We start from the raw sequence: 43,208 nt of genomic DNA on the forward strand, positions 1-43,208 counted from the left end.
CCTTGATCAACTCTCTTGGTCGAAAGTTGATCTACCGGGGTTCCGTTGTGTTCAACCCCCTTGACTTGCCGCCTTCAGCGCAAACTCAACGGCGTCGCGGCTGGAGTACTAAGGCTCGATTACGATTCCGGCTTCTCGTGCAAGGCTCAGGGCAAGCTCCATCGCCCCTGTGCCCTGCACGGTTGCACCTGCCAGGCTGGCCGCCCCTCCAACGTCGAGGAGCGTGCAGTTGTCGAAGTAGGTCCGATGGAGGCTCACATTGGCGAACTGGGCCCCGGTGAGGTCGCACTTCTCGAAGCGCACTTCTCGGAGCTCGGCAAACTGGAAGTCCGCCCCAGTCAGGTTGCAGTCCCGGAAGAGCACCGTCTTCAGCTTCGAGTAGCGGAACAGCGTGCTGTCTCCACGGGTGCCTTCGAAGAGCATGTCACGGAAGTTTCCGTTGCTCCACGAAGAGCCGGTGAGGCGGCATCCAGTCACCGTGCTGCGGAGAAGGGAGACGTCCTGGGTGCGGACGGACGCGAAGTCGCAGGTCTGGAAGGCGCAGTGCGCGAGCACGGACCGCACCAGGTGCGTCCCAGTGAAGCGAACGCCGTCGAACGTGCTCTGTTCGATCTCCACGGCCTCCGCAGACTTGCCGGTGAGGCTCAGACCGCTGAATTGCAGGCCCTTGAACGTGGCGTCGTCTTCAAGGTTGTGATCCGGCATCGAGGCCGGCCGCAGGGCCACCTGAAACCTCGGGGCTGCGGGGTCCTTGGGGCGCGTCGTCACCAGAGCCATGGCTGTGCCTCATCGTCAGCGGGAGGAGTGGAGACAACGCAGCCTAGCAGTCAACTCGTTTTGTACAGCGCATAGTTGAAAGTCATGAAAGCGAGTTGATGGGCAAGAAGAGCAAGACCTTCACTGTCGTAGGTCTCGTCCGCAGTGCCAACAAGGAGGCGAGGGCGGTCAAGACGTACGTCAACGCCGAGTCGGAGGAAGAGGCTGAGCAGAAGGGCAAGCTGAAGATGGAGCAGCAGAACGGAACCCAGGTCCAGAACATCAAGGCCCGGGAGCCCAAAGTCCCTGTGGACCCGAGGCCGAAGCGGTCCAGCTGGTGGTAGACAGCTCCACTCCGAAGTCTCCGGGAGTCGGTGGGCTGTAGCCTCAGACGGGCGCGGGGTGCGTGATCATTCGTGGTCCATTGCCTCGCTCTGCGCCCTTGGCCCCGTCCCGCTGGTCATTCACCAGCCGGGCGGGGCTCAGTCGCTTTCGGCGCCCTGGTCATCCATCTGACTCTGCTCACTGCGGTCAACGACGAAGGTCCCCTTCTGCGGCCGGGTCCGGACCCATCCCTCATCGCGCAGCAGCTGAACCGCGTGCCGTGCCGTGTTCCGGGCCACGCCGTAGGTCTTGATCAGAGTTGCCTCTGACGGAATGCGCTTGCCGACCGCGATGGCACCCGACTCGATTGCTGAGCCACTGGAGGCCCTGGAGGCGGGCAACACCGCCCAAGTGGCACAGTTGGCCTCGGAGAGCTCCGCAAAGGCTTCTGTCGACCTGAGCGCCGAGTGCTGGACCCTGCCCGGGTGGGCGGAGGAGCTGGCGTTCGTTCGCCCTTACGTCGTGCGATGGGAACAGCATCAGGAGCGAGCACTCCAAGAGGAGCGCCGGCGAGCACTGGAAGCCGTCTGCCGGGGGGAGGACTACCCCTACACCTACCCCGGCGCACACTGCCTGGTGAGCGCCTGATGCGCAAGGTCCAGTGCGGAGACCGCGACCAGGCCGGGGCCGACCTGCCCTGCATCCTCGACTTCGGCCACCAGGACGACCATCTGACCGCCCTCGGCGGGACCTGGCCCCGGGTACCTCGCACCCGGTGCTGCCGGTGCGGAGCCGAGACCGATGATCCCGTGCCGGTGACCTACTCGGAGAGCACCAGCAGCTCCGGCTTCAGTCGGTGGACTTGTCCGGCCTGTGCGACCAAGACCAAGTAGAGCAAGAACGAGAGCCCCGCCCGATCACTGGGCGGGGCTTCGTTGTGCTTCACCCCAAATGATCAATAGCCCGTGGGCTCCTGTACCTTCAGCCCACTCGTACCGATCGGGAGGGGCAGAGGATGAGTGTGGGGAACAGTGTGACCGGGGGCGTCTTCAACGGGATGCTGATTCAGAGCGGGGGCAACATTGGTGAGCTGACCATCGGTGGTGCAAGTGCGGTGGCCCACCAGGCCGAGCCCGCGTCGGGGATAGACCAGCGCGAAGAGTGGGCGCGGATCTACCGGCGAGCACTGGCCATCGCCACGCGAGAGGGTGGCGCAGCGGACCTGGCCACCTGGGCAGAGGACCAGGGCCTCACCATCAAGCACATCTGAGCGAGACCCCGAGCAAGGAGCCCTGCCTGGTCATCGGGCGGGGTTTTCCATGCTCGGGCACGTCCTCACAGGCTCCTCAGGACCGTTTCGCACTCTCGGCAGCGCCGGTCGTAGAACTGCGGTGGATACCAGGGCTCACCCGGCCTCGAAGGGCTGTAGTGGCTGTGCTCCATCGGCGCTGTGTCCTTCTGGCACAGGGTCCGCGGCAGCGGGTCTTCTGGCACGTCCGGGTCGGCGCCAGCCGCGTGCACCAGGAGCACGGCGGGCTCTACGCCTTCCAGGCCGATGGTTTGGTCCGGCTCCAGCTCAAAGAGGACGATGATCGAACCCATGCCTCGACCCTGCGACACGGTGGTGTTGATCGCACTCCCGGAGCGACTTGCCTGAACCTGGACTTCGTCAACCTGGGCCGTGTCGAATTCACCCGTGCGTGTCGATTGCACATCGAGTTCGCATGGGAACAGCTAGTGGCAGGAGCCCAACCCATTGAGGAGACTTGATGAAGCGCCTGCTTGACGCAGCTGGCATCGCTGCCACCGCAGTGGCCCTGTGCCTGACCACGGTCACCAACGCCGGCGCCGCCACCGGCACGCTCACCGTCAGCGGCAATCGCCTCCAGGACCCTCCGCAGGGTTGCTACACCGGGGACTTCTGGCCGCTTGTCGTCCAGAACAGGACCGACACCGTCGTCTACGTCTTCGATGACACGAACTGCCAAGGCAACCAAAATGGCATGGTCAGGCCGGGTCGCGAGGGTACCTTCGAGTTCGGCGGTAGCGTCTACGTTCCGAGGTAGTGCTCACATTCCGCAGCAGATGGTCTTTCAGACTAGGAGGCCCCCTCTCCACGGAGGGGGCTTACTTGTGTCTCAACCAGAGGAGAGTTCCAACAGGGGCCCCTGTGAGGAGGGGGCCCAGTCCGGGAAGTTAAGTTAGAGCCGGGGGTATATAGAATCCCCGGCAATAAAGATGTATGTGTTAAACCCCAGGCCGCAGGACGCCAGCGCTCAAAGAGTAGTCTACGTCAAACTGATGGGTTCAATTCATTCATTCACGGTACAGGCGAGAGTCCACTGCGGGCTCAAAGAGGCCGGCCGGAGGACCTGAAGGCCCACTGAAACGCCCTGAAGCGGCCCGTGAGCAGCCCTGGGGACCCGGAGGCCACGAGGCTGGCGGGGGGCCGTACAGCGGCTTGTGCGTTCGTGAAGAGTTACATACCCGTACACGGTCGGAGGGCGGCACCCCCGGTGGGTCCTGCGTGCGTACATGCATGCATGCATGCATGTATGTATTACCCCCAGTATGTGGTTGGCGACCTCATGAAATGAATAGAGCGGCGCATTGATTCATTCAATTACCTTCCCTGACCATCCATGACGCAGAGTCAGAAGGTGCTCAGGGCCACCTAGTTGACAGGTCTAGACCATATGCCCGCTGGCAGTGACGGGCTGGACGCAACCCCTGGCGAGACTGTCGAGTGTCCAATTTGGATGCATTTCTGGGATCGCCGACTGGCAACCACGGTATGGATATCTCGTGATCATCTGATCTCGAACTGGTCTCATTGGTAATGCCTACATAACGGTGCGAGCACGTGGCCATCACTGCCTGAGGGATGCGCCGTTGTGGACCACCATCGCGGCGACCGGTGTTCGCCGCAGTGAGGCTCTGGGGATGAAGTGGTCCCTCGTCCGCTGGGATGAGTGTGCCATCGAATTGGGCTGGGTGGTCGTGGAGGAGGGCAAGACCTTCCGGCTTCGCGGGCTCACCAAGGACGGTGACGGCGGGGCGGTGATCTATGTGGACCAGGCCGTCATGAACGTGCTCAAGCGGCAGAAGGAGCGCCAAGACGAGGAGCGGTCCCTCCTGGGGGCGGCTTGGGAGGACCACGACCTGGTGTTCGCCCGGGACGGGTTCAACCTCCAGCGGGGCGGCCGGGCCGGCGGTCCGCAGGACCCCGAGAAGGTGTCCGCCCGCTGGCGGACGGTGCGTAACCGGCTTCGTCTGCCGGAGGACTTCCGCATCCACGACTGGCGTCACAGCAAGGTGACCAACGACCTGGAAGCGGGGGAGAGCCCGGTAGAGGTCTCGGCTAACGTCCGGCACCACTCGCCGGGCTGCACGATGGCCCGCTACGGGCACTCGCGTAAGGACGGGGCGCGGCGACTGGCCGCCTCCGGTGCGGGCCGACTCGGCCTGTCTGCCCTGGTCTGAGGGCAAGATCGCTGGCCGGTGGGTCGCGCGGTGGGTCACGTGACGGCTGAGCCGTGGCCTGGAAACAGAAAAACCCCAGATCAACTGGGGTTCCTGCTGGTGTCCGAGGACCGACTTGAACCATACCTACATGCCCGTGGTGCAGGGTGAGCTGGCGCTTCCGTAGGGCAGGTTCGAGTCCTAGGCCCTCGGTGCAGGCCATCGGCGTCTGGGACTCACACCCGGTCAGCTCCGAGGATGCTGGCGATGCGGAGTGCGTCTGCGGTATTCAGGCTGAGGCCGGCCGCCCAGGTCAGGGCTTGATCGAGCTCTGCTGGCACGGCAACGACGGCCTGACCCGGGACGCCGCGGTACCACCCCGACTTCGGTTTGACAGGTCCTCGAGCTGAAGCTCGCGACTTCGCGGATCCTGCGTTACCGGTTTTCCTCGGCCCGCAGGACTTCGACGACGATCTCGATGCCTAGCGCGTAGGCCGGCGTGCCGGAGGTGATGAGCGCGGTCTCGGCGACTCCGACAAGGTCGACGATGGCGGCGCCCGCGTGGAGCGCTCCGCGGGCGTGGATCCGAGCCGGGTCGGCGCGCCCGAGAGCGAGCAACTGCCCGAAGTGGACCAGCTGCTGCACCCGCCCGCCGAGCGGGCTGTCGGTCAGGACGAGGTGCCGCAGGGCCGCGAAGGTCTCCTCGGTGGCGAGCCGGCCGAAGGTCTGGGCCACCCGCAGGCGGTCCTCCACCGCGCCGGGGACGACGCCGAGCGTCGCGCGGTAGCGCTCACGCAGGGCTTCGGCGCGCTGCGCGAAGGCGTGGTCCGTGTGGTCCGAGCGGTCCGTGTGGTCCGTTTCGACGGTCATGACACGATCCGTGCGATCGAGGCTCGGACGGACTCCAGAGCGCATTCGGGGAAGTCCACGGCCCCGCCGATCGCCGCCGCGGCGAGTTCCGCTTCGGCGCTTTCCTCGATCGCCACCACGAGCCGGCCGGCAGCCGCTGCATCCGGGCCGAAGACCAGCAGGCCGTGGTTGGCCAGCAGGACCGCGGAAGTCGTCGGGCGTCGTTCCAGGACGTCGGCGATACCCCGGACCGACACGTCCGACCCGCGCGGCCCCCACGGCACCACCGGTACGTCCTCGGCCTGTCCGAAGCGCAGCATCGGCTCGGTGCGGCAGGGCAGCGGCCGGTGGGCCACCGCGAAGGCCGTCGCGGCGGGCGAGTGGGTGTGGATGATCGCGCCCACGTGCGGGCGGGCGCGGTAGACGATGCTGTGCATGGCGATGATCTCGATGCTGACGGACCGCAGTTCTCCCGCCAGGATCTGCCCGTCGAGGCTGACGGTCGCCAACTGGTCGGGCTGCAGGTCGCGGACGAATCCCGGGGTCAGCAGGAAGCGCTCGGCGTCGAGCCGGACGCTCAGGTTGGCGTGCCCGGAGTGCGACATCACCCCCGCCACGAACAGCTCCCCGGCGGCCCCGACGAGCTGGTGAGCCCGGCTCTTCACTTCAGGTGTGTCTGTCATGTCTTCGTCTCCGAGTTCTTGCGCCGGAGGTCGGCTCTTCCGCCTCCGCTGCACGCGCAAGCCACTCTGCGACTTGAACTAAGGTTTAAGTCAAACGCCGGACCGACAGGATGAGAGGGAGGCGCGAAGCGTGAGTATGACGATCGGTCAGCTCGCTGCAACCACCGGAGTGCCCGCGTCGGCCATCCGGTTCTGGGAGCGCCACGGCCTGCTGCCCACGCCCGAACGGCAGAGCGGTCAGCGACGCTATCCGCCGGAGGCCGCCGAACGGATCATGCTGCTGCGCAAGTTCCAGCAGGCCGGACTGAGTCTGGCCGAGATCGCTGAGTTCCAACAGGAACGGCCGCGCCGGCAGGCGATGATCCGCAGCAAGCTCGTCGAGATCGAGCAGCGCATGGTCGACCTCGACCATGCCCACCAGCTCCTGCTCCATGCCCTCCAGTGTGGCAGGAAGGACATCGTCAGCTGCCCGACCTTCCGAGAGCAGATGGCGACGTGGCGCCCGTCCGCCTGACGGCGATCGAGGAGGGTGTGTGATCCCCAGTTGCCGTGGACCGGTGAGTGTCGTTGAGGGCTGTACTGCTCACCGGACGCAGGGCCTGGACCTGTGTCCGAGTTGATCGCCGTTCCTGATCGGCGTGCCGTGCTGGACGATCCCGCCGCCGTCCGCCGTCCGCCGTCCGCCGTCCGATGGTGTTGGCGTGGGTCCCGTCAGGGGCGGGGCGTCTGCCCGGTCAGCCGGGCAGGAAGGGCTGAGCCCAGTCGGTGAACAGCTGCCCCAGCTCCGCCTGGGCAGCTGCGACCACGGCGTCCGGGTCCTGCGTCACGGGCAGGCCGAAGTGCCGGTCGAGCCAGGCGACGAACTGGCCGTGGCCGTGGCTGTGCCGGTGGTCCCGCCCGCGGTAGAAGTAGGCGCTGTCCCACCACACCGAGATCTCGGAGTCGAAGCCGAGGAGCTGGAGCAGGTCCAGCAGATTGCGCGCGACGACGTGCAGTCCGCCCTCGTCCCCGAAAACGACTACGGGCAGGGTGGCGAGGTCCGCCCTGTCGTCGAGCCGCCAGAGCGCGTAGAACGAACCGGTACCGTTGGCCTGTGCGAACGGAACAAGCCGGGCGGTGAAGTCCGGGTCCTTCGACCAGCCGGCCACGAGCCCAGAGGTGTCCCCGTACTCGAACAGCTCGAACCCTTCGGCGTAGTACTCAACGCCGAGCCTGTCCTGCAGGTCCTTCAGCAGATTGAGCTCCGCGACGGGCGAGTACACGCCGTCCATTGCGTCTCCAAGGTAGTTGTGGTGGACGTGCCGACCGGCATGCGACGGATCGTAGAAGCTTTCACTGACATGACGATCGCTCCAAGTTGGGGAGCTGGCGGCTGACTTATCGGGGCGACTGGAACAGTGGCAGCCCGTCGTGCAGCCGCCGACGGACCAGGTTGTAGCTCGGGTAGGCCAGCTTGGGGCGTTTGCCGTGCCGGGCCCGCTTCGCGCCGCCGTCGTACAGCTCCGGTACGAAGATGTCCCGCGCGGCCCGGAACTGGTCCTTCGTGGGTGCGTAGGAGTCGATCTCCGCCTCCAGTTCGCCGGTGTGGTAGGTGCTGTCCTTGTCGGACAGCACCAGTGCACGGGCGTTGACCTTCCCGGCGACCTCGAAGGTGAAGTCGTTGTAGTACCCGTAGACCACGCCCTCGGCGCGCAGGTCCCCGGCGACGTAGACGGAGCCCCACGAGACCAGGTCTCGCACGATGAGGTCGCCGAGGACGACGAGCATGCCGATGTCGGTGACGTGGTCGTCGAGGAAACCGTGGACGATCATGTCGCCGTCGACGACGAGCGCGATGTCGTTGTCGACGTTCTCCGGCACGATGAGGTCACCAGGGTGCAGGTACCAGCCGATGTCCTTGTCGTCCAGGTAGTTGGTGATGCTTCCGGCCACCTGCTCGACCACCTTGCTGGTGTCGGTCAGCCGGTCGAAGCGGGCCCGCCACGACGAGAGGGTCAACATGGTGCCTGCGTCCCGGCCCGGTGCGCCCGGATCTCCAGCATCTGACGCGCCCGTTCTGCGTAGAGGTCGTTGTCGCCGGCCGCGATGATCTGGAGGACCGACTCGGGCAGGTACGGGTTCTTCAACATCTCGTAGTGCCGTTCGTTGGCGGCGGCCCAGGTCGCGAGGATCTCGGGCGGGGTAGCCGGGTTCTTCGCCACGTCGTCGAGGTGGTACTCCTCCGTCTCGGGGTCGGCGGTGGCCACGTACTCGGCGAGCGCCTGCGGCGGGGTATGGCGGTTCGCGGCCGCAGCCCCCCGCAGGTGATGGATGGGGCTGCGCAGCATGGTCGCAAGTACCTGATCAAGGGGTTCAGTGCGCCGGGCCGCGTCGATCTCGGTGTAGCTGCGGCGCTCCTCGCCCTCGTCCACGGTGCTCGCGCAGTAGCTCAGCCCGAATTGAATCACCAGGTCGGGTGGCCAGTTCGGCCGGCTCATGGCATTGCCCTCGTGGAAATCGGGCGGGTTCTTGGCATGTAGCGCCCGTAGCGCCTGCGGCGGAATCGCCGGGTGATCAAGCAGGTGATCGATGATGTTCCGCATCAGGGACTTGTCGGCATTGCCCCGGTCGCAGTACCGGTCATAGTCGAAGTCGGTCGCAACGGCCTCGACGATTGCCGCGAGGGCTTCCGGCGGGGTGAACGGGTTGTCGCTGACCTGGGCCAGGACCGCCAAGTCGGCTTCGTGGGCCAGCGCTGTCAGCGCCTCGGCGGGGGTGTACCAGTTCCCTGCCGCCGATGACCGAACCGCCGGTTGTGGGTCGGCGGCCAGAACCGCCAGGGCCGCCGGGTTGTGGTTGCGGCGCATGTGGGCGGACAGCGCTCGGACCTCCACGTCGGGGTCGTGTACCAACCGGTCCAGGTGCGGGGCGAGTTGCTCGATGCCGCAGCGGTCGACGGCGGTCCGGCGCACGCGCGGGTCGCCGTCGGTGAGGCCGTCCCCGTCGGCGTAGCCGAGCGCGGCCACCACCCGGCGGATCCGCGGCTCCGGGTCCGTGGCGAGCGCCCGCAGGTGCTTCGGGCGGGCGTCGAAGCGGCGGGCCAGGGTCAGCCGTACCTGGGCCGAGGTGTCGGTGAGCAGGACGGTGGCGAGTTTGCCGGGGAGCTGTTCCCGGGCAGCCAGGGCCTGGCGCACGACCGGGGAGTGGTCAGTGGCCAGTTCCTTGAGGGCCGCCTTGGGCGTACTGCGGTGCACGGCCACGGCCCGGCGTACCTGCTCGTCGGGGTGGCGGGCGAGCAGCGCCAGCCGTTGCGGTTGTGTCGCCGGCTGGGCCGCCAGGGCCCGCAACGTCCTGACATCCCCCTCGCCACTGTCCGCGCCGCCCGCACGAGCGGCCAACTCCTCGGCGAGCTCGGCAGGCAGGCCGATCCGGCTGGCCACGATCCGGGCCAGCCGCGGGTCCTCGCGGGCCAGCTCCCGCAGCCGCTGCGTCGTGGTCCTCGACCGCCACGCCTCGCTGACCAGCGCTTCCATCTCGATCGCACCCTTCATCGTCGCTCTCGAACAGGGCCGTAACCCCAAGCGCCCGTGCACATCTCCCGTCGTGCCGTCCTGGCCCGCCAGCCAGGGAGACCGTAGCCAAGGGAACTGACATCAAAGTCGGGAGAACGCTGACCTGGCGACCCGGCCGACTCCTGCGGGCGGCAACTCCACGCCAGCTGCGAGCCCTGCCACTACCAGGGCCACCACCTGGGTTTGGCGAGGTCCTTCAAGCCCTCCCTCGCACGGTCCACATGCTCTTGCAGGTAGGGGTAGTCGATGCCGGCGAAGCGGGTGACGACGTAGTTCCACTGGGCGGCCGCCTCGTCGCGCCGCTTCAGCTCCATGAGGACGCTGCCCAGATTGGCCGCCCCGCAGGCCACGAATTCCAGGACGCTGGGTCGTGTGTCATTACCGAAGCGGCCTATCAACCCGCTCCAGGCGGCCATCGCCTCCTGGTCTAGACCTTCCTCCTGCAGGGTGCAGCCGCAGTTGAGAGCCCCCTTGGCCAACTCCTCGCTGACCACGGTCTCGTCCTTGGAGAGGTCCCAGGGCCGGTAGTCGATCCGGCCGGCCAGCTCCTCGAGTGCCTGTAGCCGTTCGGCCTTGCGGTTGAGCTTGTCCAAGGCGATGGCCTTGCCGCCCCACGCGACCGCCAGATTGGGTCGGAAGATCTCCTCCGGCCATCCCTCGAACATGTCGATGGCCTGCTGGTAGCGGGCCAGAGTCCGATCCAGGGAGTCGTGGGACATACAGATGTAGGCACCCCAGGTCAACGCATCGGCGACGCTGCGCGCCACCACCGGATCACGGCTGTACCGAAAACGCGCAATCAGATCGTCGTAGGTGGCCAGCGCCTGCGACCATCCCGAGTGGCCACCTCGCAGTTGCAACGCCTTGCCTGCTTGGAACATGGCGGCGGCAGCGGTGCGGTCATCCGCGTTGGTGATGGTCATCGACTATTTCTTTCCTATCCTGCTTGGGCATTCGTGTGTCGGCGCCGAACCGGCTGTGCGGCGGCCGCGCGAGCAGGCACCTCTGCGGTGCCTGGGAGTGCATCAACTGGCACGTGGGTCACCGCTCGTACTGCCAGTTCGTCCAGTAGCTGCTCATCGGGTCGTGCCGTTCGCGCAGGTGCCACCATCGGATCCTGAGCGGCTCAAGCGGTCGGTCAGGAAGGCGAGGATCTCGTCCTTGGCCTTGAGCGTGGGATGTCCGTCCTCGTCGACGAGGTGGGCGGTGACTACGCTGTGGGGGGATCCGACCATGTCGCGGAAGAACGGGGGTGGGTTCGTGTTCGCAGAACTGCCCGGAAGGACGCGGCCGTCGAAGGCGTCGCCGAGGAGTGCTTGGTACGCGGCGAAGCGCTGCCCGGTGCACCAGCGGTCGTCGTCGAAGCGGTAGGCGAGGATCTTCAGTCCGTCTCGCGCGATGCGGTCTCGGACCGCGCGCGCGTCCTCGTCGCTCATCTCGAGTCCGGCGGGATCGTCCAGCGGCAGTGACGGGTGGTTGACCACTGGCGCGATGACAGCCGGCTCAAGCGCCATGGTGAGTGCGAAGTTGCCGGTGAAGCACAGTCCGATCGCACCGACTCCCGATCCGCCGCACTCGGCGTGGGCTTGGCGGGCCAGCCCGCGCAGCCACGCCACGACGGGGCTGGTGCCGGCCCCGGCGAAGGCACGGAACTCGGCACTGACACACGCGCGACGGATGACCTCCTCACCACCCTCGACCGTGGGATAGGCGCCGTCGGCCCCGAAGAGTGAGGGGACGTAGACGGTGAAGCCCGCATCCCGCACCCACCGCGCCAGCCGAAGGACGTCGGGACTGATACCGGGCATCTCCGGCATCAACACGACGGCCGGCCCGGAACCCGCGGCATACACCGTCTTCACCAGCCCGTCCACGTCCACCAGCCGGCGGGAGAAGTCTGTGATCGCGTCGTCAAGACGTCCGTCGGGAGCGTTCATGGCGACAGCTTGGACTGATGTGCCCGCACACGGCGATAGGCTGGATCGCCATGCAGAGGGGCAATACCGCCAAAGATGTGACGGTCGGGAGGCGAGCGTGAGCGCGCTGCGGGTTGGTGTCCTGGCCTATCCAGGCTGCTTCGCGTCCGAGGTGTTCGGCGTCCCCGATCTGTTGACGATGGCCACGCACGTTGCCGGCCCGGACCGCGCCGGCTACGAGGTTTCGGTAGTTTCGCCTCGTCGTCGCGTCGCCGCATCGGGTGGCGCGGCGTTGGCCGTCTCTGCGATGCGTGAGGTCGACGTTCTCGTCGTGCCAGGGTTCGAGCTCGTGCCGGGCCTCGACGTGGACGCGAAGCTCGCGGCCCTCACCCCTGAAATCGCGGCGATCCGCTCACACGCCGCTGCGGGTAACGTCGTCGTCTCGATCTGTGTCGGTGCGTTCCTGCTCGCCGAGGCAGGGCTTCTCGACCAACGCCGGGCTACGACGGCATGGCTCTTCGCCGACGAACTGGCTCGACGCTGTCCGGAGACTGATGTCCGACCCGAACGTCTGGTCGTCACCGACAAGGGGGTGACGACGACGGCGGCCTTCAGCGCCATGTACGACTTCGCGCTGGAACTGATCCGCCAACACAGCGGAGCCGAGGTGGCGCGGACAACCGCGCGGGTGGCGCTCGTCGACGATGCGCGGTCGTCCCAGACTCCATATGTCGACGTGCGGCTTCTTCCGCAGCCCGGAAACGAGTTCTCCCGCAGGGTGATGCGGCGCCTCGACCAGAACCTGGCCGCCCGATACGATCTCGCCGTGTTGGCGGACACCTTCAGGGTCAGCACTCGGACGCTGCTGCGGCGCTTCGCAGACGAGACTGGCCAGAGTCCTCTCGAGTACCTGCAGTCGTCGCGCGTCCGTCGTGCCCGCCACCTTCTTGAGACCACGGACCGAACCGTCGCCAGCATCTCCACGGCGGTCGGGTACATGGACTCCGGAACCTTCGCTGCTCTCTTCGCCAAGCACACCGGACGGCGCCCACGGGACTACCGTGCAACCTTCCGGCGTGGTATCAACTGACGCCGGTCTTCCCTGGTACGAGGTCATCGGACGCTGGTCACGCGGCGGGCGACGCGGATGTCGGAGCCCGCCGGTAGCCTGTGGCTCCCCCCGACACCAGCTCAGGAGAGCAGATGCCCTTGCCCGCCCGTCTGTTGGCCAGCGCCCGTGTCCCCGGACTGACGGGCGAACAGGGCGCTGAAGCGATCCGGCTCTGGCCGGAGCAGCGACGGCTCGGCGTCGTGACCGACAGCCGGCTGAGTGTTTTCGCCCTTGACGAGCTACTGGCCGGCGGTACCGAGCCGGTGGCGGTGTTCGCCGCACCGTGGAATGGCTGGGAGCGCGAGAATGTGTCCGTGAGCGCTGACGGTTCATTCGCGGTCTTCGCCGGTCCCTCGTTCCTGCACGCGGTGGAGCGGGACGGCCGGGTCCGCTGGCGGTACCACCACACTTGCTGGGGCCATCACCACTACTCGTCCCACGACGAGACACGGATCTGCGACGGCGTCAGCTGTGGTTCCTGCTGGATCGCCGGCGACGGTTCGGTGGTCTGGGCCCACGTGCCGGCCGCGGACGGGGAGCAGTGGCTGGTGCTGGATGCCGTTGACGGGAAGCTCCTGGGAGCGGCCGAGCTGGACAGCGCAACCTCCGGCTCGCTCCACGTGCCCCACCCGGACGGCCGACGTGTGGGACTGGACGTCGGGATGGGCCAGGACGGCGCGCTCGTCTACTGGGGCCGCTGGGACGGCCACGAGCTTGAGGTACGCGAATCGGGTTACGGCGAGGACCGCATCCTCACCGAGGTCCACCCCGACGGCCGGATGTACCTGACCACCGAGCATGGCCAGCGTGATCTGGCCGTCCACTCCTTCGGCACCGACGAGACCCTCGCCGGCTGCCCGGCCGACGTGATCCCGCTCGGGGACGACTACGCCGAGCAGTACTGGGACCACCAGTGCGGCTACCTCGACCCGCAGACAGTACTGGCCTCCACCGTCGAGGCGGACGAGGACTACGGACCCGTCCGCCACTGGCTGCTGAGCGCGACCACCCTCGAACTCCTCGGCGCAGTCGGCTATCCCACCCAGGTCGAGGGAGAGCCGACCCCGCTCGGCGACGGCACCTGGCTGACCCGGAGCCCCTCGGGAACGGTGACGCTGTGGAGCCTGGCGCCCTGAGCCGTTCGGGCGACGCCACCCGCACCGGCCGTTGTCACATCACGGATCTGGCTGATCAGCATCGCGGACCGAGCCGGAACCCGCGCCCCCCAGAGCCGACGCCTGGCCGCCAACGGCGGACAGCACGGCGATCTCCCGGCCGAAGCAGAGCACCAGTGCGCCGTTCGGTGCGGTGAGGGCCGACTGGACGGGTGCGGGGCAGCGCAGGGGTGGTACGAGTTCGGCGCCCGTGGCCAGGTCGTGCACCGATACCGTCTCGGTGCCGTTGGTGGTGATCAGGTGGGTGCTGGCGTCGAGTGCGGCGGTGGCCAGCCCGCGTACGGGTCCGGTGGGGCAGGGCAGCGGCTCGGCGTACTGCCGACCGTCGGGCAGGCTCCAGGTGCGGATCGTGCCGTCCCGGCCGGCGGTGACCGCGATGGGGTGCCCGTTCAGCGTGGTGGTGGTCACCGAGGTGACCCAGTCGGCGTGGCCGGTCAGGGGTTCGCCGAGTTGCCGGCCGGTGGCCAGGTCCCACAGCCGCACCGTCTTGTCCCAGCTGCCGGTCACGGCCAGCGCGCGCCCGTCCACGGTGGCGGTGGCGAGCGCGGTGAGCCGGCTGGTGTGGCCGGTGAGGGGCTGGCCGAGGTGCTGACCGGTCGCCAGGTCCCACATCTGCGCGGTGCCGTTCGAGCTGCCGGTCACCGCGACGGCTCGCCCAGCGACCCGGGCGGTGGCCAGGGCCAGGACCCGGCCGACGGGTCCGGCAACGGCCTGGCCGAGCTCCTCGCCGGTACCCAGGTCCCACCTCCGGAGCGTGGCATCCGGGGCCGCGGTCACCGCGATGGCGCGCCCGTCCAGCTCCGCCGTAGCCATCAGGCTGACCTCGGCGGCGATGCCCCCGCCGTACGGTATGCCGTCGGCCAGGTCCCAGGTGCGCAGCGTCTTGTCCGCACCGGCGGTGACGACGGCCGGTCGGCCCTGAATGGTGGTCATGGCGGCTGTCAGCACCACGTCCTCGTGACTGCGGATCCCGGTGCGGCGCAGGGCCCGGCGCTCCCCGATCCCCCAGACCCGCACGGTATGGTCCGCGCCGGCGGTGACGGCCACCGGATGCCCGTCCACGATCGCCGTCGCGACGTCCCACACCTGCCCGGTGTGCCCCTTGAGCGGGCCGTTGACCTGCCGCCCGCCGGCCATTTCCCAGAGCCGCACGCTCCGGTCCAGGCCGGCTGTCACTGCCCGGAGCTGCCCGTTCACCTCGGCCAAGGCGCCGGCCCGGATCCGGTCCTCATGCCCGGCGAAAGGCCGCTCACCGACTTCCGCCCCGGTGGCGGTGTCCCACACCCGCACCGCGTGGTCAGCGTCGGTGGTCAGCCGGAGCGCGCGTCCGGCGACGACGAAGGTCCCCAGGACACTCGCGGCAGAGTTTCCGGCGTCCGCTGCCAAGGCCGGGGCGGGGTCGGCGAGTCGCCAGAACCAGCCGTCCTCGCCCGGGTCCTTGGCCGGCAGTCGCAGCGGTTGTCCGCGCAGCTCGCCGGTGGTCACCACCCACCCCTGCGCCCCGGGCCGGGAACCGGCCACCCGCTCCCACACCCGCAGCGATCCGCCGTACTCCCGGAACAGGGTGGCCGGCAGCCCGGCCACCGCCACGGACTGGTAGACGCGAACCGGTGCACCGGAGCGATGCCCGCAAGCGGCGGCCAGGTCACCGAGGAGAGCCACCGCGGTGTCGCCGTCGCGGAGATGGTCGATGTCCAGAGCGTCGAAGGCGCAGGCGACCAGCCGTCCGTCGACCACCAGCGCGGCGGCCTGCGGGTCGGGCGCCTGCTCGGCCGCGTCCACCGGCGCCGAGTCGAGTTCGTTGCCGGCAAGGTCCCAGGTCCGCACCGCGCCGCCGAGTTCGACGCGCACCGCGGCCGGGTAGCCGTGCGGACCGGCCAGCAGCTGCGCCGGGACGGACGAGCCGAGCTCCTCACCGGTGGCGATGTTCCACAGCCGCAGGGTCCGGTCGTCCTCCAGCGTCAGCACCGCGCTCCCGCCGGCCAACTCCGCCACGGCCACGACGCAGACGCACTCACCGGTCAGGGCTCCGGTCGCCAGGTCGAGGAGGAGGAGCCGCTGCTCGCCGGCGAGTTCCGAGAACAGCAGCGCGACCTCGCGGCCGTCCAGGGTGGCCGTGGCGATCCGGTCGACCGCGGTGGTCAGCGCCGACCGGGCATCCGTGGGGCACTGCACAGGCGGGCAGGCCTCCCGGCCAGTAGCGAGGTCCCAGATCCGGACGGTGCCGTCCCGGCCGCCGGTCACCGCCAACGCGCGACCGGTGACCACGGCGGTGGCGACAGCGGTCACCTGGCCCTGGTGACCGGTCAGCGTCCACAGCAGGCGGGAATCCGCCTGCGAGCCTCTGACCCAGGCCGGCTCCCAGCCGAGCGGTTCTGCCCCGGGAACCGCCACCGCCGCGAACTGCGCTGCGAGGCCCTCCTTCTCTAGCCTGGCCGCGTCCAGCGCGAGGACGAACCGGCGTTCGGCGGCGGTCAGCCGCCGGTGCATGTCGAGCGAGGCCCGGTACACCGTCGCCACCCACCGCTCCTGCGGCTGCGACGAACTCCACAGCAGGGCGAGCACCGAGTCCGGGTCCGTGCAGACGAGCCAGCCCGGGTCGGTCAACCCGCCGGGCACCGCGGTGGGGTCAGCCGATGGATCGTCGTCCCACAGAGCGTCAGCCATGGCCGACACGGTAGTCGACCCCGCTGACACGGTCTTTCGACTCGGTTCGCGATGTTGATCGGTCAGGGCCGTGACGTGGCAACGGCCGCACAGGTTCTTCGAGTGTGACCAAGAAGTGGGCCTGGGTGGCGCCTTGACCCATCCTGCCTTCTGCGGCGTCTCGCGTACGCATCTCGGCGATTGGCGGACACCCTGGACCTCGCGCCGTCCGGGGCGCCCACCACTCATCGGTGGCGAAGCGGCAGGGGCATCCCGCTGGGTGCGTTGCCTCTCACTGTCAGCAGGGGGCGCAGGGCCAGTGCCGACCAGATGAACATCGGCGCCTGCCGGGCCTATCCCCGAATGTCAGACGTGTTCGGTTGGATGGGCATATGACTGCTTACGAGGTCGCGCGGCGGCTGCCCGACATCCGCACTCTTCGGAGTCTGTGCCAGTCCATCGCCATGCTGGAGGCGATCCTGTGGCCGGACGAACCGGATCTGCGGTCCCACCGCTTCGGCCCCCGGTCATCTGCGGACCGGGAGTTGGCCTCTTATGAGAACCGCGCGGGCGACGAGTACTCCATCGTCTTCTCGGCGGCCGGAGCCTGCATCCGGTGTTTTGACCACGAGTCGCCGATGAGTCCATTCAGCGGCAGCGAGGTGCCGTGGCCGGGGGTGCTCGACTCGGTCCCGGCCGTGTTCCGCCCGTTCGTGCAGGACTCGGCGGACAGGAGCGACGGGATACCCAGGGTGACCGCATGCCTGTGGCGGGAGACCGATGACGAGTCCTGGCGCACCGGCACGATCGACTTCCCCGATCACGGCTACGGCAGCCCGGACGGGGCCTCCTGGCTCCTTCTCGATCTGACGGATGCGACTCCCGAGGGGTTCTATCACCGGGTCAAGCACCGCTATGGTGCGCTGGATCCGGCAGCCGTGTACCACCTGCGGTTGCTGCGGCCGCTCACACCTGCTGTGGTGTCCGCGCTGAACGAGAACGTGACTTTGGATCAGCTCGGTGAGTTGATCGCCTCCATCGGGTATCCGCAGGCCGCTTCCCAGGACGCACCGCAGCTGCCGACGGGGCCGTGGCCGTCCAGGACGGCGGTCCACGGCAGCGGCACCCACCTCGGCGCCACCGATGCCGACAGCTCGCTGACCGATCCGCAGTTCCTGGTGACCGCAGACCCGGTCCAGGTCATCGCGCTGCTGGACCAGGCGTCGAGCCCGCGGGCCAGGCTGGCGGCGGCGGCGTACCGGGCCTCGGCACACCTGCACTGCGACGCCGACCCGGGCAGGCGGCGGCAGTTGCTGGCCCTGGACACCGCCCGCTACGGGGACCGGGACCTGTCCGCGCGCATCACCGCAGTGACGGTGAACGACGAGGACGTCGAACGGTGGCGGGTCGACTGGTCCACCGGCTCCCAGATCGATCCGCGCTTCCGACGTGCCGTCACCTCCCAGTACGGCGCGGCGTGTGCGGTGATCACGGTCGAGCGGGACGGTCGCACCCTGGCGGTCGTCGGCACAGGGCGCGGGACGATAGAGGTGCGGGACATCGCGACCGGCGAGCAGGTCGGCGAGCCCTGGACCGGCCACGCGCGCGCGGCGCGGGTGATGGCGACAGCGGAGCTGGACGGACGTCCGGTCGTCGTCACCGGTGGGAACGACGAGACGGTGCGGGTGTGGGACCTGGCCACCGGGCAGCAGATCGGTGAACCCCGCACCGGCACCGGGGAAGTGAGCGCGATGGCCACCGCCGTGCTGGACGGCCGCCCGGTCGCCGTCACCAGCGGCGAGGACGGGAGCGTGCGGGTGTGGGACCTGGCCACCGGCGAGGCCGTCGGCGAACCCTTCACCGCCCACACCGGGAAGGTGCTCAGTGTGGCGACCGCGGAGCTGGGCGGACGCCCGGTCGCCGTCACCGGCGGTGGCTACCCCGACTGCGCGGTGCGGGTGTGGGACCTGGCCACCAGGCAGCAGATCGGCGAACCCCGCACCGTTTCCGGAACGTGGGATCCCGTGGTGACGACGGCCGTTCTGGACGGCCGGCCGGTCGCCATCAGCGGTGCGGACACGCTGCGGGTGTGGGATCTGGCCACCGGACAGTCCGTGGGTCAGCCTCTCATCGGCCACACCGCAGAGGTGACCGCGGTGACCACCATGGAGGTGGACGGGCGCACGGTCGTCATCACCGGGAGCCGGGACAGGACGGTCCGCTCGTGGGACCTGGGCACCGGCGAGGCCGTGGGCGAGCCGCTGGAGGTCTGCACCACCGAGCTGCTCGCGGTGGCCGCGGCGGTGGTGGGCGGACGGCCGACGGTCATCACCGGCAGTGCGGACGACGCCACTGCCCGAGTATGGGACCTCGGTTTCCGGGACGTTGTCGGCGAGCCTGTCCGCGCCCACACCGCCCGCCTGTCCACCGTGGCCACCTGCGTCCTGGACGGCCGTCCCGTCGCCCTCACCGGTGGTGGCTACCCCGACGGGTCCGTGCGGACGTGGGACCTGACCACCGGTGAGGAGGCCGACTCGCCGATGTCCGCCGCCGACTGCGATGAAGCCCTGGTGGCCACGACCGTGCTGGACGGCCGTCCCGTCGCCGTCACCGGCAACGCCGACGGAGGGGCGGTCTGGATCTGGGACCTGACCGGTCGGGGGGTGAAGCAGATCCGTCTCGGCCGTGCCCACAGGCTTAGCGCGGTGGCGACGGCCGTTCTGGAGGGACGTCCGACCGCCGTCACCGGCGGTGACGACGCGATGGTGCGGGTGTGGGACCTGGCCACCGGCAAGCAGGTCGGCGACCCGCTGACCGGCCACGAGGGCAAGGTGACCACGGTGGCGACAGTGGTGGTCGACGGCCGCCCCCATGCCGTCACCGCCGGAGCCGACGAGACAGTCCGGGTATGGGATCTGACTACACGTCAGCAGCTCGGTACGCCCCTCACCGGGCACACGGCCGACGTCTACGCGATCGCCACCGCGGTGGTCAACGGCCGCCCCCATGCCGTCACCGCCGGCCTGGATCGGACCGCACGGGTGTGGGACCTGACTACGGGCGAGCAGGTCGGCAAGCCCTTCACCGGACACAGCGGGGACGTGCTGGCGGTGACGGTCACGCTCGTAGACGGCAGCCCCTGTGCCGTCACCGGCAGCTGGGATCGAAGCTTGCACGTGTGGGACCTGGCGACGGGCGAGCCGGTCGGCCGGCCCCTGGTGTTCCCGGTTCCGGTCCGAGCGCTGGCCACCGCATCGGATGGCCGGCTGGTGGTGGGCTTCGGCTACGAGGTCGCGGTGCTGGCCCGCCGCTGGTAGGGCTCGATCGGGGCACGCGGCGGCGGCGGGCCCCGTGCCGCCCCGGGCGGCGGCGACCCTGCGCCTGCCGAGAATGCCATCCATGCAGGTCGGGGGCGTGCGTCGGCCCGGTGTCCGGCGGCGGACAGGTGCCAGCAGTGGTCGTCCGGGCGGAGATCGGCCGTCGCCGCGCGGAGTGTGCCTCGGGCTCCGATACCGATCGACACTCCGTCCGCTTCCGTTCGAAGGGCGGCACCCCGGGCGTCATGGGAGTCGAAGCGGACCTCTGTGATGTTGCGCAACCGTATGCCCAGCGTCGCGGGCTCGGGAGAGGTGCCGTCGTCGACAGGATAGGAACGGGCGACAGCCAGTTCGAGATAGCCGACGAGACGGCTGCCGGCCCGCTCGACCTGCAGACAGCGGACCTGGGCCGACGGCAGGTCGTAGTCGGCGGCCAGGTTCTCTGCGATCTGCGGCGTCACCGCCATCGCCGGGGCCATCACCCGTCCCAGATAGTCACGACCTGGCAGGTACGGCTTCGCTGGGGCAAGCAGCTCGTCCAACGGGTGTCCGGCGGCCGAGGCCTGCTCCAGCATCCAGGCCCGTCTCTCCTCACCGAGGCCGGCCATCCACTCCAACGCCGCGAGCGCACGACGCTCGCGCCCCCGTCGCGTGCTGGCCGTCGCCGCCCGGAACAGCGGGAAGGTGTTGTTGTCCCACACGTCCGCCACCACGCTGATGGTCTCTCGGTCGAAGCGTCGGGCATCCGAGGAGGCGTCAGCGATCTGCAGCAGCGAGCGATCCAGCAGCGCCCCCAGCACGGCGACAGCGGAACCTCGCCGGCTCAGTGGCGCTCCAAGCAGCCAGCCCGTACTCACGCGGCGCCATGGAGAGGAGACATCGAGGTTGGCCATGCCTGGATCGTTGCACGAAACATGAACACGCCGAACAGATACTCGAGCGCGTTCGCCGCGCACGTCGGAGGGCACGAACACGCAGCTCTCCGAGCACCTCGGGACACCCTGCGGCTGGCGCCTACAGATCCCCCTCGCGCCCGGTGATGGCGGGCGGTGCGACCTCGGTGATCGTGGCCGTGCCGACAACCGGCCTGCCCTCGTGCATGGTGATCACGTCGCCGGGCTTGAGATGGCGCCACTGTTCGGGGCAGAGCGGAGCCAGGCGGACCGTGCCGATCTCTCCCGGCGCCAGCCCAAGCGCATCCTCCACCCACAGCCGTGCAACGTTCACGGCCTGGCCGCCGTCGGGGGCTGGGTTGCCGATGTCCCAGAGCGGCCGGAGTTGCCCCTGCCCGGAGAACGCAGTCTGACGTCCGCCCTCCTGCGTGCTCAGCAGGCTCAACCTGGCCCGGAAGGTGCCGTGCTGCATCTCCCAGGCCCGCCACTCGCACCAGTCGGCGCTGTGTTGCAGCATCATCTGGCGGGCGGCGTCCGCGAGTAGTGACCAGAACGGCAAGGGGACAGGGCGCTCATCCCCGATCTCCATCAGGAGGTCGAGGACGAGCTCCCACTCCTGGTGCCGTTGGTAGTCGCGGACGTCGCCGACGGTAATGCCGTTTTCGGCCCGGGCCCCCTCGGGGAGCAGGTCAGTCACTCGCCGAAGGAGCGTGAAGGCATCGTCGATGAGGGCATTGTCCAAGGCTTCGTCAACATCCCTGTCGGGTAGCCGGGCGAGATCTTCTCCGCGACGCGCTCGGATGCTGCGTCTTTGCTCAGATGGTCACTGATCGCCGCAGCGATGACTATCGGTTATGGTCGGCCCTGCTGCCTGACCCACGGGGGCGAACTCCGGTGCCCTCTCCGGTCACGAGAGGACCGGCACGACAGAGAAGCCGAGGAGTCCGGGTGGATGGTCAAACGGCAAGGATCGAAGCGTGTTGCGGTGACTGTGGGGGCACGATGGTGCGCCAGGTGAACCAGTTCATCCATCGCGATGAGCTGTGGTGGGACTCCGAGATCTCGTGTGCCACCTGCGGCATGGCTGGGTGCGAGAACGCCGGTCCTGGGAGGCCGCCCGAGGATGTTCGGAATGCTCTGCTCGCGGCTCACGGGCCTGCCCGGCTGCGAATGGCTGGGCCGATGCCGAGCCTGCTCCCGGTCCTGAAGGTCCTGCGGGAAGTCTTCGGAGCATCGGTGCATGATGCCCGGGAGCAGGCCGACGAGCTGAGACGCGATGGCCTGGTCGGGACGCTGCCGGAGATGGAGTTCCTGAGGATACGCCTGCGCAGGCGCGGAGTTCCCGTTGCCGTCGAGGTCGGCACGAACTGATCCAGGACAGACTCCGTGTCGGCGACGCGCCGTTCGCGGGCCGGGCTGAGCAGCAGGGGGATTCAGCGCGCAGGGCTTCTGGTCGAATTTCACCTGTTTGTGACGATACATCCGGGTGAGCCTCGCTCGGATGGCGTCGGCGGATCCATGCTCGGAGCACGGTGTTCGATCGTCGGCCTTCGGGAGGAGGTGTCAGCCGTGGTGATGGGGCGTTCAGCGAGCCAGGTCGCGTCCGTCGAGTCCGATCCCAGGTCAGGCGCTCTGGCCATGTGGGCGCGTGAACGCGCAGGGCTGGCCCACACCAACACGTCCGAGAAGGCCGGCCTTCGGTTCGCGTTCTACGGCCGGGTCTCCACCGAGGACCATCAGGACCCCGCCACCTCGCGTGCCTGGCAGCTGCTGCGCGCCGAGTCCCTGGTCTCCGGCCACGGCCGGATCGTTGCGGAGTTCTTCGATGTCGGCCACAGCCGTTCCCTGCCGTGGGCGCGTCGTCCCGAGGCCGCCCAGCTCCCCGCCGCCATGGCCGACCCCGACCGGGGTTTCGACGCGATCGTCATCGGCTCCAGTGAGCGCGCTTTCCACGGCAACCAGTTCACGGTCATGGCGCCGCTGTTCGAGCACTACGGAGTTGCCGTGTGGATCCCGGAACTGGGCGGCGCGGCGGACCCGGCGATCGCCAGGCACGAGGAACTGATGGTCCTGCTCGGCATCCTCGCCAAACGCGAGATCACCCGCACCCGGATCCGGGTCCGCTCCGCCATGACGGTCCAGACCCGCGACCAGGGACGCTACCTGGGCGGACGGCCACCCTACGGGTATCGGCTGGTCGACGCGGGCCCGCACCCCAACCGAGCTTGGCTCTTCGCGGGGTGCGCATCCGACGCCTGGATGCCGATCCGCAATGCGGTCCGATCGTCAGGTGGATCTTCGCCCAGCGCCTTGCCGGCCACAGCATGGCCCGAATCACCCGGGCCCTCAACGACGCGGCCGTCCCCTGCCCCTCGGCCGCCGACCGCGACCGCAACCTGCACCGCAGCGGCGACCGATGGACCGTGACCACGGTACGGTCCGTCCTGGCCAACCCCCGCTACACCGGCCACCAGGTCTGGAACCGCCAGCGCACCGACCACGAACTGATCGACCCCGCGAACACCACCCTCGGCACCCGCGACGTGATGCGCTGGAACAGCCCCGACGACTGGGTCATCTCCACCAGCCCCGCCCACCCCGCCCTGGTGAGCGAAACCGACTTCATCGCCGTCCAGGGAATCCGCGCCCGCCGCGACACGCTGCCCGAGCGCCAGTACGCGCTGGCCGGGCTGCTGCGCTGCGGCCTGTGCGGGCGCCTGATGGAGTCCTGCTGGTCCCACGGTCGCGCGGCCTACCGCTGCCGCCACGGTCACTCCAGCGCCGCCGCCCTCACAAGCGATCGACCGCGCAACGCGTACGTGCGCGAGGACGAGGTTCTTCCGCGCCTGCCGGCTCTGTGGCTCAGAGTCACCGCCAACCGGGCGGATGAGCAGGTCGGGGGAGTCGCGAGCGTATCGGAGGTCATCGGGCATCTGCGCGCCAGTGGCGTCACCCTCGCCTACGACCCGGCGGACAGGACTCTGACCACCAGCACCCCGTCGAGAGGAAGGACCGCCATCGGCTGACCGCCACCGCGCCGACCACCCACCGCAGAGCGGGTGAGAAACGGCAAACGCCCGTCCCTCGCCGAAGGCCAGGAACGGGCGCCGATGACCGCTGCCCGCAAACCGAGCAACGTGTACAAAAAGTGTGTCCGAGGGGGGACTTGAACCCCCACGCCCGATAAAGGGCACTAGCACCTCAAGCTAGCGCGTCTGCCATTCCGCCACCCGGACTAGGTGTCTGTCTTTGCGGCTTCCGTGCCGCGCTGACATGGATAACTGTAGCAAGATCGGCTTGAGGATCCAAAATCGTCCGTCGCGGGGCCTGGCGGGCTTCGATCTGGGGGAAGGCCCTTGGGGCGGGGCGGATGCTGAGGGAGGATGGCTGGACCGTGCCCGCAGGGCCGCGGCCGTGGGGCCGGGGGTGGCGTGGAGGTACGCCGGGCGGGCCTGAGACGAGGAGTGACCGTGAGTGAGTCGAAGGCGGAGCGGGTGGCCGGCCCGAGCGTGACGGCTGAGTCGGAGGTCGCCGAGATCTGCCGGGACCTGATCAGGATCGACACCAGTAACTACGGAGACGGCTCGGGCCCGGGGGAGCGGGCCGCGGCCGAGTACGTGGCGGAGCAGCTGGCGGAGTTCGGCGTGGAGCCGCAGATCTTCGAGTCGGCCAAGGGCCGGGCCTCGACCGTGGTCCGGATCGAGGGCGAGGACCGGTCCCGGCCGGGTCTGCTGATCCACGGCCACACCGATGTGGTGCCGGCCAACGCCGCCGACTGGACCTACGACCCGTTCGCCGGGGAGATCGCGGACGGCTGCGTCTGGGGCCGCGGCGCTGTGGACATGAAGGACATGGACGCGATGACCCTGGCGGTCATCCGCGACCGGCTGCGGACCGGCCGCAAGCCCCCGCGCGACATCGTGCTGGCCTTTCTCGCGGACGAGGAGGCGGGCGGCACGTACGGCGCCCGCTACCTGGTGGACAAGCACCCGGGCCTGTTCGAGGGCGTCACCGAGGCGATCGGGGAGGTCGGCGGGTTCTCCTTCACGGTCAACAACGACGTCCGGCTCTATCTGATCGAGACGGCCGAGAAGGGCATGCACTGGATGCGGCTCACGGTCGAGGGCCGGGCAGGGCACGGCTCGATGGAGAACGACGACAACGCCATCACCGAGCTCTGCGAGGCTGTCGCCCGGCTCGGACGGCACAAGTTCCCGCTGCGGATCACCAAGACGGTACGGGCCTTCCTGGACGAGCTGTCGGACGCGCTCGGGGTCGAGTTGGACCCGGAGAACATGGACGAGACGCTCCGGGTGCTCGGCGGCATCGCCAAGATGATCGGCACCACGCTGCGCAACACCGCGCAGCCGACCATGCTGGGTGCCGGCTACAAGATCAACGTCATCCCCGGGCAGGCCAGCGCGCATGTGGACGGGCGCTTCCTCCCCGGCTACGAGGAGGAGTTCCTCGCGGAGCTGGACAGCGTGCTCGGCCCGCGGGTGAAGCGGGAGAGCGTGCACGCGGACAAGGCGATCGAGACCGGCTTCGACGGTGCTCTCGTGGACGCGATGCAGTCCGCGCTGCGTGCCGAGGACCCGATCGCCCGCGCGGTGCCGTACTGCCTCTCCGGGGGCACCGACGCAAAGTCCTTCCAGGATCTGGGGATTCGCTGCTTCGGCTTCGCGCCGCTGCAGCTGCCGCCGGAGCTGGACTTCGCCGGGATGTTCCACGGCGTGGACGAGCGGGTGCCGGTGGACGGGCTGAAGTTCGGTGTCCGGGTGCTGGATCGGTTCATCGACGCCTGCTGAGCGGCGGCAAGGGCACTGACGGCCCGCTCCCGGTGCATCCGGGGCGGGCCGTCGGCGTTGTCGGCGCAGAGAACCGGCGGCGCGCAGGTCGGCAGGTCGGCAGGTCGGAATGCGGGCCGCGGAGCACGGCCGGTGCGCTGTCGGAGCAGCGTTGCCGGTGCGTTGCCGAGGCGTTCTCAGCGCATTGTCGGAGTGAATGACTTGAGACCCGGCTTCGGAGGCCAGCAGAAACGATATTGCCCGAAGCAGAAGGCCGATTGGATGTTCGAGCTATCACCGCTGCGGGTGAATGGGTCATTGCCTCCGTACCCCGTTTGCCACGCCGTCGTTCACCCATATGGCAGCCCGGGAACGGGTTGCGGAACGACGAATCAAGACGAGTCGGCCCGGAGACGACCCGGGTTCGGCCAGGAGGAACCATGAAGGTCAAGAAGATCGTTGCTGTTGTCGCCGCCGCGGGTGGTCTGGCGCTCGCGGGTGCAGGTGTCGCCTCCGCCCATGCTGCGCAGGCCGAGGGTGCTGCGGTCAACTCCCCCGGTGTGCTGTCGGGCAACAATGTCCAGGTCCCGGTGCACGTGCCGGTGAACCTCTGTGGCAACACCGTCAGCGTGATCGGCCTGCTGAACCCGGCCTTCGGCAACAACTGCCAGAACTTCTGAGCAGCCTCCCGCAGTAGTTGTCTCTGTTGTCTCTGCGGCAGCTCTCATATACCGAGCGGTAACGGCTGATGGCGTGGTAGCGGCTGGGCCGGCTTACTGATCAATGCGCCCCTGGGCGGCGGATGACTCCGCCTGGGGGCGCATCCTTGCCTATTGCGCCCCCGAGTCAGTGCGCAATCCACGCCTACACGATTGGGTGAACGAACCCCATTCGGCTCAACCTTTCCGGTGGTCACTCGTTGTCCCGTGGACGGGCAGCCGCTTCGTCAGGAATTCCGACAATCACAAGTCAGGGGAGTACATGCGACAGGTCGCCAAGAGAGGAATCCTCACTGCCGTTGCCACCGGCAGTGTGCTGGCCTCCACCGCGGGCTACGCGTACGCGAGTGCCGAAGCCCACGGCGGTGCGGCGAACTCGCCCGGGGTGGGGTCCGGGAACAGCGTGCAGGCCCCCGTGGACATCCCCGTCAATGCCTGTGGCAACACGGTCAACGTGGTTGGCCTGCTCAACCCGGCGATGGGCAGCAACTGCGGAAACGTGGACCACGGTACCGACGGCACCCAGGGCGCACAGGGCACCGACGGCGGGCCGAACGGGCCGGGTCACGCCGGTCCGGGCGCCTCGGCCGAGGGGGGCGCACACAACTCCCCGGGTGTCCTCGCCGGGAACAACGCGCAGGCCCCGATCACCATCCCGGTGAACGCCTGCGGGAACTCGGTCAACGTGGTCGGCGCCGGTAACCCGGCCTTCGGCAACGACTGCGGCAACCACGGCAGCACCGAGGTCACCCCGCCGAGCCACTCGACGCCCGCGCCCGGCGACGACTGCCCGCCCGTGGACACCGGGGCTCACAACCCCCCGCCGCGCAGCACGCCCCCAGTCGGCACTCCGCCGACCGGCACCGACACCGGCACGGGCGGTTCAACCCAGACCCCGCCGAGCGGTACCGGGACGAACACCGGAGTCGGCGGGGGCACGACGGGCAGCGGTACGGGCAGCGGTACGGGCGCCGCGCGGGTGGCGCTGCAGACCCAGGCCCAGGCCCAGCCTGCGCAGACGGGCCAGCTGGCCTCCACCGGCGCCGACGGTCTCGAGCTGATCGCCCCCGCCGGCGTGGCGCTGCTGCTCGGTGGCGGTGTGCTCTACCGTCGCTCCCGCGCAGCGGCGCGCTGAGCCTGCACCTGGTGCGCCGCTGAACGCCGAGCGCTGAACCGGCGCGACTACGGCGGACGCGATCAGTACAGCGGACGCGACGAGTCAGACGGGCCTGGCGGTCGACAGGAATGCGGCCTGCCAGGCCCGTCCCGGCGCACGAGCAGGAGTCGGGGTCAGGGTCGGTAGGACAGCGACACAGCGCTCGTAGCCGTAGCGGTTACGGCTACGAGCGCCTGCCACGTGCACCCCACGCGGTCGACATAGGTGCGCCCCGTGGTGGTCGGCCTCGACACCCCGGTGGGTACGACGCCCCTCGGCTACCAGCTCCTGACCTGCCGGATGATCCGGCGGCGCAGCAGTACCGTGCGGCTGCCGTCCGGGAACAGCCGCAGCCGGTCCAACTCCCAGTGACCGTACTCGGCGTGCTCGGTGAGCAGCTGCCGGGCCGCGTTCCTGCTGGTGCCGCGCGGCATGCGCAGCGACTGGTACTCGTACTCGGGCTGTCGGACCAGTTTGGGTGGAGTCAAAGCTTTCCTCCTGCGGTACGTCTGGAGGCCAGGGTACGACCTGCCTGTGACAACCGGACCGGGCCTGCGGACCGAGCCCGGGCGCTTGCTGCTTGCGAGACTGGCGCGGGTGGTACTGGCAGTCAATCAGTTTCCGTGCTGCTGACGAGATGCCGATGGGATGCCGACGAGATGTCGACGGGATACCCAGGCCTGGGGCGTGCGATGCCCCTCCGATGGTCGGACAAGTTCGGCTTCGGCCATCTGTGAGGGCGGGCACAGAACCACCCGGACCGGACATCCGGGGGTAAGTTGCCGGGAATTCACGGGTGTAGGCGATATCCCCTGTGCGTGTCGCCACCCAGGGGAGATAGCGTCAGCACCATGTCTGATGCCGCGCAGCTCACCATCGCCGAGGTACGCGCCGCCGCCGAGGCGGTCAAGGCAGCAATCGACCGCCACCTGCAAGCGGTCTCCGCCCCTGCAGCAGCGGACGATCCTGCTGTTGTCACCGCCTACGAGGAGCTCGCAGCGGCGGCCATCGCCTACGACCAGATCCTCTACGAGGTCTATGACGAGGTCACCCCCTTCGAAGTCCCCGGGGACGAGAGCACCGGCGGCTACGCCGGTCCTGACCAGCCCGAGGCGATCAGTGTGCTGATCCGCCGCGACTACCTGATCGCCGACGCCAAGCGGCTGCGGAACCAGGCGGAACGGGTGGACAGCACCCTCACTCCCGGGGGCGGCAAGGACGGTGGCGTCAACGCGGCCATCGGCGTGCTCTTCGGTGAGTACGAGCCGGACGAGATCGCCGCCCGATGCGAGGAGTTCGGCCTGGAGGAGGGCGACTCGACCCTCTGGGTCGCGGCATCCGAACCGTCCGACCCCGGAGAGTGGCTGCCGGAGCCCTTCGACGGCGCCGATCCGCAGCTGCTGATCTGCCGCTTCGACGTCAGCGAGGTCTACGACGACGACCTGGACGCCTTTGAGGGCGAGGCCTGAGGCAGCGCGCGCACCGGGTGGCGCCGGAGGTCCTCCCTCCGGCGCCACCCCGCCGCCGGTGCCGGCGGCGCAGTGATGTCAGCACGCCTGGCCGGTCTGCTCGGCCAGGATCGCCCGGAGCCGGGTGGTGCGCGGCTGGGCGGGCCGCTCGGCGACCGCCTGCGGCAGCGCCTGGCCCGCCGCGTGGACCACGGAGAGGTGCCGCTCGGCGCGCCCGAACGCGGTGTACACCCACTGCCGGGTCAGCCCGGCCGCCGCGTCGTCCGGCAGCACGGCCACCACGCCGGGCCAGCGTCGGCCGACGGCCTGATGGACCGTCAGTGCCCAGCCGTGGCGCAGCTTCGCGGTCTGGGCAGGGGTGACGGTCAGCCGGGTGCCGTCGGAGAGTTCGAGGTGCAGCCCGGAGGCATCGCCGTCCAGGACCCGCACCGGGCGGGTGGCACCGGGCGCGGGCGAGTACACCGCCCGGTCACCGGGGTCGAAGCCGCCGAACCGGCCGGGGCCGGGGTTGAGCCGGGCCTTGGCCGCGGCGTTCAGCGCTCGGGTGCCGGCACTGCCGCCATGGCCCGGGGTCAGCAGGACCACCTGCTCGGCCGGGATGCCCAGTGCGCGCGGGATGGAGTCGGTGAGCAGCTGGATCGCGCGGTGCACGGCCTCGCGGCCGTCCTTGGCGGTGACGATCACCACCTCCTTCTCCGGCGCCTCGACGCTCTGCAGCTCGCCGATGCCGACGCCGGAGACCAGCTCGCCGATCGGACCGAAGTCCGGTGTCCGGGAGGCCACCGCCGGGCACGCCTTGGCGGCGAGCAGATCGGCGAAGAAGCGGCCGGGCCCCGCCGACCAGAGCTGGCCGGGGTCGCCGCTCAGGACCAGACGGGTGCCGTCGGCCAGGGCCTCCAGCAGGGTGGCCGCCAGTTCGACGTCTAGCAGGGGCGCGTCCAGCACGATCAGGACGTCCAGCGCGAGTGAGCCGTCCTCGGCGCGGCCGGGGCCGGCGGCTCCGGCCAGCAGCTCGGCGAGGGTGACCACGGGCGGAGCGGCCGCTGCCGTCGCGGGCCCGCCGGCCGGGCGTGCGTCGGCCGAAAACGCGCCGGTCGAAGGCGCACCGGGCAGGAGCGTGGCGAGGCTGTCGCGGCCGTGGTCCGTCCAGGTCGCGGCCCAGGCGCGCAGGCCGAGGCCGTGCGCGGCGTGCAGCAGCGCGGCGGGCTCGGCGCGCGCGGACTCGCCGCCCGTGTGCAGGACGAGCGGGTTTTCGGCGACGGCCCTGATCAGGGCGGCGGCCGAGGAGGAGGGCGAAGCTGCGGCCGCGGCCTCCCAGGCGGACGGCCCGACGGCCCGGGGGGAGAACGGGGCGGCCTCCGGCTGGGGGCGGGCGGTGTCCTCGTCCGGCGCGTCGGTGGCGGCCGGAGGCTCGTCGGCCTCGGGCTCCTCGACGGCTACGGCTACGGCCTCGGCCTCGGGCGCGGGCTCGTCCTCGGCGGGGACGAAGGTGGACATGATCCGGACGAGTCCGTCCGCAAGGCTCTCCTCGGCGAGGGCGAGGCGCTCCAGGGCCAGCAGGGTCTGGGTGGGGGGCTCGTCCTCGTCCGAGGTGGTGGTGTGACGGCCCGGGATTTCGTCCTGAAATGCCATCACCCGGCCGTCCACCACGACCTCCTGGAGCGCGACGGCCGCGTCGGGCAGGCCGAGCCTCTCCAGGCCGGTGACCACCTCACCGATCTCCTGGGCGGAGTGGCCGCGCAGCGCCGCCTGCTCCAGCAGCCACGGGACCAGGGCCTGAGCACGGCGCTTGTCGCCGGGAGCGGCCGCCGGACCGAGCAGACCGCGCGCGAAGCCGTCCGCGTGCTCGGGCCGGACGCCCGGCAGCGCGAGCACGGCCCACGGGTCGGCCCGCAGCACCTCTGCGGCGCCCTCGCCGAGTTCGGCGACAGCCGCCTCGGCAAGCGCGGCCGGGGCGCCGCCCGCCGTGAGCACCTCGGCAGCCGCCCGCAGGGCCTCGGCCCGCTGCCGGTCCGTCACCTGCTTGGCTTCCGCGCCGGTCGGGGCTGCGGCGGTTGCCCCGGGGGCGCCGCCCGTGGCGAGGGCCTCGGTTGCTGCCCGCAGGGCCTCGGCCCGCTGCCGGTCCGTCATATGCCCGGCCACCGAGCCGGTCGCAGCCCCTTCGCCGGGTGCGGACACCGGGCTGTCTCCCCGCTCACTGTCGGCGTCCGCCTGCCCATGGCTCGCGGACGCGTGTGCGGTCTCGGAAGCACCTTCAGCAGCCGTGCCAGGGGCGGGCGCCGGGCTGTCCCCCCGGCCATCGCGGGCGTCCGCCTCGCCGTGGCCCGCGGAGTCTCGTTCGCCGGCCTCGTCCGCTCCGGCCTCACCCACCTGCTTCGAGGCCGCGTCAGTACTTTCGGCGGCCTCGTCAATCCCAGCAGCCCCACCCGCGTCGCCGCTGCCCGCGTCACTCGCGCTGCCCGGCTCCGAGGGTCCGTCAGGGCCCTCCGTGGTCTCCGTAGCCTCGGTGGCCTCGCCTGCGTTGCCCGCCCCGGTGGCTTCGCCCTGGCGGCCGATGCCGCGGATTGCCTCCGCCAGGGCCGCGACGGCCTCCGCGCGGTGCTCGGGAGCGTTGTTCTCCACGTTGCCCATCAATCGCTCCTCACAGCTCCGTCCAGCCCTGGTCGGGGTAACGGTGTAGCGGCGCCGAAACATCGTCCAGCGCACCTCGGATCTCCCCCGGAAGCGTAAGCGCCTCCACCGACAGCGTTGCCGTCAGCTGGGCGGCGGTCCGGGCGCCGACTAGGGCGCTCGCCACGCCGGGGCGGTCGAGGACCCATGCCAGGGCGACCGCGAGCGGGCTGCTGGCGAGGCCGTCGGCGGCGGTGGCGAGGGCGTCGACGATGCGCCGCGAGCGCTCGCCGAGGTAGGGCTGGACGAAGCCGGTGAGGTGGGGGGAGGCGCCCCGGGACTCGGGCGGTACGCCGTGCCGGTACTTGCCGGTCAGCACACCGCGTCCGATCGGGGAGGAGGCGAGCACCCCCACTCCGGCGTCGAGGGCGGCGGGCAGGACCTCGCGCTCGATGCCGCGCTGAAGCAGCGAGTACTCCATCTGGGTACCGGCGAGTGGCACCCGGCCGGGGTGGCCGAGCTGCCAGGCGGCGGCCTTGGCGAGCTGCCAGCCGCTGAAGTTGGAGACTCCGACGTATCGGGCCCGGCCGGAGCTGACGGCGAGATCGAGGGTGTGCAGGGTCTCCTCGGTGGGGGTGGCGGGGTCGTACGCGTGGACCTGCCAGAGGTCGACGTAGTCGGTGCCGAGGCGGCGCAGCGAGGCGTCGAGGGCGGCGAGCATCCGGCCGCGCGAGGTGTCGAAGCGGCGGTCGGAGTCGGGGGTGCTGCCGGCCTTGGTGGCGATCACCAGTTCGGAGCGCGGGATCAGGGTGTCCGTCAGCCGGGAGAGCAGGTACTCGGCGCCGCCGTCGGCGTACACGTCGGCGGTGTCGACCAGGGTGCCGCCCGCGTCGACGAAGACCTTGAGCTGTTCGGCGGCCTCGTGCTCGTCGGTGTCCCGGCCCCAGGTCATGGTGCCGAGGCCGAGCCTGGAGACCCGCAGCCCGGTCCGGCCGAGATGACGCTTTTCCATCGGGCAGGCCCTCCGTCAGCTGATAAATGCGCAGGTGGGAAGGGTCTTCCCCACGTCGGCTGAGCGTAGCGGCCGTGACCCGGGCTGCCCGGCAGACCCGCAGGAGCGGCACCGGGAGGGCGTGACGCAGCCCACACCTACCGGCCAGTAGCATGACCTGCGACCCCCCGGTTACGCTCGGCCGACAATCCCGCGCGAATCGGACCGGACCGACTGAAGGGCTTCGCACCATGCGACTCGGCATCAACCTCGGCTACTGGGGACTCGGCATGGACGCCGACAACATCGCGGTCGCCCAGGAGGCCGACCGGCTCGGCTACTCGGTCTGCTGGGCGGCCGAGGCGTACGGCTCCGACGCCGCCACCGTGCTCAGCTACGTCGCCGCGAAGACCGAGCGGATCGACGTCGGCTCGGCGATCTTCCAGATCCCCGCCCGTACGCCCACCATGACCGCGATGACCGCCGCGACCCTGGACACCCTCTCGGGCGGGCGCTTCCGGCTCGGCCTCGGCGTCTCGGGCCCGCAGGTCTCCGAGGGCTGGTACGGCGTCAAGTTCGACAAGCCGCTGGCTCGCACCAGGGAGTACGTCGAGATCATCCGCAAGGCGATGTCCCGGGAGCGCCTGGTCCACGAGGGTGCCAACTGGACGCTGCCGCTGCCCGGCGGGCCCGGCAAGCCGATCAAGCTGACCGTGCACCCGGTGCGCGAGCACATCCCGCTGTACATCGCCGCGATCGGCCCGAAGAACCTGGAGCAGACGGGCGAGATCGCCGACGGCTGGCTCGGTATCTTCTTCGCGCCCGAGCACGCCGCGCTCTCCATCGAGCCGCTCAAGGCCGGGCGCGCCAAGGCCGGTCTGACGCTGGACGGCTTCGACCTCTGCCCGACCGTGGCCATCTCGCTCGGCGAGGACGTCAAGGCCGCCGCCGACTCGCAGCGCTCCTACGCGGCGCTCTACATCGGCGGTATGGGCAGCAAGGAGAAGAACTTCTACAACCAGCTCACCCGCCGGATGGGCTACGAGCAGGCCGCCGACGAGATCCAGGAGCGCTACCTCGCCAGGGACTACGCGGGTGCCGCGGCGGCCGTCCCGCACGACCTGATCGACGCCACCTCGCTGCTGGGCTCCACCGCCCGGATCGCCGACCGGATGCAGGCGTACGCCGACGCGGGCGTCACCACGCTCACCCTCGCCCCCGCCGGGTTCACCCTGGACGAGCGGATCGCCGCCCTCCGCGCCGGCGTCGAGGCCCTCGAACTGGCCGGCCTGGCCTAGCCGCTGCACCCCAGGGGCGAGCGATATGCCCTCAGGGGCGCGAGCGAACGTGCTTTCAGAGCCCCGCGCCCCTGAAAGCACGTTCGCTCGCAGGGCTACAGCCAGCCGCTGCGTTTGAAGACGCGGTGGAGGACCAGGCAGACGCCGATCATCAGCGCGAGCGCCGCAGGGTAGCCCCAGGGCTGGCGCAGCTCGGGCATGTCGGTGAAGTTCATGCCGTAGACGCCCGCGATCATCGTCGGTACGGCGGCCAGCGCCGCCCAGGCCGAGATCTTCCGCATGTCGTTGTTCTGCTGGACGCTCACCTGCGCGAGGTTGGCGTTGAGGATGTCCGAGAGCAGGCGGTCCAGGCCGTCCACCATCTCGTTGACCCGGGACAGGTGGTCGGCCACGTCGCGCAGGTACGGCTGGAGCTCCGCGGGGACGTACTCGATGCTGCCGCCCGCCAGGCGGACCGCCGGCTCCTGCAACGGGACGGTGGCCCGGCGGAAGGTCATCACCTGGCGCTTGAAGGCGTAGATCCGCTCGGCGATCCCGTCGGCGGGCGGCCCGGTGCGAAGACCTCGGCCTCCAGCTCGTCCAGACCGGCCTGCAGGGTGGCGGCGACATCGAGGTAGCCGTCCGCCACCAGGTCGGCGATGGCGTAGAGGACGGAGACCGGGCCGGAGGCGAGCAGCTCGGGCTCTCTCTCCAGCAGGGCCCGCAGCCCGGACAGCGGGCTGTCGGCGCCGTGGCGGACCGTCACCACGTAGGAGTCTCCGGTGAAGAGCATCAGCTCACCGGTGCTCACGGCGTGGCCGTCGGGGTGGTGGCCGATCGTCTTGAACACCATGAAGAGCGAGCCCTCGTACTGCTCCAGCTTGGGGCGCTGATGCGCGGTCACGGCATCCTCGACGGCGAGCGGGTGAAGGCCGAACTCGGCGCTGACCAGCTCCAACTCCTCGGCGGTGGGCTCGAACAGACCCACCCAGACGAAGCCGTCCCCGGACTCCCGGGCGGCGTCGAGGGCATCGGAGAGGTCCGACGGCCCCGCGACCCGGTGGCCGTCACGGTAGATGGCGCTGTCGACGATCACCAGGCCATTGTCGCCCGCCCGCTGCGGGCGGCGCCATCATCGGACGGTGGCGTGCGATCAGGTCGCGGGCCCGAGCACGGGATCACCGGACCGCCGGTCGCGTACGCCGGGCGTCGTGAGGCGGGCGTCGTGAGGCGGGCCGGAACGTGGTCGGGGCATGCGGGCCCGATGCCCGGCCGCAGGCCGTAGGCTGGGCCCCATGCCGACCCTGTTGCTCGTCCGCCACGGCCGTTCCACCGCCAACACCGCCGGAATCCTCGCCGGTTGGACCCCTGGCGTGGACTTGGACGACACCGGACGCAGCCAGGCCGCGAACCTCTCCGACCGGTTGGCGGGTATGCCGCTGGTCCAGGCCGTGAGCAGTCCGCTGGAGCGTTGCCGTCAGACCCTGGAGCCGTTGCTGGACTCCCGCCCCGAGCTGGGTTCGCTCGCACTGGACGAGCGGCTCGGCGAGTGCCACTACGGCGACTGGACCGGCCGCCCGCTGGCAGAGCTGGCCAAGGAGCCGCTCTGGCGCACCGTGCAGGACCACGCCGCGGCGGCCGCCTTCCCTGGTGGCGAGTCGCTGCGGGCGCTCAGCCACCGCACGGTGACGGCCGTCCGCGAGTGGGACGAGAAGATCGCCGCCGAGCACGGCCCCGAGGCCGTCTGGGTGGCGTGCTCGCACGGCGATGTGATCAAGGCCGTGGTCGCGGACGCCCTCGGCCTGCACCTCGACCACTTCCAGCGGATCTCCGTCGAGCCCTGCTCGGTCACCGCGATCCGCTACACCCCGCAGCGCCCCTTCGTCCTCAGGGTCGGCGACACCGGCAGCCTCGCCTCGCTCGCCCCGCGCCCCGACGCCCGCACTCCCCGTGGCGACGCGGTGGTCGGCGGCGACACCGGTATGGACTGACCGCTCGCGGCCGCGGACGAGCGCCCCCACAGCACCGTTGCGGGCCCCCAACGGCCCGCACGGGTGCGGGTGGACACCCGGCTGACACCTGACGGACTACCTCGCACCTGACCCACCGGGGCGGGCGCGCAGGCCGTAGGGTGGCAAAAGAGCCCACGATCGAACCAGATCAGACCCTGATCCACCAGACCCTGATCCATCAGAACCCGGAGCGAGAGAGTGCCCCGTCAGGTCTACTTCTACGACCAGCCCGAGCGGTTCGTGGCCGGCACCGTCGGCCAGCCCGGCCAGCGGGCGTTCTACCTGCAGGCCAGCACCCGTGGGCGGATCACCAGCGTGCTGCTGGAGAAGGCCCAGGTCATGGCGCTCGCCGAGCGGGTGGACCAGGTGCTGGACGAGGCGCTGCGCCGCAGCGGCGGCTCGGCGACGATCCCCGCTGTCGCCCCGGTCGAGCTGATCGACACCGCCCCGCTCGACCTCCCGCTGGAGCAGGAGTTCCGGGTCGGCACCATGGCGCTCGCCTGGGACAGCGTGGACGAGTGCCTGGTGGTCGAGGCGCAGGCGCTGACCGAGGACGACGCCGAGGCCGAGGAGGACGAGGAGGCGGACAAGAGCCCCTTCGAGGACGACGAGAGCGGCCCGGACATGCTCCGGGTCCGCCTCTCCGGCGCGATGGCCCGGGTCTTCGCCAAGCGTGCGCTCGACCTGGTCGCGGCCGGCCGCAAGCCCTGCCCGTTCTGCAACCTTCCGCTGGACCCCGAGGGCCATCTGTGCCCGCGCGCGAACGGTTACCGGCGCTGAACGGCGACTTGGCACCCACCCAGGCCGAGGCACGGCAGCCGGAGGCAGAGCAGTCCGAGGTCCCGCTGGCCGATCCGGTCACCAGTGCTGCCCTCGCGGCGGACCCCGAGACCGCCCTGCGCCTGCTGCGCGAGGGTGCCCTCGCCGTGCACGGCAGGCTCACCGACGCCTCGAACGCCGTGTTGTACTGCACGGTGGCCCTGGACGGCCTGACCACCCCGTGCGTCTACAAGCCCGTCGCCGGGGAGCGTCCGCTCTGGGACTTCCCCGACGGCACGCTGGCCGGGCGCGAGGTCGCGGCCTACGAGGTCTCGGCCGCCACCGGCTGGGGGCTGATACCGCCGACCGTGCTGCGCGACGGCCCGCACGGCCCCGGCATGGTGCAGCTCTGGGTCGAGCCGGACCCGGAGGCCGAGGAGCTGCTGGCGCTCCAGGACCCGGCCGGGCCCGAACCCGGCTGGCTGCCGATCGTCCGGGCCGAGGTGGGCCCCGGCCGAACCGCTCTGCTGGTGCACCGGGACGACGAGCGGCTGCGCCGCCTGGCCGTCCTGGACGCCGTACTGAACAACGCCGACCGCAAGGGCGGCCACTGGATCCCCGCTGCCGACGGCCGCCTGTACGGGATCGACCACGGGGTCACCTTCGCCGTCGCCGGCAAGCTGCGCACCCTGCTGTGGGGCTGGGCCGAGCAACCGGTGACCGAGGAGGCGTTCGGTGTCCTCGCCCGGCTCGCGGAGTCGCTGGACGGGGCTCTCGGGGAGCGTCTGCGCCCCCATCTCACCAAGGCCGAGCTGGCCGCCGCTGCGGAGCGGGTGGCCCTGCTGCGCCGTACGGCACGGCATCCGCTGCCCTCTCCTGACTGGCCGTCGATCCCCTGGCCGCCGGTCTGACCACCCGTCGGGCAGTGGTGCAGGGCCGCGCCGACGGCCTCCGGGGCGCTCCGACGGGGGAGCGAGACACTCCGACAGGGGGATGACGGGGGCATGGCGACGGGATTCGGACAAGATCAGTCGTAAGCTGATTCAAGCCGATCTTGGTAACTGGTTAGCCTTTCAAATGATCGCAAGGTTAGAGTCGTTTCCATGCATGCCTGGCCCGCCTCCGAGGTTCCCGCCCTGCCTGGTCAGGGGCTCCCGCTCCGTATCCACGACACCGCCACCGGCGGAGTCCGGGAGGTCGTGCCGCTGGACGGCACCGCCCGGATCTACGTCTGCGGTATCACCCCCTACGACGCCACCCACCTGGGCCACGCCGCCACCTACACCGCCTTCGACCTGGTGCAGCGCGTGTGGAAGGACGGCGGTCACGACGTCCTGTACGTGCAGAACGTCACCGACGTCGACGACCCGCTGCTGGAGCGGGCCGTGGCCACCGGACAGGACTGGACGGTGCTCGCCGAACGCGAGACCGCCCTGTTCCGCGAGGACATGACCGCCCTGCGGATGCTCCCCCCGGCCCACTACATCGGCGCGGTGGAGTCGATCCCGTGGATCGTCCCGCTGGTCCAGAAGATGCTGGAGAGCGGCGCCGCGTACGACGTGGACGGCGACATCTACTTCTCGATCGAGTCCGACCCGCACTTCGGCGAGGTCTCCGGTCTCGACCGGGAGGCGATGCTCCCGGTCTTCGCCGAGCGCGGCGGCGACCCGGACCGCCCCGGTAAGAAGCACCGGCTCGACCCGCTGCTCTGGCTGGCCGCCCGCCAGGGCGAGCCCGCCTGGGACACCGAGCTCGGCCACGGCCGCCCCGGCTGGCACATCGAGTGCGTGGCCATCGCGCTGAAGTACCTGGGGATGTCCTTCGACATCCAGGGCGGCGGCAGCGACCTCTCCTTCCCGCACCACGAGATGGGTGCGTCGCACGCCCATGTCGCCACCGGCGGCCACCCGTACGCCCGCTCCTATGTGCACGCCGGGATGGTCAGCCTCGACGGGCACAAGATGTCCAAGTCCCGGGGCAACCTGGTGTTCGTCTCCGTGCTGCGGCGCGAGGGCGTGGACCCGGCGGCGATCCGGCTGGCGCTGCTGGCGCACCACTACCGCAGCGACTGGGAGTGGACCAAGGAGGACCTGGACGGTGCCGTCGATCGGCTCGCCCGCTGGCGCGCCGCGGTCTCCCGTCCTGACGGCCCGTCGGCCGAGGCCCTGCTGGCCGAGGTCCGCGCCGCCCTCGCGGAGGACCTGGACGCGCCCGCCGCGCTGGCCGCCGTGGACCGCTGGGCGGCTCTGCAGGGCGAGACCGGCGGTACCGACATCGGTGCGCCCGGCCTGGTCTCGCGGACGGTCGACGCGCTCCTGGGCGTCGCCCTCTAGGCGGCACCCCCCGTTCCCCGGGTGATCCATCCGGACGCGGACGTCGAAGGGGCGTCAGGGAGAAATCCCTGACGCCCCTTCGGTCTTCACTTCTCGCTGTCGTCCCCCTCGTCGGGGCTCTCCTCCGGGCTCTCGTCCGAACCCTCGGGCTCGGTGGGGTCCTTGGCGTCCTTGGTCTCCGGCTCGGACGGGCGCTCCGCGGTGGCGTGGCCGACGGCGGGCTTCTCGCCGGTCGGGCCGAGGTTCTCCCGGCGGCGCAGATAGCGCTCGAACTCCCGCGCGATCGCGTCGCCGGACGCCTCCGGCAGCTCGGCGGTGTCCTGGGCCTCCTCCAACTGCTGGACGTACTCGGCCACTTCACTGTCCTCGGCGGCCAGCTGGTCCACACCGAGCTGCCAGGCCCGGGCGTCCTCGCTCAGCTCGCCCGGCGGGATCCGCAGGTCGAGCAGGTCCTCCAGCTTGTTGATCAGCGCCAGCGTGGCCTTCGGGTTGGGCGGCTGGGCGACGTAGTGCGGCACGGCCGCCCAGAGCGTCACGGCCGGGACGCCCGCGTGCGCGCAGGCCTCCTGGAGCACGCCGACGATGCCCGTCGGGCCCTCGTAGCGGCTCTCCTCCAGGTCGAGGCTGCGGGCCAGCGCGGCGTCCGAGGTGACACCGCTGACCGGCACCGGCCGGCTGTGCGGGGTGTCCCCGAGCAGCGCACCGAGGATCACCACCAGCTCCACACCCAACTCGTGGGCGAAGCCGAGCAGTTCGTTGCAGTACGAACGCCAGCGCATGCTCGGCTCGATGCCCCGGACCAGCACCAGGTCACGCGTCTTGGGCTCGGTGACCCGGACCACCGAGAGGCGGGTGGTCGGCCAGGTGATCCGGCGCACCCCGCCGTCCAGCCACACGGTGGGCCGGTTGACCTGGAAGTCGTAGTAGTCCTCGGCGTCCAGCGCGGCGAAGACCTTGCCGCCCCAGGTCTCGTCCAGGTGCCCCACGGCCGCCGAGGCGGCGTCGCCTGCGTCGTTCCAGCCCTCGAACGCACAGACCATCACCGGGTCGATCAACTCGGGAACATCTTCCAACTCGATCACCCAGTGTCTCCCTCCGGTCGGTCAGCGGCCCGCCCCGCCCTGCCCTGCCAGTGCGGTCTGTTCCAGTACGAGCTGTGCCAGTACAGGAGCTGGCGGCCGACTGCCGACTGTTGACCCTTCTCACCATGGAACAACCCGTTCCATGGTCCCTACCTGCCCAGCCTACGGGCTTTGATGCCTTCGCCGGTACGGCAGGGGCGGACCCGCAGGACTCAGCCGGCGATCGCCGCGGAGACGGGCGGGAGGTAGCCCTGCGCCTGTCCGACGGTGGTCGGGTGGAAGGACTCCCAGTAGGCCGGAACCACGATTCTGGCGATCCACTCCTGGCTTCCCCCGGCGCAGATGCCATGACCGGCGAAGGAGCCGCGCACATCGGCGAACTCGAACCCCTGCTTGGTGGCCTGAGCTCTGATCAGCTCGTCCAGTCGGTCCGTCAGGGCGTTGAACCGGTCGCGGCGGGCAGGTGTGCCGACCGTGCACAGGACGGAGCCGTGCTCCAGCAGGTGCGGGTAACCGGCCACCACCACCTTCGCGCCCGGCGCGGCCGTGCCGATCGCCTGGTAGGTCTGCTCCAGCTTGCCGGGCAGCTCGTCGCGCAGCTTCTGCTCGGACTCCGCCATCGCCTGGTCGCAGAGGCTCTCGGTGGTGAGCGGTTGCAGACAGGAGACGATCGCCTTGGTGAAGCCGAGGTCGTTGCCGCCGACGGTGATGGTCGCCAGCGTGGTGTCGGACCGGACCTCGGGCAGCTGGTCGCGCAGCACGTCCTTGGTCGTCGCCCCGTTGCAGGCGGTGAAGAGGAAGCTGCTCGGCCGGTGCCCGGCCGTCCACAGCGTGCCGTAGGCGCGGGTGCTGCGGTGGCAGTCCCCACTGCTCGGGTCGTAGGCCCCGGCGGCCACACCCGCGGAGTACGAGTCGCCGAGCGCGACGTAGCGGGTCTGGGCCCGGACTGCGGGGGCGGCCGAGGCGGGCGCCGTCCCCAGCGCGAGCGCCAGGGAGAGCGGGAGGGTGACGGCGGCGGCGAGGAGGCGCACGGGTTCTCCAGGAGCAGTCGGTGTGCACGGAATGTGACGTACTGACTGCGCATGGTAGTGGCCCGGTTGCGCGTTGCGCGTTGCGCGTTGCAGCGGTGGCGCGAGCCTCGACGGACAGGTCCCTCTCACGCCGTCCGGTGCTCGGCGACGTCGTTGCCGGGCACCGGACGGTCTCAGGCGCACCAACCGCGCCTGTAGGCATCCCAGTGCTCGGGCGTGGCAGCGAAGTCGACGTACAGCGCGAGGCCGAAGGTCTGGCGCTCGCTGCGCCCCAGCGCCAGCCGGGCGCCCCGGACGGCGGCGGCCACCGTCTCGGCCGAGCCCCGGTGCCCGAACGTGTCGTCCCAGTACGCGGGCAGGCCCATCAGCAGATCGACCTGCGGCGGGGTCGCCTCCAGCGCCAGTGAGGTCTGCTGGGCGACGTATCCGCCGTAGAGCGACTCCACGGGCATGGCGGTGTCGTAGGACATCACCGCGATCTGCTCGACCCGGCGGGCCACCTGCGTGAAGTACGCCTGCGACCACCACTTTCCGTGGTCGGTGAGCGCGACGCTCACCGAGTGCAGGCCGGGCAGCGGGTCGATCTGCGGCGCGGCGACGGAGAGCGGAGCCCCGCGCTCGGCGGTGACCGCGTGCACCTGGTCGAGCAGGGAGAGGAATCCGGCAGATCCGGAACGGATCGGCTCCAGATCGAAGTGCACCCCGTCGAAGCCCAGGTCCAGTGCCTGCCGGGCGGAGGCGGTGACCCGGTCCCGGGTGTCGGCTTGCTCCAGGCGCAGGCCGTCCGTCTCGGGTGCCACCACGTCCCCGAGCCACGCCTGCACGCGCAGCCCGGGAAGTGCCTGGTGCACGCTCGCCACGAACCGGCGGGCCTGCGGGTACTTGACCGGGTCGAGCGAGCCGTCGTGCTCCAGCGGACCGGTGTGCACGTACAGGTCGCGGATGCCGGTGCCGGCCAGCTGTCGCGTCAATCCGGCGAGATCGGCGTCCCCCTTCCGGCCGTCCACCCAGGAGTGGCCGAGCCAGACCGCGTCCCGCCCCCGGGTACGGGCCTCGGCCGCCGGCTCGCCCGCGTACTGCAGACGCAGCGCGGCGGCGGCCGAGACCACCGGTATCAGCAGCACGGCCAGCCCCAGCAGACCCGCCACGGCCGCCCGTCGTCGGCGGGACCAGCCGCGCCATGTCCGGCGCAGGGCACCCGCCCGGGTGTCCGTCATGTCCATTAACAAGCCTCCCTCGCTCACAAGGGACGCCCACGATGCGGAATGGGTTCTGTACCCGGGCGGCTGTCCGGATACCCTGACGGCGTGCATCCCCGCATACCGGAGGGGACGCATAGCCGACAGCCGTCGCACCCAGGGAGTAGCCCCATGGCCACAGCCGTCCCCTCATCCGCTCAGCAAGACCGCGCGAACGCCTTGCGCGAAGCCCTCGCGACCCGTGTGGTGGTTGCGGACGGGGCGATGGGCACGATGCTTCAGGCGCGGGATCCGTCGTTGGAGGATTTCCAGCAGCTCGAGGGTTGCAACGAGATCCTGAATGTGACCCGCCCGGACATTGTGCGTTCGGTGCATGATGCGTATTTCGCGGTGGGCGTGGACTGTGTGGAGACGAACACGTTCGGGGCGAACTTCTCGGCGTTGGGGGAGTACGAGATCTCGGGGCGGATCTTCGAGTTGTCGGAGGCGGGTGCGCGGATCGCCCGGGAGGCGGCGGACGCGTATGCCGATGGGCGTGTTCGGTGGGTGCTGGGTTCGATCGGTCCGGGGACGAAGCTGCCGACGTTGGGGCATGCGCCGTTCGAGGTGCTGCGGGAGGGCTTTGAGCGGAATGCGGCGGGTCTGGTCGCGGGTGGTGCGGATGCGCTGCTGGTGGAGACGAGTCAGGACCTGTTGCAGACCAAGGCGGCGGTCCTGGGGTGCAAGCGGGCGCTGGCGGAGGCGGGGCTCGATCTGCCGGTGCTGGTGCAGGTGACCGTGGAGACCACGGGGACGATGCTGCTGGGGTCGGAGATCGGGGCGGCGCTGACGGCGTTGGAGCCGCTGGGTGTGGATTACATCGGGCTGAACTGTGCGACGGGTCCGGCGGAGATGAGTGAGCACCTGCGCTATCTGGCGAAGAACGCGCGGATCGGTCTGTCGTGCATGCCGAACGCGGGCTTGCCGGTGCTGGGCAAGGACGGTGCGCACTACCCGCTCTCGCCTGCCGAGCTGGCTGACGCGCATGACGTGTTCACCCGCGAGTACGGGCTGTCGTTGGTGGGTGGGTGCTGCGGTACCACGCCCGAGCATTTGCGGGC

At 70.1% G+C, this 43,208-nt stretch carries 42 protein-coding genes, 1 tRNA gene and 1 pseudogene; 23 read left to right on the forward strand and 21 right to left on the reverse strand.

Features of this window, described 5'->3' with window-relative positions; translation table 11 throughout:
• Positions 1-108: 108 nt before the first annotated feature.
• Entirely contained in the window at positions 109-777 is a 669-nt protein-coding gene (locus P3T39_RS32575; RefSeq protein WP_280702861.1) for a pentapeptide repeat-containing protein, read from the reverse strand.
• Positions 778-875: 98 nt separating this feature from the next.
• On the opposite strand from P3T39_RS32575, the gene P3T39_RS32580 reads away from it, so the two are divergent.
• Complete coding sequence (locus tag P3T39_RS32580; RefSeq protein WP_280702862.1) at positions 876-1,100, forward strand: hypothetical protein; 225 nt, start codon at positions 876-878, stop codon at positions 1,098-1,100.
• Between the two features lie 138 nt (positions 1,101-1,238).
• Here the strand turns inward: P3T39_RS32580 and P3T39_RS32585 are convergent, their stop codons facing one another.
• On the reverse strand, positions 1,239-1,484 hold the full coding sequence (locus tag P3T39_RS32585; RefSeq protein WP_280702863.1) for a winged helix-turn-helix domain-containing protein: 246 nt from the start codon (positions 1,482-1,484) through the stop codon (positions 1,239-1,241).
• On the opposite strand from P3T39_RS32585, the gene P3T39_RS32590 reads away from it, so the two are divergent.
• The 3 genes from P3T39_RS32590 to P3T39_RS32600 all read left to right on the forward strand — a co-directional run bounded on the left by P3T39_RS32590 (position 1,414) and on the right by P3T39_RS32600 (position 2,350).
• A complete protein-coding gene (locus P3T39_RS32590) occupies positions 1,414-1,728 on the forward strand; it encodes a hypothetical protein (protein ID WP_280702905.1) in 315 nt (104 codons plus the stop codon). The genes P3T39_RS32585 and P3T39_RS32590 overlap by 71 nt on opposite strands.
• On the forward strand, positions 1,728-1,973 hold the full coding sequence (locus tag P3T39_RS32595) for a hypothetical protein (protein WP_280702864.1): 246 nt from the start codon (positions 1,728-1,730) through the stop codon (positions 1,971-1,973). The genes P3T39_RS32590 and P3T39_RS32595 overlap by 1 nt, the downstream gene beginning before the upstream one ends.
• A gap of 122 nt (positions 1,974-2,095) precedes the next feature.
• Positions 2,096-2,350, forward strand: a complete 255-nt coding sequence (locus P3T39_RS32600; RefSeq protein ID WP_280702865.1) for a hypothetical protein — start codon at positions 2,096-2,098, stop codon at positions 2,348-2,350.
• A 65-nt stretch (positions 2,351-2,415) separates the two neighbouring features.
• On the opposite strand, the gene P3T39_RS32605 is transcribed toward P3T39_RS32600, so the two are convergent.
• Positions 2,416-2,682 carry a hypothetical protein gene (locus P3T39_RS32605; protein ID WP_280702866.1) on the reverse strand — a complete coding sequence of 89 codons (267 nt, stop codon included), beginning with the start codon at positions 2,680-2,682 and terminating at the stop codon, positions 2,416-2,418.
• A gap of 167 nt (positions 2,683-2,849) precedes the next feature.
• Here P3T39_RS32605 and P3T39_RS32610 point away from each other — a divergent pair, with 167 nt between their 5' ends.
• Together P3T39_RS32610 and P3T39_RS32615 are read left to right on the forward strand one after the other, a co-directional pair.
• The gene (locus P3T39_RS32610; protein WP_280702867.1) at positions 2,850-3,146 is read left to right on the forward strand and encodes a hypothetical protein; all 297 of its coding nucleotides are present in this window, start codon (positions 2,850-2,852) and stop codon (positions 3,144-3,146) included.
• A 787-nt stretch (positions 3,147-3,933) separates the two neighbouring features.
• On the forward strand, positions 3,934-4,563 hold the full coding sequence (locus P3T39_RS32615; protein ID WP_280702868.1) for a tyrosine-type recombinase/integrase: 630 nt from the start codon (positions 3,934-3,936) through the stop codon (positions 4,561-4,563).
• Between the two features lie 414 nt (positions 4,564-4,977).
• On the opposite strand, the gene P3T39_RS32620 is transcribed toward P3T39_RS32615, so the two are convergent.
• Both P3T39_RS32620 and P3T39_RS32625 read right to left on the reverse strand, forming a co-directional pair.
• On the reverse strand, positions 4,978-5,412 hold the full coding sequence (locus P3T39_RS32620) for a carboxymuconolactone decarboxylase family protein (RefSeq protein WP_280702869.1): 435 nt from the start codon (positions 5,410-5,412) through the stop codon (positions 4,978-4,980).
• On the reverse strand, positions 5,409-6,074 hold the full coding sequence (locus tag P3T39_RS32625) for a class II aldolase/adducin family protein (protein WP_280702870.1): 666 nt from the start codon (positions 6,072-6,074) through the stop codon (positions 5,409-5,411). Before P3T39_RS32625 ends, P3T39_RS32620 begins: the two co-directional genes overlap by 4 nt.
• Positions 6,075-6,210: 136 nt before the next feature.
• Between P3T39_RS32625 and P3T39_RS32630 the strand changes: the two genes are divergently transcribed.
• Positions 6,211-6,588, forward strand: a complete 378-nt coding sequence (locus P3T39_RS32630; protein ID WP_280702902.1) for a MerR family transcriptional regulator — start codon at positions 6,211-6,213, stop codon at positions 6,586-6,588.
• A 220-nt stretch (positions 6,589-6,808) separates the two neighbouring features.
• Here the strand turns inward: P3T39_RS32630 and P3T39_RS32635 are convergent, their stop codons facing one another.
• From P3T39_RS32635 to P3T39_RS32655, 5 genes are all read right to left on the reverse strand, one after another.
• Positions 6,809-7,345 carry a hypothetical protein gene (locus P3T39_RS32635; RefSeq protein WP_280702871.1) on the reverse strand — a complete coding sequence of 179 codons (537 nt, stop codon included), beginning with the start codon at positions 7,343-7,345 and terminating at the stop codon, positions 6,809-6,811.
• A gap of 106 nt (positions 7,346-7,451) precedes the next feature.
• Positions 7,452-8,075 (reverse strand): hypothetical protein, encoded by a 624-nt coding sequence (locus P3T39_RS32640; protein WP_280702872.1) that lies wholly within the window; start codon positions 8,073-8,075, stop codon positions 7,452-7,454.
• Positions 8,069-9,586, reverse strand: a complete 1,518-nt coding sequence (locus tag P3T39_RS32645) for a hypothetical protein (protein WP_280702873.1) — start codon at positions 9,584-9,586, stop codon at positions 8,069-8,071. Before P3T39_RS32645 ends, P3T39_RS32640 begins: the two co-directional genes overlap by 7 nt.
• 200 nt (positions 9,587-9,786) lie before the next feature.
• Positions 9,787-10,548, reverse strand: coding sequence for a hypothetical protein (locus tag P3T39_RS32650; RefSeq protein WP_280702874.1), 762 nt, complete (start codon positions 10,546-10,548; stop codon positions 9,787-9,789).
• A gap of 153 nt (positions 10,549-10,701) precedes the next feature.
• Complete coding sequence (locus P3T39_RS32655; protein ID WP_280702875.1) at positions 10,702-11,562, reverse strand: dienelactone hydrolase family protein; 861 nt, start codon at positions 11,560-11,562, stop codon at positions 10,702-10,704.
• A 97-nt stretch (positions 11,563-11,659) separates the two neighbouring features.
• Between P3T39_RS32655 and P3T39_RS32660 the strand changes: the two genes are divergently transcribed.
• Positions 11,660-12,631: a helix-turn-helix domain-containing protein gene (locus P3T39_RS32660; protein ID WP_280702877.1), complete on the forward strand. Its 972-nt coding sequence runs from the start codon at positions 11,660-11,662 to the stop codon at positions 12,629-12,631.
• A 113-nt stretch (positions 12,632-12,744) separates the two neighbouring features.
• Complete coding sequence (locus P3T39_RS32665; protein WP_280702878.1) at positions 12,745-13,788, forward strand: hypothetical protein; 1,044 nt, start codon at positions 12,745-12,747, stop codon at positions 13,786-13,788.
• A gap of 39 nt (positions 13,789-13,827) precedes the next feature.
• Here P3T39_RS32665 and P3T39_RS32670 read toward each other — a convergent pair whose 3' ends face one another.
• A complete protein-coding gene (locus tag P3T39_RS32670) occupies positions 13,828-16,494 on the reverse strand; it encodes a WD40 repeat domain-containing protein (protein WP_280702879.1) in 2,667 nt (888 codons plus the stop codon).
• Between the two features lie 371 nt (positions 16,495-16,865).
• Between P3T39_RS32670 and P3T39_RS32675 the strand changes: the two genes are divergently transcribed.
• Entirely contained in the window at positions 16,866-19,790 is a 2,925-nt protein-coding gene (locus tag P3T39_RS32675; protein ID WP_280702880.1) for a WD40 repeat domain-containing protein, read from the forward strand.
• Here P3T39_RS32675 and P3T39_RS32680 read toward each other — a convergent pair.
• Positions 19,757-20,683 carry a hypothetical protein gene (locus P3T39_RS32680; protein WP_280702881.1) on the reverse strand — a complete coding sequence of 309 codons (927 nt, stop codon included), beginning with the start codon at positions 20,681-20,683 and terminating at the stop codon, positions 19,757-19,759. The two genes, P3T39_RS32675 and P3T39_RS32680, sit on opposite strands and share 34 nt — an antisense overlap.
• A gap of 121 nt (positions 20,684-20,804) precedes the next feature.
• Positions 20,805-21,380, reverse strand: coding sequence for a hypothetical protein (locus tag P3T39_RS32685; RefSeq protein WP_280702882.1), 576 nt, complete (start codon positions 21,378-21,380; stop codon positions 20,805-20,807).
• 317 nt (positions 21,381-21,697) lie between these two features.
• Between P3T39_RS32685 and P3T39_RS32690 the strand changes: the two genes are divergently transcribed.
• The 3 genes from P3T39_RS32690 to P3T39_RS32700 all read left to right on the forward strand — a co-directional run bounded on the left by P3T39_RS32690 (position 21,698) and on the right by P3T39_RS32700 (position 23,709).
• The gene (locus P3T39_RS32690) at positions 21,698-22,054 is read left to right on the forward strand and encodes a hypothetical protein (RefSeq protein ID WP_280702883.1); all 357 of its coding nucleotides are present in this window, start codon (positions 21,698-21,700) and stop codon (positions 22,052-22,054) included.
• Between the two features lie 204 nt (positions 22,055-22,258).
• On the forward strand, positions 22,259-23,110 hold the full coding sequence (locus P3T39_RS32695; RefSeq protein WP_280702885.1) for a recombinase family protein: 852 nt from the start codon (positions 22,259-22,261) through the stop codon (positions 23,108-23,110).
• On the forward strand, positions 23,008-23,709 hold the full coding sequence (locus P3T39_RS32700; RefSeq protein WP_280702886.1) for a recombinase family protein: 702 nt from the start codon (positions 23,008-23,010) through the stop codon (positions 23,707-23,709). The genes P3T39_RS32695 and P3T39_RS32700 overlap by 103 nt, the downstream gene beginning before the upstream one ends.
• A 125-nt stretch (positions 23,710-23,834) precedes the next feature.
• Here P3T39_RS32700 and P3T39_RS32705 read toward each other — a convergent pair.
• Positions 23,835-23,919: transfer RNA gene (locus P3T39_RS32705), tRNA-Leu, on the reverse strand.
• A 234-nt stretch (positions 23,920-24,153) separates the two neighbouring features.
• Between P3T39_RS32705 and P3T39_RS32710 the strand changes: the two genes are divergently transcribed.
• The 3 genes from P3T39_RS32710 to P3T39_RS32720 all read left to right on the forward strand — a co-directional run bounded on the left by P3T39_RS32710 (position 24,154) and on the right by P3T39_RS32720 (position 27,324).
• Positions 24,154-25,491, forward strand: coding sequence for a M20/M25/M40 family metallo-hydrolase (locus P3T39_RS32710; RefSeq protein WP_280702887.1), 1,338 nt, complete (start codon positions 24,154-24,156; stop codon positions 25,489-25,491).
• A gap of 419 nt (positions 25,492-25,910) precedes the next feature.
• Positions 25,911-26,150, forward strand: a complete 240-nt coding sequence (locus P3T39_RS32715; protein WP_280702888.1) for a chaplin — start codon at positions 25,911-25,913, stop codon at positions 26,148-26,150.
• Between the two features lie 301 nt (positions 26,151-26,451).
• The gene (locus tag P3T39_RS32720) at positions 26,452-27,324 is read left to right on the forward strand and encodes a chaplin (protein ID WP_280702889.1); all 873 of its coding nucleotides are present in this window, start codon (positions 26,452-26,454) and stop codon (positions 27,322-27,324) included.
• A gap of 299 nt (positions 27,325-27,623) precedes the next feature.
• Here P3T39_RS32720 and P3T39_RS32725 read toward each other — a convergent pair whose 3' ends face one another.
• Entirely contained in the window at positions 27,624-27,818 is a 195-nt protein-coding gene (locus P3T39_RS32725) for a DUF5703 family protein (protein ID WP_280702903.1), read from the reverse strand.
• 378 nt (positions 27,819-28,196) lie between these two features.
• On the opposite strand from P3T39_RS32725, the gene P3T39_RS32730 reads away from it, so the two are divergent.
• On the forward strand, positions 28,197-28,814 hold the full coding sequence (locus tag P3T39_RS32730; protein WP_280702890.1) for a hypothetical protein: 618 nt from the start codon (positions 28,197-28,199) through the stop codon (positions 28,812-28,814).
• A 78-nt stretch (positions 28,815-28,892) separates the two neighbouring features.
• Here P3T39_RS32730 and P3T39_RS32735 read toward each other — a convergent pair whose 3' ends face one another.
• The gene (locus P3T39_RS32735; RefSeq protein ID WP_280702891.1) at positions 28,893-31,445 is read right to left on the reverse strand and encodes an ATP-binding domain-containing protein; all 2,553 of its coding nucleotides are present in this window, start codon (positions 31,443-31,445) and stop codon (positions 28,893-28,895) included.
• Between the two features lie 10 nt (positions 31,446-31,455).
• Positions 31,456-32,436 carry an aldo/keto reductase gene (locus P3T39_RS32740; RefSeq protein WP_280702892.1) on the reverse strand — a complete coding sequence of 327 codons (981 nt, stop codon included), beginning with the start codon at positions 32,434-32,436 and terminating at the stop codon, positions 31,456-31,458.
• A 230-nt stretch (positions 32,437-32,666) separates the two neighbouring features.
• Here P3T39_RS32740 and P3T39_RS32745 point away from each other — a divergent pair, with 230 nt between their 5' ends.
• Positions 32,667-33,713 (forward strand): LLM class F420-dependent oxidoreductase, encoded by a 1,047-nt coding sequence (locus P3T39_RS32745; protein WP_280702894.1) that lies wholly within the window; start codon positions 32,667-32,669, stop codon positions 33,711-33,713.
• Between the two features lie 95 nt (positions 33,714-33,808).
• Here P3T39_RS32745 and P3T39_RS32750 read toward each other — a convergent pair.
• Positions 33,809-34,788, reverse strand: a pseudogene (locus P3T39_RS32750) (magnesium and cobalt transport protein CorA).
• A gap of 199 nt (positions 34,789-34,987) precedes the next feature.
• Between P3T39_RS32750 and P3T39_RS32755 the strand changes: the two are divergent.
• The 4 genes from P3T39_RS32755 to mshC all read left to right on the forward strand — a co-directional run bounded on the left by P3T39_RS32755 (position 34,988) and on the right by mshC (position 38,796).
• A complete protein-coding gene (locus P3T39_RS32755; protein WP_280702895.1) occupies positions 34,988-35,683 on the forward strand; it encodes a histidine phosphatase family protein in 696 nt (231 codons plus the stop codon).
• A gap of 219 nt (positions 35,684-35,902) precedes the next feature.
• Complete coding sequence (locus P3T39_RS32760; RefSeq protein ID WP_280702896.1) at positions 35,903-36,484, forward strand: DUF3090 domain-containing protein; 582 nt, start codon at positions 35,903-35,905, stop codon at positions 36,482-36,484.
• Positions 36,485-36,549: 65 nt separating this feature from the next.
• Positions 36,550-37,374 (forward strand): SCO1664 family protein, encoded by an 825-nt coding sequence (locus tag P3T39_RS32765; RefSeq protein WP_280702904.1) that lies wholly within the window; start codon positions 36,550-36,552, stop codon positions 37,372-37,374.
• Positions 37,375-37,566: 192 nt separating this feature from the next.
• Entirely contained in the window at positions 37,567-38,796 is a 1,230-nt protein-coding gene (mshC, locus tag P3T39_RS32770) for a cysteine--1-D-myo-inosityl 2-amino-2-deoxy-alpha-D-glucopyranoside ligase (RefSeq protein WP_280702897.1), read from the forward strand.
• Positions 38,797-38,882: 86 nt separating this feature from the next.
• On the opposite strand, the gene P3T39_RS32775 is transcribed toward mshC, so the two are convergent.
• From P3T39_RS32775 to P3T39_RS32785, 3 genes are all read right to left on the reverse strand, one after another.
• Positions 38,883-39,878, reverse strand: coding sequence for a PAC2 family protein (locus P3T39_RS32775; RefSeq protein ID WP_280702898.1), 996 nt, complete (start codon positions 39,876-39,878; stop codon positions 38,883-38,885).
• A 212-nt stretch (positions 39,879-40,090) separates the two neighbouring features.
• Positions 40,091-40,909 (reverse strand): SGNH/GDSL hydrolase family protein, encoded by an 819-nt coding sequence (locus tag P3T39_RS32780; protein ID WP_280702899.1) that lies wholly within the window; start codon positions 40,907-40,909, stop codon positions 40,091-40,093.
• Between the two features lie 173 nt (positions 40,910-41,082).
• Positions 41,083-42,132 (reverse strand): hypothetical protein, encoded by a 1,050-nt coding sequence (locus P3T39_RS32785; protein ID WP_280702900.1) that lies wholly within the window; start codon positions 42,130-42,132, stop codon positions 41,083-41,085.
• 147 nt (positions 42,133-42,279) lie between these two features.
• Here P3T39_RS32785 and P3T39_RS32790 point away from each other — a divergent pair.
• Positions 42,280-43,208: homocysteine S-methyltransferase family protein (locus P3T39_RS32790; RefSeq protein WP_280702901.1), on the forward strand; the 929-nt coding region annotated here is incomplete at its 3' end.

It is taken from the genome of Kitasatospora sp. GP82 (assembly GCF_029892105.1).
Classification (GTDB): domain Bacteria; phylum Actinomycetota; class Actinomycetes; order Streptomycetales; family Streptomycetaceae; genus Kitasatospora.

What these genes read in the sequence shown, in the direction of transcription:
- P3T39_RS32605 (WP_280702866.1), bottom strand. Translation starts at nt 2,682, where the DNA reads ATGGGTTCGATCATCGTCCTCTTTGAGCTGGAGCCGGACCAAACCATC.
- P3T39_RS32735 (WP_280702891.1), bottom strand. Translation starts at nt 31,445, where the DNA reads ATGGGCAACGTGGAGAACAACGCTCCCGAGCACCGCGCGGAGGCCGTC.
- P3T39_RS32640 (WP_280702872.1), bottom strand. Translation starts at nt 8,075, where the DNA reads ATGTTGACCCTCTCGTCGTGGCGGGCCCGCTTCGACCGGCTGACCGAC.
- P3T39_RS32665 (WP_280702878.1), top strand. Translation starts at nt 12,745, where the DNA reads ATGCCCTTGCCCGCCCGTCTGTTGGCCAGCGCCCGTGTCCCCGGACTG.
- P3T39_RS32715 (WP_280702888.1), top strand. Translation starts at nt 25,911, where the DNA reads ATGAAGGTCAAGAAGATCGTTGCTGTTGTCGCCGCCGCGGGTGGTCTG.
- P3T39_RS32600 (WP_280702865.1), top strand. Translation starts at nt 2,096, where the DNA reads ATGAGTGTGGGGAACAGTGTGACCGGGGGCGTCTTCAACGGGATGCTG.
- P3T39_RS32720 (WP_280702889.1), top strand. Translation starts at nt 26,452, where the DNA reads ATGCGACAGGTCGCCAAGAGAGGAATCCTCACTGCCGTTGCCACCGGC.
- P3T39_RS32745 (WP_280702894.1), top strand. Translation starts at nt 32,667, where the DNA reads ATGCGACTCGGCATCAACCTCGGCTACTGGGGACTCGGCATGGACGCC.
- P3T39_RS32595 (WP_280702864.1), top strand. Translation starts at nt 1,728, where the DNA reads ATGCGCAAGGTCCAGTGCGGAGACCGCGACCAGGCCGGGGCCGACCTG.
- P3T39_RS32730 (WP_280702890.1), top strand. Translation starts at nt 28,197, where the DNA reads ATGTCTGATGCCGCGCAGCTCACCATCGCCGAGGTACGCGCCGCCGCC.
- P3T39_RS32635 (WP_280702871.1), bottom strand. Translation starts at nt 7,345, where the DNA reads ATGGACGGCGTGTACTCGCCCGTCGCGGAGCTCAATCTGCTGAAGGAC.
- P3T39_RS32575 (WP_280702861.1), bottom strand. Translation starts at nt 777, where the DNA reads ATGGCTCTGGTGACGACGCGCCCCAAGGACCCCGCAGCCCCGAGGTTT.
- P3T39_RS32655 (WP_280702875.1), bottom strand. Translation starts at nt 11,562, where the DNA reads ATGAACGCTCCCGACGGACGTCTTGACGACGCGATCACAGACTTCTCC.
- P3T39_RS32645 (WP_280702873.1), bottom strand. Translation starts at nt 9,586, where the DNA reads ATGGAAGCGCTGGTCAGCGAGGCGTGGCGGTCGAGGACCACGACGCAG.
- P3T39_RS32740 (WP_280702892.1), bottom strand. Translation starts at nt 32,436, where the DNA reads ATGGAAAAGCGTCATCTCGGCCGGACCGGGCTGCGGGTCTCCAGGCTC.
- P3T39_RS32620 (WP_280702869.1), bottom strand. Translation starts at nt 5,412, where the DNA reads ATGACCGTCGAAACGGACCACACGGACCGCTCGGACCACACGGACCAC.
- P3T39_RS32630 (WP_280702902.1), top strand. Translation starts at nt 6,211, where the DNA reads ATGACGATCGGTCAGCTCGCTGCAACCACCGGAGTGCCCGCGTCGGCC.
- P3T39_RS32700 (WP_280702886.1), top strand. Translation starts at nt 23,008, where the DNA reads ATGGCCCGAATCACCCGGGCCCTCAACGACGCGGCCGTCCCCTGCCCC.
- P3T39_RS32755 (WP_280702895.1), top strand. Translation starts at nt 34,988, where the DNA reads ATGCCGACCCTGTTGCTCGTCCGCCACGGCCGTTCCACCGCCAACACC.
- mshC (WP_280702897.1), top strand. Translation starts at nt 37,567, where the DNA reads ATGCATGCCTGGCCCGCCTCCGAGGTTCCCGCCCTGCCTGGTCAGGGG.
- P3T39_RS32675 (WP_280702880.1), top strand. Translation starts at nt 16,866, where the DNA reads ATGACTGCTTACGAGGTCGCGCGGCGGCTGCCCGACATCCGCACTCTT.
- P3T39_RS32625 (WP_280702870.1), bottom strand. Translation starts at nt 6,074, where the DNA reads ATGACAGACACACCTGAAGTGAAGAGCCGGGCTCACCAGCTCGTCGGG.
- P3T39_RS32695 (WP_280702885.1), top strand. Translation starts at nt 22,259, where the DNA reads ATGGGGCGTTCAGCGAGCCAGGTCGCGTCCGTCGAGTCCGATCCCAGG.
- P3T39_RS32580 (WP_280702862.1), top strand. Translation starts at nt 876, where the DNA reads ATGGGCAAGAAGAGCAAGACCTTCACTGTCGTAGGTCTCGTCCGCAGT.
- P3T39_RS32680 (WP_280702881.1), bottom strand. Translation starts at nt 20,683, where the DNA reads ATGGCCAACCTCGATGTCTCCTCTCCATGGCGCCGCGTGAGTACGGGC.
- P3T39_RS32590 (WP_280702905.1), top strand. Translation starts at nt 1,414, where the DNA reads ATGCGCTTGCCGACCGCGATGGCACCCGACTCGATTGCTGAGCCACTG.
- P3T39_RS32670 (WP_280702879.1), bottom strand. Translation starts at nt 16,494, where the DNA reads ATGGCTGACGCTCTGTGGGACGACGATCCATCGGCTGACCCCACCGCG.
- P3T39_RS32785 (WP_280702900.1), bottom strand. Translation starts at nt 42,132, where the DNA reads ATGGACATGACGGACACCCGGGCGGGTGCCCTGCGCCGGACATGGCGC.
- P3T39_RS32650 (WP_280702874.1), bottom strand. Translation starts at nt 10,548, where the DNA reads ATGACCATCACCAACGCGGATGACCGCACCGCTGCCGCCGCCATGTTC.
- P3T39_RS32610 (WP_280702867.1), top strand. Translation starts at nt 2,850, where the DNA reads ATGAAGCGCCTGCTTGACGCAGCTGGCATCGCTGCCACCGCAGTGGCC.